Below are 57,671 nucleotides of genomic sequence, written 5' to 3' on the forward strand. Positions count from 1 at the left end.
CCGACCCGGCCGCAGGGCCCTCCGACCCCGCGACGGCGCGCACCGTCGTGGTGCAGGACGGCGACAGCCTCTGGAGCATCTCCGAGGATCTCGTCGACCCCGACGGCTCCGATCCGGCGCTCGTCGCCGCGACCTGGCCGCTGCTGCACGAGGCGAACCGCGACCGGATCGGGGCGGACCCCGATCTGCTCCGCCCCGGGCAGGAGCTGCTCATCCCCTCCGCACTGACCACACAGGACGAGTCATGACCACCACCGACCAGCGCCCCGCCCACACCTCCGCCCCGCATCTCGACGCGGAGGATCCTCACTCCGTCGAACAGCTCGTCGCCCCGGTGGCGCGCCGCGCGGTGGAGATCATCCGGGACATGCGCCCCGAAAACTCGCTGTCACGACTGGTGACCCCGGAAGTCTCCCACGCGCTCGCGCGCCGCGCCGCCCTCACCCGTCGACTGCGGGCGTCCACCGGCTACGCGCCGCCCCGTCAGCTCGTGGTGAGCGGGGTGCGCATCTGCGTGGTCAACGAGCACACGGTCGAGGCGAGCTGCGTGCTGCGCGAGCCGGACCGTGCCCGCTTCCTCGCGATGCGATGGGAACTGCGGCACACGGGCTGGCGGGTGACCGTGCTGGAGGTCGGATGAGTCAGCGGCGTCGCTTCGCGCGACGCTGCGCGCGATTCTGCCCCGCACCCTGCGGCGCACCCTCGGGCTTGTCCTGCACGGTGTCGTGGGAGCCGCCCTCGCTGCCGTGACGGTGGCGGGCCTGATGACGGCGCTGGGCGCGCGAGAGCGTCGACGAATCCTGGACGTCGCTGCCCTCGGCGGAGCTGTAGCGCAGCTGGCGGTCCGCAGGGCCGTCGTCCAGCCCCTTGGCACGCAGCACGACCGTGCTCTCCTGGGCCAGCTGCGCGGAACGCTCGTCCGTCCCCTCCACGCCGTCGTCGGACGGCGCCGCGGACTCGTCCGGCGTCGCACCGCCAGCGCCGTCCTCGCCGCCGTCGCCGTCGTCGCCCCGCACCGCGCCGGTCCCCTCGTCGTCGGGCCCGGCGGCCGGGGAGGTCGCCTCGGCGGCGTGGTCCGATTCCTCGGCCGCGGCCGCTGTGGAGGCGCCCGCCGTGGACGCGGCCGCCGCGGACGCCGCCCTGCGGGCAGTGCGCGTGGCACCGGCCAGCAGGTCGCTGACCGCCTTGGGCACCACCGGCTGCGCCTTCTCGACCTGCACCTCGAGGTGGTAGACGTAGCCGACCACGTCCTCCTTCACCCCGGCCATCATGTCGTTGAACATGAGGTGGCCCTCGCGCTCGTACTCGATGAGCGGATCGCGCTGCGCCATCGCGCGCAGGCCGATGCCCTCCTTGAGGTAGTCCATCTCGTAGAGGTGCTCGCGCCAGCGGCGATCCAGCACGGACAGCAGCACGCGGCGCTGCAGCTGCGCGAGGCCCTCCTCGCCCAGCTCCTCGCGGCGGGCCTCGTAGGCGACGCGGGCGTCGGCCAGGATCTCCTCGCGCAGGACGCTCGCCGAGAGGTTCTCCTTGCCGCCCACCTCTTCGATGAGCTCCTCGGCGGTGAGGGAGACCGGGTAGGCCGGCCGCAGCGCGCCCCACAGCTCCTCGAGGTCGACGTCCTCCGGGGTCTTCCCGCGGGTGTGGGCGTCGACGGTCCCGCCGATGACCTCCTCGATGAACCGCTCCACGTGCTCCTCGAGGTCCTCGCCCTCGAGGATCCGCGAACGCTCCTCGTAGAACTTCCTGCGCTGCTTGGTGAGGACGTCGTCGTACTTCAGCACGTTCTTGCGGATCTCGGCGTTGCGCGACTCGATGGAGTTCTGCGCCCGCTGGATCGCGCCGGTCACCATGCGTCCGGTGAGCGGGATGGACTCGTCCACGCCGCCGCGGGCGAGCAGGGACTCGGCGGCGCCGGAGTTGAACAGGCGCATCAGATCGTCCTGCAGCGAGAGGTAGAAGCGGGACTCGCCGGGATCGCCCTGGCGACCGGAGCGGCCGCGCAGCTGGTTGTCGATGCGGCGGGACTCGTGCCGCTCGGTGCCCAGCACGTACAGACCGCCGAGCTCCACCACCTCGTCGTGCTGCTCGGCGACCGCGTCCTTGGCGCGCTCGAGCTCCTCGGCCCAGGCGGCGTCATAGGCCTCCTGGTCCTCCTCCGGGTCCAGCCCGCGCTTCTCGAGCTCGGCGTGCGCCATGAACTCGACGTTGCCGCCCAGCATGATGTCGGTGCCGCGGCCGGCCATGTTGGTGGCGACGGTGACGGCGCCCTTGGCGCCCGCCATCGCGACGATCGCGGCCTCCCCGGCATGGTTCTTGGCGTTGAGCACCTCGTGCTCCACGCCCTGCGCGGTGAGCAGCTTGCCCAGGTACTCGGACTTCTCGACGCTGGTGGTGCCCACCAGCACCGGCTGGCCCTTCTCGTGCCGCTCCACGATGTCCTCGACCACCGCGTCGAACTTCGCCTTCTCGGTGCGGTAGATGCGATCCGCGCAGTCCTCGCGCTGCATCGGGCGGTGGGTCGGGATCGGGACCACGCCGAGCTGATAGGTGTTCATGAACTCGGCGGCCTCGGTCTCGGCCGTGCCGGTCATGCCGGAGAGCTTCTCGTACTGCTTGAAGTAGTTCTGGAGGGTGATCGTGGCGAGGGTCTGGTTCTCCGCCTTGATCTTCACCCCCTCCTTGGCCTCGATGGCCTGATGCATGCCCTCGTTGTAGCGGCGGCCGGCGAGGATGCGGCCGGTGTGCTCGTCGACGATCATCACCTCGCCGTTGAGGACCACGTAGTCCTTGTCCCGCTTGAACAGCTCCTTCGCCTTGATGGCGTTGTTCAGGAACCCGATCAGCGGAGTGTTCAGCGACTCGTAGAGGTTCTCGATGCCCAGGTGGTCCTCGACCTTGTCGATGCCGGACTCGAGCACGCCCACGGTGCGCTTCTTCTCGTCCACCTCGTAGTCGCGGTCGCGGCGCAGCAGCGTCACGACCTTCGCGAACTCGCTGAACCACTTGTTGGCGTCCCCGGAGCCGGGGCCGGAAATGATCAGCGGGGTGCGGGCCTCGTCGATGAGGATCGAGTCCACCTCGTCCACGATCGCGAAGGCGTGCCCGCGCTGCACCCGGTCCTCGGGCTTCAGCGCCATGTTGTCGCGCAGGTAGTCGAACCCGAACTCGTTGTTGGTGCCGTAGGTGATGTCCGCCGCGTACTGCTCGCGCCGCTCCGCGGGGCTCATGCCGGACTTGATCACGCCGGTGGTGAGGCCCAGGAACCGGAACACCCGCCCCATCAGGTCGCTCTGGTAGCCGGCGAGGTAGTCGTTGACGGTGACGATGTGCACGCCGCCGCCGGCGAGGGCGTTGAGGTAGGCGGGCAACGTGGCGACGAGGGTCTTGCCCTCGCCCGTCTTCATCTCGGCGATGCGGCCGCGGTGCAGGGCGGCACCGCCCATGATCTGCACGTCGTAGGGGCGCTGGCCGAGGGTGCGGTGCGCGGCCTCGCGCACGGCGGCGAACGCCTCGACCTGGATGTCGTCCAGGGTCTCGCCGTCGGCGAGGCGCTCCTTGAAGTGGCCGGTCTCGGCACGGAGCTCCTCGTCGGTGAGCTCGCCGAAGACGTCCTCCGCCTCTCCCACTCGCTGGGCGATGGCTTCGAGCCTGCGGCGCTCCCGGCCCTCGCCGGCCCGCAGGATCTTGTCGAAGAGGTTGACCACTCGTGCTCCCGTAGATCGCGTCTCCGCCCGGCGGGCGGCATGTGCCTGACCCATCGTAAGCGTCGAGGTGCGCGAAGGTGACCACCTGCGCGTTTCCTCACCCCGTGGCGGGCCCCTCGGCGAGCGCGGCGGCGAGCGGTGCGGAGAGCTCCCCGGTCCCGTCGCCGGTGCGCACCTCGATCCCGTCCAGGCCCTGCCACCGTGCGGCGCGGCGCAGCTCCGCGGCGAGCGCCTCCGCGATGCCCGGCGCCGACGGGCGCTGCCGCGCGGGCAGGTGCGGGAGCGGCTCGCGGAAGCTGCCGCGCACCTCGAGCACCCCGGCCGCCCTGTCCGCACGCAGGTCGACCCGCGCGGGGATCACGTCCCCGAGCAGGAACAGCAGCGAGTAGTAGCCGGTGGTGCGCTTCGCGGCCGGGGTGTAGATGCCGATCCGGTAGTCGACGTCGAAGAGGTGCGCGAGCCGGGGCCGGTGGAACACGAGGGGGTCGAAGGGGCTCACCAGCGCCGCCACCCGCAGCGGGGTGGGGGACGGGGCGTCGCGGTGGCGCAGCATCGTGCGTGCGCCGGCGGGGTGGGTCACGGTCACCTCGCTCAGCGTTCCCTCGTCAACCAGCTCCTGGAGCGCGGGGGTCACCTCCCGCCGGCGCAGGCGGAAGTAGTCGGCGAGGGAGCCGGGCTCCGCCACGCCGAGCGACCGCGCCGCCTTCTCCACCAGCGCCCGCAGCGCGGCCGGCTCGTCCACCGGTGCCTCCTCCGCCTCCGCCACCCGGTACAGCCGCTCGAACTGGGCCGAGCGGCCCACGCAGTCCAGCGCCCCGGTGCGGAACAGGTACTCCACCGCCCACTGCGTGGAGGTGCGGCGCCACCCCCAGCCCTCGCCGCGCTCGGTGTCGCCCAGGTGGGCGGAGACCTCGGCGGCGCTGGCGGGCCCGAGCTCGGCGAGCACGGCCCGGATGCGGTCGAACAGCTGCGGGGAGGAGGTGGCGATCTCGCGCAGCGCGCCCCAGTCCCGCTCGGAGACGGTGCGGCGGCGGAAGGCGAGCAGCCGGTGCACGTCCTCGGTGGCGAAGGCCGCCTCGTGGGCGAAGCTCTCGCGCAGGCTGCGCGTCGGGCCGGGGCGCACAGCACGCTCCAGTGCCGACGGGGCCCAGGGCCCGCTGCGTGTGTAGACCGGCAGGTGGTGCGCCCGTGCGAAGACGCTCACCGAGTCGATCTGCAGCAGGTGGGTGCTCTCGAGGGTGCGGGCGAGCGCGCGCCGGCTGGCCGCCGGGCCCGGGGTGTCGGCGCGGCGGGCCGGTCCCAGACCCTGCGCACGCAGTGCGATCCGTCGGGCCGTGGTCCAGGTGAGGGTCTCGGTCATGGTCCGTCCGTGAGGTGGGGCGACGTGCGGCACGTCCGCGGCGCGCCGCGTGCGGTGTGCCGGCGGCGTGCACGATCGAGGGCGGGAGGGCGCCTGCGCGCTCCTCCCGCCCTCGGCTCCCCGGAGGAAGATCAGGACGTGGTCAGCTCGGAGTCGAGCTCGAGGACACCGTAGTTCCAGCCTCTGCGGCGGTAGACCACCTTCGGGGTATGGGACTCGGCATCCATGAACAGGAAGAAGTCGTGCCCCACGAGCTCCATGCGGTAGAGCGCGTCGTCGACGCTCATCGGCTTCGCGGAGTGCTTCTTCTCGCGGATCACCACCGGGCTGCCCGCCTCGGCGAGATCGGTCTCGTTCTCCGGCGCCGCCTGCCCGGACGCCTCGACCGGCTCCGGCTGCTCCTCGCGCAGCGCGGCAGGGAGCTCCTGGTCCGCGGGCATCGTCCGCAGGCTCGCCCCGGCGCCCTGGTGCGCGCGGTCCCGTCCTCGACGGTGGTCCTTGCGCCGGTCACGGGCGCGGCGGAGACGTTCCAGAAGCTTGCCGTAGGCGATGTCGAGCGCGCCGTAGAGATCGTCCGCACGGGCCTCGGAGCGGATCACCGCACCGTTCTCGTGCACGGTGAGCTCCACGCGGTCGCTGAGCTCTGCCTGCCTGGGGTTCTTCTCCTGTGAGATCTCGACGTCCACGCGGAGGGCCGCGGGAGCGAACTGGGTGACCTTGTCGAGCTTGTCGGTGAGATGACGGCGGAAACGATCCGGGACGTCCATGTGGCGTCCGACGACGTTGATCTCCATGAGTGAGTACTCCTCCTATCCGGGTGCGGCCGCTCGGAGCCCGGCCGCGATGGCTCTTCGGCTGGGTGTCGCACCTCCTTCGGAAGGGGGTCCCGCCCTGATGTGGCGAGTGACACAAGCATGCCACGATTCCCTGGAACTTTCCCGGGCGTTCGTCCCCCGGCCCTCACCCGGCCACCGGCCCCTGCGCGTCCCCGAGCACCTCGGCGTCGCCGTCGGGGAGGCGCGCCGCGGCCACCACCACCGCGCCCAGCACGCGCATCCCGTGCGCAGTCAGCGCCTCGTGCATGCCGCGCAGCGTCGCCCCGGTGGTGACCACGTCGTCGACGATCACCACCGGCCGTGCTCGGCGGCCCTCCTCGCGCGCCCGGCGCCCCTCGAGACGGATCCGACGGGCGCGACGCTGCCGGGCGCCGAGACCGTCCTGGGCGGTGGTGGGCCGCGCGGGCAGCAGCAGCGCCCGCCCGGCGCCGGTGCGCGCCAGCGCCCGCACCAGCTCCGCGGTGTGGTCCTCCCCGCGTCGCAGCCGGGCCGCACGGCGGGAGGGCACCGGCACCAGGGCGGGGGGAGCGACCCCGGACTCCGCAGCGAGCTGCGCGACCGCCGGGGCGAGGGCGGGCGCGATCCGGGAGCCCAGGTGGAGCATCCCGCCGTTCTTCCACGCCAGCACCATCGCCTGCAGGGGCCCGCCGTACTCCCCCAGTGCCAGCACCGGCAGCAGCGGGGCGTGGTCCACGCCGACCGGCAGCACCTCGCGCCCGCGCCGCTCCTCCCGCACCCGGGCCTCGGCGAGCACCTGGAGGGCGTCGCAGCAGGCCTCCACCCGCACCGGCGCCGCCCGCAGCAGGGTCTCGCACCGGCCGCACAGCCAGCTGCCCTCCCGCCCGCAGGGGCAGCAGCGCGGGGCCACCAGGGAGCAGGTGTGCGCGAGGATCTCGCGCCACAGCGGCGGGTGCCGCGTCGATGTCGTCATCGCTCGAGCACAGCACCCTCGCCCGCGCCGTGCACGCACCGGCGCCGGGAGGTGGAGGGATGACGGTGGGGAGGAGCAGTGGTCCGCGCCGGGCGATCACGCGCCGCCGGGCGCGCCCTGGGCGGAGGGGCGACGAGCTGGCCGCCGCGCGCTCAGTAGAACGAGGGGTCGTGGCCCTGCAGGGCGACCTCGGTCCAGCCGTCGCCGGTGCCGCGCAGCAGCGCGCCGTCGGTGGTCCCTGCCCACACGGCCTCGGCCACCGCCGAGCCCGCGATCCGGTCGGTGCCGGGCTCGAGCGCGGCCAGGGGCTCCTGCCCGCTCACCACGTCCACGATCTGTCCTCGGCGCTCCCGGCTCGAGGGCTCGGTGCCCAGCACGATCAGCGCGAGCTCGTCGTACCAGGCCGCCTGGGTGACGTCGTCCAGGAAGGTGCGCACCACCATCGGCTCCGTGAGCGAGGCGGGTGCCCCGTCCGCGTCGCGCACCACGGCGCACAGGTCCACGCGGGCCCCGGCGGAATCCGCCGAGAGCACGATCATGCGGGTGGCGTCCGCCGCGACGTCCAGGCCTCGCACCTCGCGTCCCGCGAGCCAGGGGGCGTCCACCTTGGCGTCGCGGTCCGAGTCCGTCCCCGCCAGCGCCAGCAGCGCCCCGGGGCTGGTGCGGGTGGAGGTCCACACGTAGCCGGCGTCGTCCACCCGCGGGGCCACGAAGGTGCCGCCGGTCGCCGCCTCCCGGGCCTCCAGGGAGCCGTCCGTGGTGGCGATCAGCACGCCGGAGCCGTCCTGCGCGAGCGCCGCGGCGAGCACGCCGTCCTGCGCGATCACCGGGGAGTCGACTGCGGCCTCGGCGAAGTCGGGCACCAGCTGCTCCGGCTCCTCGGCCGCGGGGTCGGACAGCGAGATCACCCCGGTGGGCCCGGCCGCGATCGGTCGGTGACCGGGCAGGGCGCGCTCGATGCGGCTCTCCTCGTCCAGGGTCACGTCCTCCCCGTCCAGCACCAGGCGCACCCCGGAGAGGGTGCGCAGGGAGCGCAGCGACGCCTCCAGCTGGGACAGGGCCAGCGCGCGCTGCGCGGTGGGGAGGTCCGCGACCGGAGCGGGCACGGCGATCCTCGCGATGCCGTCCACGCCCGTGCTGAGGACCGCCTCGGAGACGCCCGGCAGCTGGGGCAGCTCGTTGACGACCGCGCCGTCCAGGTACGCGGAGGGACCGCCGGCCAGTCCCTCCAGCACGGCCTCCGCCCCGCGGCGCAGCGGGAACCAGCGGGGGTCGGGCACGAGGTGGCGGCGCCGCGCGTCGAGGAAGTACAGGCGGGCGGGCCCGTAGAGCGTCTCGAAGGCGGCCTCGGAGAGGAAGATGCCGTCCGGCACCTCGCTGAGGCGCCACTGCTCCTCCACCTGCTCGATCGAGACCTCCACCTCGCGCGAGGACGGGCTGGACAGCAGCCCGCGCACGCCGCGCTCGTCCACCAGCGCGACCACCTCGAGAACCAGCGTGAGCCGGCCGTCCTCGCCCTCCTCGACCGTGAGCTCCCGGCTGCCGGAGTAGATCGTGATCCGGGCGGTGGGGTCCCAGTCCCGGGAGGCCTCCTCGGTGAGGTACGAGCGCGCCACGGCGAAGTCGTCCTCGGAGCCGACTCCGGCCTGCACGAACCCGGCCACGACCTCCTGTGCGGTGGCGTCCGCCGGCGGCGGCAGCGCCCGCACGTACGGGGCGCCGGGCTGCGACTGCCCGGTGAGCTCGCGGCTCGAGATCGGCGAGTCGGTGGGGATGCGGGCGCAGGCCGTGCCGAAGCCGAGCACGGCGGCCGCACCGGCCGCGCGCAGCACCGAACGACGGGCGGGTCTCATCGCGGTCCTCCTGGGGTGCGGGTCTCGGGGCCGGTGGCGCTCTCGTCGAGGTCCGGCACCTGGCCGGGGTCGATCCGGATCTCGCCGGTGGGGGTGTCGCTCACCGCGGCATCAGCCTCCGCCCGGTCGAAGGAGCGCTCCAGCAGCAGCGGGGAACGGGCCAGCACGGCCCCGGGCCGCCGCGGGATCGTCAACCGGAACACGGCGCCCTCACCCTCCTGGCCCCAGGCCTGCAGCCAGCCGTCGTGGAGACGGGCGTCCTCGACCGAGATCGACAGGCCCAGTCCGGTGCCGCCCAGGGTCCGTGCGCGGGACGGGTCCGCGCGCCAGAACCGGTCGAAGACGTGCTCGGCGTCCTCCGGGGAGATGCCGTGGCCGTAGTCCTGGACCACGAGGGCCACGGCCTCGTCGTCCGAGGCGGTCTGCACCAGCACAGGGTGTCCCGCGCCGTGCTCGATCGCGTTGGTGAGCAGATTGCGCAGCACCCGGTCGATGCGTCGCGCGTCCACCATCGCCTCCGTGTCGCCGCCGGCCGGACGCACGTCCAGCAGGCAGCCGCGCGCGTTCGCCAGTGGGCGCACGTCCTCGATCGCCCGCTCCACCAGCTCGTCGATGTCCTCGCGGTGCGCTACCAGCTCCGCCGCGCCGGCGTCGAAGCGGGAGATCTCCAGCAGGTCCGCGAGCAGCACCTCGAAGCGCTGCACCTGCGCGGAGAGCAGCTCCGCCGTGCGCTGCAGGTCGCGGGGCAGCTCCTCGCCGCGGGAGTCGAGCACCGAGGAGGCCATGCGGATCGTGGTCAGCGGTGTGCGCAGCTCGTGGGAGACGTCGGAGACGAACCGCTGCTGGACGTGGGAGAGCTCGGTGAGGTCCTCGACCTTCTGCTCGAGGCTGCGCGCCATGTCGTTGAAGGACTCGCCCACTCGGGCGAGCTCGTCGGCGCCGGAGACCTCCACCCGGCTGGTGAGATCGCCGGCCGCCATCCGCTCGGCGGCATGGGCGGCGCGCTTGAGCGGGGTGGTGACCATGCGCGCCACCACGATCGCGATGCCCACGATCAGGGCCAGCAGCACCGTCCCTCCCCCGAGGATCACCCGCTGCACGAAGGCGAGGGTCTCCTGCTCCTCCTGCAGGGAGAACACCAGGTAGAGATCGTAGGAGCCCGCGCCGGGCACCATCACCCGCGTGCCCACCAGCAGCGCCGGAGCGGTGTTCCCGGCGGCGTCCTCCCGCCCGATCGAGCGCCACGAGATCGCGTCCGGGTTCTCGGCCACGGCGGCGGAGAGCTCGTCGTCGACCTCGTCGAAAAAGGTGCCGTCGGAGGAGGCGACGGGGAAGACGGTGCCGGTGGTCTCCACCGGCACCAGCGCCGCCTCCCGGCGGTCGCCGCCGCCCTGCCCGCCGGCCGTCTGGGCGAAGGCGTTGATGGCGTCCTGCTGCTGGGTGCTGGTGGCCCCCGCCACCGGGGTGAGCGTGTCGATGAGGTCGCTGCGCACCTCGAGCGTCTCCTCGAGCACCCGGTCCCGGCGCTGCTCGTACAGGCCGTCCGCGATCACGGAGGAGAGGTAGGCGCCCACGGTGAGCAGCGCGACGATCGAGAGCAGGGTGGTCACCAGCACCACCCGCAGCGCGAGCGGCCAGCTGCGCGGATCCGCGCCCAGCACCGCGCGCACGTCGAGCGGCACGGACGCGGGCGCCTGCTCGGCGCTGCTCACGCTCCTCCCGCGCCTCTCAGGAGCCGGCTCCGGCGCGGTAGCCGACGCCGCGCACGGTCACCACGATCGCCGGGTTCTCCGGGTCGTGCTCGATCTTCGAGCGCAGGCGCTGCACGTGGACGTTCACCAGGCGGGTGTCGGCGCTGTGCCGGTAGCCCCACACGTCGCGCAGCAGCACGTCGCGGGTGAACACCTGCCAGGGCTTGCGGGCCAGCTGCGTGAGCAGGTCGAACTCGAGCGGGGTGAGCGAGATCAGCTCCCCGGCGCGGCGCACCTCGTGGCCGTCCACGTCGATGGTGAGGTCCCCGATGACGAGCTGCTCGGTGGTGGGGGCGTCCACCCGGCGCACCCGCGCCTTGATGCGCGCCACCAGCTCCTCGGGCTCGAAGGGCTTGGTGAGGTAGTCGTCGGCGCCCGCCTCGAGGCCCTCGACCACGTCGGCCGTGTCGGTGCGGGCGGTGAGCATGATGATCGGCACGCCGGACTCGCGGCGCAGGCGGCGGCACACCTCGATGCCGTCCATGCCCGGGAGCATGAGGTCCAGCAGCACCAGGTCGGGGCGCAGGCGGGGGAAGGTCTCGAGCGCCGAGGCGCCGTCGGGCGAGGTCGCCACCTCGTAGCCCTTGCCGCGCAGGACGATGCCGACCATCTCGGCGATCGCCTGGTCGTCGTCCACCACGAGAATCCGGGAAGCCGTCGTCATGCTCGTCATTGTGCCACCGACGTGGGGGTCCGCCGGGGAGGCGACGGGCCAGGGGTGTCCTCTCGACGCGCAGTCGTCGACGTTCGTCGGGTCGGCGGGCCGGTCCGCGCTCCGTATGGTCGTCCCATCACGTGCGCTCCCGGCCCGCCCCGCGAGCGTCCCTCACGTCGACGAGCAGCAGGAGGTTCGATGAGCACCCAGTGGACGGCGCCCGGCGCGACCGGACCGGGCGATCCGGAGCCGGCCCCCGGCCCGGACGGCGGTCCGTTCGGGGCCGACGCCCACTCCGCCCCGTCGGCCCCGCCTCGCGGGCCGCGGCGCGAGCTGATGCAGTCGATGCCGCTGTTCCCGCTGCGACCGCTGGGCCTCGGCGAGGTGCTCGGCGCCGCCGTGCGGATCTACCGCCTGCGGGCCCGGTCGGTGCTGGCCGTCGCCGCCGCGGTGTACGGCGCGGCGTTCGTGCTCATCACCTTCGCCACCGGGGCGTCGATGGTGCCGGTCATGGGAGACATGCGCGCCGAGCTCGAGAACCCCGGCACCGCCACCGGCACCACCGGCTTCAGCTCGGTGGGCGATGCGGTGGTGCTCGTCGCCTCCACCGCCGTCACCTCCGTCATCACGCTCGTGGCGACCGCCGTGGTGACGGTGGCGCTCACCCGGGTGGCCCTCGGCGAGGCCACCGGCGAGCACGTCTCCACCGCGCAGATGTGGGCGACGGTGCGGCGTCGCTGGTTCCCGGCGACGCTGACGAGCCTGCTGATCGGCGCGGTGATGCTCGCCGCGCTGCTGGTGCTGGGCGGCGCGGGGATCGTGCCCGTGCTGGTGCTGCGGGAGGCCTCCTGGCTCACGGTGGTGCCGATCGTGGTGGGCGTCCTGCTGGGCGTGCTGGCGATGCTGTGGATCTGGGCCCGGACGGTGCTCGCCGTGCCCGCCCTCGTGATCGAGGAGGCCTCGGTGCTCACCGCGCTCCGGCGCAGCCTCGCCCTGACGCGCGGCCGTCGGCTGTGGCGGGTGCTGGGCACCACGCTGCTGGTGTACGTGCTCTACTACCTCGCGGTGCAGGTGGTGGCGGGGGTTTTCGGCACCGTCGCCGCGCTGCTGTACCTGGCGATCCTGCTGATCAGCTCCTTCGAAGCGGTGGTGCTGGGCATGATCACGCTGACGATCCTCTCGATGCTCGGCAGCTACATCGCCTCCTTCCTGCTGGCGCCCTTCCTCGCGGCGGGCTTCGTGGCGGTCTACGCCGATTCCCGCATGCGGCACGAGGCGTGGGACGTGGAGCTCACCCGGCGCGCCCGGGCGGCCTGGGCGGCGGAGGGCACGTGATGCTCCCCGTCGCGCCTCCGCCGGTGGATCCGGACGAGGCCCGGGCCCGCCTGCTCGAGGAGCTCGCGAAGTCCGAGTACGACGACTCGCCGGGGTTCGTCGAGTGGCTGCTGGGTGCCCTCGAGAGCTGGCTGGCCGGGGTGCTGGAGGGGATCGACGGCTCCTCGACCGCCCAGGCCGGTGTGGCCGTGCTGCTGCTGATCGGCCTGGCCGCGGCCGTGGTGCTGGTGCTGCGGCGCGCCGGCCTGCTGCGGCGCAGCCATGCGCTGTCGGTCCAGGCCCAGCTCGACGCCGACGAGGTGCTGAGCGCCTCCCAGCTGCGCCGCGCCGCGCGGGAGGCGAGCGAGGCCGGTCGGGCGGACGATGCCACCGTGCTCGCCCTGCGCGCCCTGGTACGGGACCTCGAGGAGCGCACGCTGCTCGAGGTGAGCGCGGGGATGACGGCGCACGAGGCGGCGCTGCGCGCCGCCGCGCCGTTCCCCGAGCTGAGGGGGCGCCTGCTGCGTGCGGCCGACGCCTTCGACACCGCCGCCTACTCGCACCGCCACGCCACGCCCAAGCAGGCCGAGGACCTTCTGCGCCTGGCCGAGTACCTCACCGAGACCTCCCCCGACCTGTCCGCCGCGGAGCGCGCCGAGAACGCCGGGCGCGCCGAGGCCGATCCGGTCCACCGCCCGCCGCTCGGGGCGAGCGCATGAGCGCCGACACCACCGCCGCGGCCCCCGCCCGCGACGAGGCACGGGCCGGCACCGCCTCACCCTCCCGGGGCGCCCGCGAGGGACGCAGCCCCTGGCTGGTCGCCGCCCTCGTGGTCGCAGTCCTCGCCGCGATGCTGATCTCCGTGGCGCGCGGCTACTACCGCGACGGCCCGCTGGAGCCGGACGCCCCCACGGGGCAGGGCGCGAAGGCCGTGGTGCAGGTGCTCGGCGATCTGGGCGTCGAGGTCGAGGTGGATCGCCACACGGCTGATGCCGCCGAATCCCTGCGCGCGGGCGGCACCGTGCTGGTCACCGCGCCGCGCGAGCTGAGCGGCGCCCAGCTCACCGCCCTCGACGAAGCCCTCCGCGCCGGCGACGGCCGCCTGGTGCTGGTGCAGCCGGACTTCGTCACGCTCTCCTACCTCACCTCGTTGATCACCCCGGTGGGGACGGTGGAGGAGCCCACCCGGCTCGGAGCCGGGCCGGACTGCGGGGACCTCGCCCACGGCGCCCGGGAGCTGGCGGTGCCCGGCGAGGAGGACTCGCTGCGCGGCCCCGCCTCCCTCTACCGGACCGCGGGGGACGACGCCCACGGCTGTTTCACCGCCGGCGCCGGCGGCGCCCTGGTGGCCTCGCACGACGGGGTGATCGCGCTGGGCAGCGCGGACCTGCTGACCAACGCCCACGTGGGCGGCGCCGACAATGCCGCGCTGGCCCTGAACCTGCTGGGGCAGGACGGCGAGCTCACCTGGTACGTCCCCTCCGCGAACGATCCGATGGCCGCGACCGGGCAGACCCTGCTGGGCCATCTCCCGGACTGGGCCGGCCCCACCCTGCTGTGGGTGCTGCTGACGGCGACGATCGCGCTGGTCGCGCTGGCGCACCGCCTCGGCCCGGTGGTGCAGGAGCCGCTGCCGGTGAGCGTGCGCCCCCAGGAGCTCGTGCTGGGACGGGCCCGACTGCTGCAGCAGGCGAACGCGCGCGACGCGGCGGCGAGGTCGCTGCGCTCCGCCGCGGCGGCGCGGCTCGCGCACCGGCTGGGGCTGCGGCGCGAGTCCTCCCTGGACGCGCTGCTCGCCGCGCTCGCCCCGCACGTGGAGCACGAGCCCCACCGGCTGCGCGACCTGCTGGGCCCCTCCCCCGTCCCCACCGATCAGGACCTCGTGCGTCTCGCGCACGACCTCGACCGACTCGAGAAGGAGATCGACCGATGACCGACCCCACCCCGGGCACCGTCCCGCCGGAAGCGCCGTCCGTGCCCGCGGAGCCGGACGTCGATCAGGATTCCCGCGCCCGCCTGCAGGGCCTCGCCACCGAGATCCACAAGGGGATCGTGGGCCAGGATGCCGCCGTGACCAGTGTGGTCGTGGCGCTGCTGTGCCGCGGCCACGTGCTGCTGGAGGGCGTGCCCGGCGTGGCCAAGACGCTCCTGGTGCGCTCCCTCGCCGCGGCGATGGACGTGCGCATGCGGCGCGTGCAGTTCACGCCGGACATGATGCCGGGCGACATCACCGGCTCCCTCGTCTACGACAACTCCACCAGCGATCTGGTGTTCCGTGAGGGCCCGGTGTTCACCAACCTGCTGCTGGCCGACGAGATCAACCGCACGCCCCCGAAAACGCAGTCCGCGCTGCTGGAGGCGATGGAGGAGCGCCAGGTGACGATCGACGGCGCGAGCCGTCCGCTGCCGGATCCGTTCCTCGTGATCGCCACCCAGAACCCGATCGAGTTCGACGGCACCTACACCCTGCCCGAGGCGCAGCTGGACCGGTTCCTGCTCAAGGCCGTGATGCCCCTGCCCGAGCGGGAGGTGGAGGTGGACGTGCTGCGCCGTCACGCCGACGGCTTCGACACCACCGATCTCGCCGCGACCGGGCTGCGCGCCGTGGTGGACGTCCCCTCGCTGCACCGCGCCCAGCAGGACGTCGCCCAGGTGGTGGCCGAGGACCCGGTGGTGCAGTACATCGTCGATGTGTGCCGGGCGACCCGCCGCTCCCCCAGCCTCGCGCTCGGCGTCTCGCCCCGCGGTGCGATCGCGCTGCTGCGCACCGCGCGGGCCTGGGCGTACCTCAGCGGACGGGACTTCATCACCCCGGACGACGTGAAGACGATGGCCCCCGCCACGCTCTCGCACCGCGTGCGCCTGACCACCGAGTCCGAGCTCGAGGGCACTCAGGTGGAGGCGGTGCTCGCCGCGACCCTCGCCTCCGTGCCGGTCCCCCGCTGAGGCACGTCGTATGAGGATCTCGCCGACCCCGCGCGCGGCCCTGGTCGCGCTGTTCGGCCTGCCCGTGATCGTGCTGTGGCCGCACTGGTGGGTGCTGGTGCTCCTGGCGGTGCTGTGGCTTCTGGTGGTGCTGGTCGATGCCCTGCTGGCGGTGGATCCGCGGCGGCTCCGCGTGCGCCGCGAGGCGCCCGCGCAGGTGCGGCTGGGCGGGACCGTGACCGGCCGGCTGCTGCTGACCAACCCCACCGGGCGGGTCGCGAGGTGCACGGTGCGCGATGCCTGGAACCCGACGGCCGGGCTGGCCGCGCAGCGGGCGTCCCTGCGCGTGCCCGGTCAGGAGCGGCGCGCGATCGCGCAGTCGTTCACCCCCACCCGGCGCGGGGAGCACCGCTCGCGGGCGCTGCTGGTCGCGACGAGGGGCCCGTGGGGCCTCGCCCGTCGGACCGCGACCGCGACCGCCCCGGGCCGGTTCCTCGCCCTGCATCCCTTCGGCGCCCGTCGCCATCTCCCCTCGCGGGTGCAGCGGCTGCGGGAGATCGAGGGCCTCTCCGCGATCCATCAGCGCGGGCAGGGCACCGAGTTCGACTCGCTGCGCGACTTCGTGGACGGCGACGACGTGCGCTCCATCGACTGGCGCGCCACCGCACGCCGTCGCAGCGTGGTGGTGCGCACCTGGCGGCCGGAGCGAGACCGCCACGTGCTCATCGTGGTGGACACCTCCCGCACCTCCGCGGGTCGGCTCGGGGAGGCGACCCGGCTGGACACGGCGTTCGATGCGGCGCTGCTGCTCACGGCGCTGGCCGGGCAGGCCGGGGACCGCGTGGACCTGCTCTGCGTGGATCGCATACCCCACGTCTCGGTGCTCGGCTCCACCCGCACCACCGTGCTCCACGACATGGTGGCCGCCACCGCCGCCGTGGATCCCGCCCTGGTGGAGACGGACTGGGAGCGCGCGGCGCGGACGATCTCCGAGCGCTCCCGGCGCGGCTCGCTGGTGGTGCTGATCACCCCGGTCGAGGCCGCGGCGATGCACGGCGGGCTGCTGCCGGTCGCCGCCCGGCTGGCGAAGGACCACCCGCTGGTGATCGCCTCGGTCGCCGATCCTGCGCTGGAGCAGATCGCGGGCGGTCGCGGGGACCTCGAGAGCGTCTACCGCGCCGCCGCCGCGGAGCAGGCCCGCGCCGAGCGCGACGGGGTCTCCCGCGCCCTGGAACGCGCCGGCGCCCACGTGGTCGATGCCCCGCCGGACCGCGCCCCGCAGGCGCTGGCGGACTCCTACCTCGCCCTCAAGGCCGCCGGGAGGCTGTGACTCGCGATCCGGAGGCCGGATCCCGGACAGGACAGCGCGCCGTGGCCCGCAGGTCGCATGCGACTCCGTGCCACCTCATGCGGCACCGCCGCACGGGACCACGCGGCACGGGGCGCGCCCGGGTCACGGCCGTCGGGCGAGCACCCGATAGGTGTGCCAGTGCTTGGGACCGGCGAAGGACCGCCCCTCGCGCTCCTCCTCGCTCAGCTCGACGATCTCGAGACCGTCCAGGAGCGCCAGGACCTCGGCGCGTGCCAGGAACGTGCCATCGGTGCTCGTCCAGTCGTCGCGATCTCCGAAGAGGTCCACCGCCACCACTCCCCCGGGGCGCAGTGCGTCCCGCACAGTGCTCCAGACCGTGGAGAACGCCGTGCGGGGCACGAACGGCAGTGTCGCGCAGGACAGGATCAGATCCGCGGCGGGCAGCACATCGATCTGTGCGAGGTCTGCCGTGGTGTGGCGGATCGGCAGCGTCCTGGCGAGCCGCGCCATCGCCGGCCCCACGCTCGGATCGGAGTCGTACCCGTGCACGTCGAAGCCCTGCTCGGCGAGGAAGCGCGCTTCCACTCCGGCGCCGCTGCCCAGCTCGACCGCGACGAGCGGCGGATGAGCTCGAGGGGACAGGAGGGAGGCCGCCCGGCGTGCGAGGGGCCGCACCTCGCGGCCTTCCTGAGCGGCGTTGTACGCCGCGAAGTCACGGTCCGAGCTGCTGCGTTGCATGGCACCGAGACTAGTCCGGGCCGCTGACGCCCTCGGCCGCTTTCGCGCGGCTGAGCACTGGGGGTCAGCGCGCTCGTCGCGCTCGCCGGCTCACCCGGCGGTCGCGACGCGGGCGCCGACGAGCTCCTCGGAGAGGTCGCCGCTGATCCCGGCGCGGTGCGCCTGGCGCCCGCGGCCGAGCATGTAGACGAGGAAGGCGAGCCACACCGCGGCGCCGATCGCGATGCGCAGCGGCGCCGGCAGGGAGCTGGGGGTGACGAAAGCTTCGACGAACCCGGAGATCAGCAGCACGGGCACCAGCCCGATCGCGACGGTGACCAGGGCGCGGGCCGCCCGGGACAGCGCCCAGAGCCGCGGCAGCGGCCCCGGCCGCACCCAGGCCCAGAAGGTGCGCAGTCCCGCCCCGGCGCCCACCACCACGGCGGTGATCTCCAGCAGCCCGTGCGGGAGGATGTAGGTGAAGAACGTCCCCAACCCGCCGTGGGCACCCATCACCCCGGCCGAGAGCCCTACGTTCAGCCCGTTCTGCACGAGCATGACCACCGGCCAGATCCCGGTCACGCCGAACACGACCGCCTGCACCGTGATCCAGGCGTTGTTGGTCCACACCTGGGCGGCGAAGCCCGAGGCCTCGCCCTGGAAGTAGTAGCTGACGAAGTCCCGCTGCACGAGCATGCGCTGCTGCGCCTCGGGGATCACCATCGCGCGGGCGCTCGGATCCAGGCCGAAGTACAGCCCGGTCACCACCGCCGAGACCAGGAACAGCCCCGCCGCCAGGGCGACGGTCCACCGCGCCTGGTACAGCGCGGCGGGCAGGTCCTCCCAGAAGAAGGTGCGGGCGTGCTTCCACAGCGGGATGCGCGCCCCGGTGATCCGCAGCCGGGCCCGGTGCACCAGCAGGGAGAGCCGGGAGATCAGCGCCGGATCCGGGTTCGTGGAGCGGAGGGTGGAGAGGTGGGTGGAGGTCTCCTGGTACAGCGCGAGCAGCTCGTCGATGCCGGCCGCGTCGAGCCGCCGGCTGCGGGTGAGATCCCGCAGCCGGTCCCACTGGGGGCGATGCACGGCGATGAAGGCGTCGGTGTCCACCCGTTCAGGGTAGGGGCCCGTCGCGCCGGGGGCGGCCGACGAAAGTCGGACGCCGTCGCATCGGAAGCCGACGGTCGACGCTGACGGGCGACCGGCCCCGGTGCCAGGATGGGGGCATGACCACACACGGCGCCGCAGCGGACTCCCCGGCAGGGGCGCGCGACGCCCTCGTCACCGGGGACGCGGTGGTGCTGGACCTGCGCACCGCCTCGTTCGCCGTGCGGATGGTCTCCGCGGCGATCGACGGCGTGCTCCAGCTGCTGCTGCTCGTGGGCTCCTCGATCGGGCTGGTGTGGGCCGCGGAGCGTTCCGGGCTCGACGACGGCTTCGTCGCGGCGGGCGTGGTGAGCACCTCGGTGCTCGCCTACATCGGCTACCCGGTGCTGTGCGAGCTGCTGCTGCACGGCCGCTCGGTGGGCCGGCTGGTGATGGGCACCCGGGTGGTGCGCGACGACGGTGGCCCGGTCCACATGCGCCAGAGCCTGCTGCGCGCGGTGATGGCGATGCTGGAGATCTGGTCCACCTCGGGAGCGATCGCACTGACCTGCTCCGTGATCGACCGCCGCTCGCGCCGGGTGGGTGACCTGCTGGCCGGCACGGTGGTGATCCAGGAGCGAATGCCTGGGCTCACCCCGGCGCGCGCCGAGGTGCCGGACGCTCTGCGGGAGTGGGTCGCGGGCGCGGACGTGGGCCGCCTGCCGCTGCCGCTGATGCAGGACATCCGCTCGTTCCTGCCCCGGGCGGGGACGATCAATCCCGAGTCCCGCCGCCAGCTCTCCCGGGACCTGCTGCACCGCACCCTGCCGCATGTCGCCCCCGCGCCGCCGCCGGGCACCGATCCGGAGCAGTTCCTCACGGCGGTGATCGCGGAGCGCTCGCGCCGCGACGAGGCACGCCTGCGCCGGGCCCGGGACCGGCAGCGCGAGGTCTCCGCGGAGGCGCGGGCCCTGCCCTTCACCGCCTGACGACGCGCGGCGGGCGGCACCTGGGGGACGGCGCCAGGTCAGCCGGCGGGCGGCACCTCGTGGCGGCCGGCGATGAGCACCGGGATGCCGCCCTCAACGGGGTGGACGCGGCCGCAGGCCGTGCACTGCATCGCCTGCGCCACGTCCCGCAGGACTCCCCCGCAGTCCGGGCAGCGCAGGATCTCGCGCACCCAGCCCGGCACGTCGGCGCCGCTGGCCCCGTCGGGGAGGTCGCGTCCGGTCGGTCGCTCCACGCGCCGGTCGCGCTCCTCGGCGGGCCCGTCCGCCCGCGGGGCGTCGCCGCCCGTCGGCCCCTCCGCGCGCTGGTCACCGGCGGTGGGCTCACCCGTCGCGAGGGTGAGGATCTCGTCGCGCACGCGATGCATGGTCGTCTCCCGCTCCGCCTCGACGTTCAGGCGCAGCAGCGGCTCGGTGTGGGAGGAGCGCAGCGAGAACCACCAGCGGTCCTCGGGGGCGAGCTGCTCGTCCCAGTGCTCGACGGTGAGCCCGTCGAGGTCGTCCAGGCGCGTGCCGGGCAGGGCGGCGACGTGCGCGCGCACCCGCTCCCGCGCGGCGGCGGCGTCGGCCACGCGCGAGTTGATCTCGCCGCTGGCGGCGTAGGGGCTGTGCGCGGCGACCAGGGCGGAGGCCGCGCCGTCGCTCTCCAGCAGCGCGGCCAGCACGTGCAGGGCGGCCAGCATCCCGGAATCAGCGAAGTGGAAGTCGCGGAAGTAGTAGTGGGCCGAGTGCTCCCCGCCCACCACGGCGTCGTGCTCGGCCATCAGCGCCTTGATGCGCGCATGGCCCACGGGGGTGCGCACGTGCTCCCCGCCGGCCGCACGGATCGCCTCGCCCACGTGCCGGGAGGAGACGAGGTTCACGACCGCGACGGGCCGCTCCTCCCCGGCCGCGCGGGCGCGGGCGATCTCGCGCTGCGCGATGAGCGCCGTGACGGCCGAGGGCGGCACCGGCACGCCGTGCTCGTCCAGCACCACACAGCGGTCCGCGTCGCCGTCGAAGGCGAGACCCAGATCGGCCCCCTCCCGCACCACGGCCGCCTGCAGGTCCCGCAGGTTCTCGGGGCGCAGCGGGTCCGCGGGGTGGTGGGGGAAGCTGCCGTCGAGGGTGAAGTGCAGCGGGATCAGCTCGACCTGCGCGAGCGCGCCCAGCACAGCGGGCGCGGTGTGCCCGGCCATGCCGCTGCCCGCGTCCACCACCACCCGCACGGTGCGGCCCTCGGGCAGCGGCGCCAGCCGGTGCAGGGTCGCGGCGTAGTCCTCGAGCGTGTCGAGCCCCTCACTGCGCCCCTCGCCGTGCACGGGGATCTCGCCGGCGTCGAGGTACGCCTCGGCGCCGCGGCGGATCTCCTCCAGCCCGCTGTCGCGGCCGACGGGCCGAGCGCCCGGCAGGCACAGCTTGAGCCCGTTGTCCTCGCCGGGGTTGTGGGAGGCGGTGATCATCACCCCGGCGGCATGGTGCAGGCCGGAGGCGCAGTACAGCTGGTCCGTGGAGGACAGGCCCGCATCGGCCACGATCGCACCGCGGCGCACCGCCCCCTCGATCACGGCGCGGGAGAGCTCGGGGGAGCTCAGGCGCATGTCGTGGGCGACGATCAGGGCGGGGGCGTCCAGATGGTCCGCGAAGGCGGCGCCGAACGCCCGGGCGACCTCGGCGGTGAGGTCCACCCCGGCGCGGCCGCGCACGTCGTTGGCGAGGACGATGCCGGAGAGGTCGTGTCCGCCCGCGGGGGTCGCGGTCATCGGCTCAGTCATGGGTGCTCCTGACGACGTGGAGGTGGCGCGGCCCGCTCCGCGCGGTCTCGTCGGCGCCCCGGCGGGCCCCGGCCGCGCGGTCCCGGCCCGGGCCGTCCTGCCCGCGGCCGGCACGCCGCGGCCCGGCACCGGCCGGCGCGTCCTGCGGGGCGGGGGCCTCGGCGCGGGGCCCCACGGCGTCGGCGAGAGCCACCAGGTCATCGCTGACCTGCTCCCCTCCGGCCACGCGCAGCAGCTCCCAGCCGCGGGGCGCGGTCATCCGGGAGGCGTGCTCCCGGCAGAGGTCGTAGGCATGCGGCTCGCTGGCGCGGGACAGCGGCCCCAGCACAGCGGTGGAGTCCTGGTACACGAAGGTCAGCGAGCTGACGGCGGGCCGGGAGCAGGCGGTCCTGGAGCATTCACGAGCGGGCACGTCCCGCAGTCTACGCAGGCGCGCCGACGCGTCACGGGCGGCGCGCCCCGGGCGCCGGTCACACCCGCGCCGGCCCCGATAGAGTCTCCCGCATGGATGTGCAGCCGCTGCGCCCCGGGGCTCCCGGTCCCCGGCCGGGACGTCGCCGTCGGGACCGTCGCGGGCGGGGCCGGCGCTGGGACCTGATCCCCCCGCACCTGCCCGGACACCGCAGCCGGCGCGAGCGCTTCGACGACCTGGTGGCCGAGGCCGGCGCCGTGCTCGCCGAACGGTTCCCGCGCCGCCTCGAGCACCTGCAGGTGCTCGTGGAGGAGGTGCCGCCCTCGGACCCCGCTCCCTGGGACGCGCCCACGGTGCTGCTGGGGCGGGTGATCCCGTCCACGCGCGAGCATCCCGCCCAGGTGATCGTCTACCGCCGTCCCCTGCAGACCCGCTGCGCGACCGAGGACGAGCTCGAGACGCTGGTGCGGCAGGTGCTGTCCGAGCAGATCGGCTCGCTGCTCAACCTGCCGCCGGAGGACGTCGACCCCGAGGCCTGGGCGGACTGACCGCGCGCCGTCGACCCGGGCGGGCCCGGCCGCGGCCCCGCACCGGAGCGCACCGCGGTGCCCGCGGGCGGTGCCCCGACGCTCAGGGGGCGCGGCGCACCGTGAGCGCGTCCTCCCCGCCGAGCGGGGACTGCACCCCGAGCGTGGAGAGCAGCAGGCCGTCCTCGCCGTCGCTCTCGCGCTGTGTCCAGCCGGCGTGCACCACGCCGGCCTGCTCGGGCACCACCGTGAGACCTGCGGCGGGCTCGCCGCCGGCCTGCAGGCTCTCCGCCTCGAGGGTCGTGGTCTCCTCCGCGGAGATCTCCGCCTCGACGGGGTCGCCGGCCGTGCCGTCCGCCGCCACCGGGATCACGGTCACCGCGGAGTCCTCGACGGCGGTCAGGGTGAGCTCGCCGGCGGCGCCCTCGGCCGGGAGCGCGAGCACGGCGTGGGAGTGGAGCGAGGGCGCCGGAGCCACCAGGGCGAAGTCCACGGGGGCGCCGATCGTGTCGCCGGGGAGGTCCTCACCGGTGCGCTGGGCGCGGGTCACTGCGGTGAGCGGGCTGCCTGCCTGCACCCGGACGGCGTAGGTGCCGTCCTCCAAGCCCTCCAGCGGCACGCGCACCACGGTGCCGGAAGGGACGTCGACGTCCTCGACGCCCGCCGTCTCGACCGCGCCGTCGGCACCGATCACCTCGACATCCGCCGTGGTGGCGCTGCCCTGGGGGTTCGCGAGCACCAGCACGGGGTCGCCGCCGTCGACGTCGACGCCCGGCATCACCAGCTCGTCCGCGGCGGCGGGCAGCGGGGTCTGCACCTCGGCGCCGCCCGGGGTGAGGCCGTCGCGCTCGGTGCCCTGCACGTGCATCGACAGCGGCGCGCCGAGCACCGAGACGCTCACGCCCACGGCGTCCTGCCCCCCGGCGATCGACTCCAGCAGCACTCGCTGCTCCTCGCCGGGACCGAGGACCACCTGGCTGCGGCCCTCCATCGCGGCGGGGCCGTCCTCCGTCCACAGCTGCACGGCGGCCGTCGCGGGCCGTTCGGTGGGGTTGCGCAGCACCAGCACCGCGCTGTCCCCGGTGCCGGTGGAGGCGCCGAGGAACGTGGCCTCGGTGACCGGGGCGGCACAGCGCGAGAGCGCCAGCGACCGGTAGTCGCCGCGGCGGGTGAGAGTGCTCTGGAGGACGTCCGCGACGGGGCGGGCGCCCTGGGAGGTCGCCGCCCTCACGTGCGGGACATCCTCGATCCCGGTCTGCTCCAGCACCGCGACGCCGAGGTCCTCGGAGGCGGCGTCGTCGGTGAGCACCGAGCCGTCCGCCCCCTGCGCCTCCACGGAGGGGGCGCGCACGGAGCCGTCCTCCTCCTGCAGCGTGGAGGAGGCGCTGACGGTGCCGAACAGCAGCGAGGACTCCGGCTCCGCGGCGAGCGCGGCGAGGGACACGGCGGCACTGGGCGGGGTGACCGAGAGCTCCTCGTCCACGCCCGTGCCCAGCGCCTCCTCGGGCACGTCCAGCGGTCCGGGGCACCAGCGGGTGGTGGGGCCCGGCAGGGAGCGCACCTCCGCGCGCTCCACGGGGACCGGGGCGGGCGGGGCGTCGAGGGCCAGGGCCCCCACCCCGAGGGCGAGCGGCACCAGGGATGCCAGCGCCAGCAGCGGTCGCGCCGTCCGGCGGCTCCCGCCGGAGGGCGACGCGACGCTCTCCACCATCTCGTGCTCAGCCATACATCTCCTCGGCAGTGCGGGAGCGGACCCGCCAGGGGATCGAGATCACGGCCGTGAGGGCGGTGGCGGCATAGAGCAGCAGCTGCCACAGCAGGCGCAGCGGCTGGTCCCTGGTCACCGTCACCTCACCGGCGGCGTCCGCGGGGAGCTCGAAGCCCTGCGCCCAGCCGTCCACCTCCGTGGGGGCGAGCGCGGTGCCGTCGAGCTCGGCGCGCCAGCCGGAGTCGGCCCGCTCAGCGAGCACCAGCGTGCGCCCGTCCTCCGCGGCGGGCACCGCGCCCCCGGCGGCCACGGCGGTGCTGTCCAGCGCGACAGGCTCCTCGCCGCCCACGATCACCGCCCGGGGCGCGGCGTCGATCACGCGCCACATCCCGCCGGTGGTGCCCTCGGTGACCTTCTCCAGCTCGGTGGAGGCGTCCAGCACGCCCTTCAGCGCGGACTGCCCCTCGAGGTCGCCGCGCACCACCACGTAGGAGATCGCGAGATCCCCGGCCGCGGCGGGCTCGCCGTCCTCGCCGTCGGCATCGGCGACACCGCCCTCGGAGAGCAGCCCGGCCACCGCCTCGCGCAGGGCGTCGGAGGCGGGGTCGGAGTCCACGGCCTCGCCCGCCAGGACGGTGCGGACGTCCCGGGCATCGGCGAGAACCGCGTGCTGCAGCACGGAGTCCCCGCCGTGGACCACCAGCTCGGCCTCGACGGCGCCGTCCTCCTGCTGGGCGAGCACCAGCACGCGGGACCGGGCGTCGGTACGGCCCTGGTCCGCCGCGGCGGCGGGCACGGCACCGCCCTCGGTGCGCTCCACCTGCAGCTGCTGCGGCAGCAGGAGCGTCCACCCGGCCACGCTGACCACACAGGCCGCGGCGACCACCGCTCCCACCGCGGCCACGGCCGTACGGCGCGCACGGTGCGGGTGCTCGTCCCGCCGCGCGAGGGCGTCGAACGAGGCGCCCGCGCCCACGGCGAGGGCCAGCAGCACGGCGCTGAGCAGAGCATGCGGCCAGGCCGTGACCAGCTGGTCGTCGGCCACCGCGGTCCAGGTGGTGCGCTGCAGCAGCACGGCGAGCACGCCGAGGGTCGCGACCAGGAGCGCGAAGCGGCCGGCGCGGCCGGCGTCCCCGGGCAGGAACGGCGCCACGAGCGCCGCGAGCACCACGGGCGCCACCGGCAGCAGCAGCGGCAGCAGGGCGGCAGCCGTCGCGCCCAGCAGCGGGGCCAGGGTCTCCTGGAGCCCGGGGGCGACGGGCCACAGCGCGAGCAGCTCGAGCGGCGAGGCCGTGCCCGGTGTGGGGGGCACTCCCGCCACGGCGAGCAGGGTCTCGGGATGGCCCAGGTAGGTGGGCAGGTACGGGGCATGCAGCGCGAGCGAGGGCACCAGCACCCACAGCAGGCGGCGGCGCCTGCCCGGCACGACGAGCGCGATCAGCGCCAGCGCCGCCGCGCACAGCAGCACCAGCACGCCCTGCACCGCGCCGATGACCAGCAGCAGCAGACCGGCGGCGGCCGCGGCGGAGACGCTGGCCTGGGAGGCCTTGTGGGGCAGCCCGATCGCACGGCCCACCGCGAGCGCCAGCACCGGCAGCAGCAGATGCACCAGCAGCAGCGGCCAGGCCCCCACCACGAGCGCGGAGAGGAGGGACGGCGCCAGCGCCCAGACGGTCGCGAGCACGAGGCGGGCGCCGACGGCGCGGGTGAGCGCGCCCGCGGCCCACCAGGCGCACAGGGCGCTCAGCGGCACGGCCGTGAACACGAGCACCTCGACCGGGAGCTGGCCGCCCACCGGCAGGTGCCCCAGCAGTCGCACCAGGGCGTCGCCGGGGCCGCGCTCCCCCAGCCCTCCGGGGATCCAGTCGGCCCAGGCGGCCTCCCAGAGATCGGCGCGGCTCTCCGGCAGCGGGCTCAGGCCCGGACCGGTCAGCTCGCCGCGCCCGAACAGGGAGCGCAGCGTCACCATCCCCAGCACGGCGGCCACGATCGCCACCACCGCGGTCCACACCACGTGGCGTCCGTAGTCGGCGTCCTCCAGGCCGTGCCGGGTGCCGGCGATGCCCCAGGTGGTGCGTCGGATCCGGCGCCGTCGGTCGTCGTCGGAGAACAGACGGATCCAGGTCTCCTCGGCCCAGCGCCGCAGCGCCTCACCGCGGGGCAGGTACAGCGGGGCCAGGCGACCGCGCGGCACGCGGGCACGGCGTCGCTCCCGCAACGAGCGGCCCATCACGCGGCGCGCCCGCGGCAGCACGGCCGCGGCGGCACGCAGCTCCATCAGGGCGATCCGCGGTGCGGAGGCCGCGGTCGCGCCGAGCATGCGCAGCAGCGTGATCAGCGGCAGGAACAGCACGGTGAGCAGGGAGAGCGGCAGGGAACGCTGCTTGAGCAGCACCATCACCTGCCCGGTGCGCTGCTCGCGAAGCCGCTCCAGAAGAGGCCTGGTGGGGTGCGGATGGAGCACCCGCGCGGCGGACTGCACCGCCACCCGCTCGCCGGAGCGCCAGATCCGGCGGCACAGGTCGATCTCCGCCCAGGGCGAGGGGAGGTCGGGGTCGAGGCCGCCGATCGTGCGCAGGGTCTGCTCACGCACCAGCATGCCCGGCAGCGGCACCGCGAGCACGTCGTGGCGCCAGTCGGCCTGGCCCTGGTCGATCTCGCCGGGATCCACGCCCGTGACGATGCGGCCGCCGTGGGTAAGGGTGAGGCCCACATCGACGAGCGCGTCCGCGCCCTCCGGTTCGAGGGTCTCCTGCGCGGGGTCGGCGTGACGCACCCGCTTCGCGCCCACGGCCGCCGTGTTTGGGGACTCCTCGACGATGCGCACCTGCTGGACGAGCGCGTCGGGGGCGGGCGGACTGCCGTCGAGCACGAACCACAGCCAGGACTGCCCGCCGTCCGCGGCGGCGGCGCGGCGGCCGGTGCGCACCTGTCGGCGTCGCAGACGCAGCGGCACCCGGGCGAGGTCCTCCGCCTGCTGGGTGCGTTCGCGCTCCACCGCCGCGGAGTCCACGTCGCGGGCGCGACGACCGCCGCCGGAGGAGCGGTGCTCCGGCACGACCTCGACGTGGTCGTCGGGAGTCGTGCGCGGGTCGAGGGACTCCAGCGCCTCGCGGACGGCTCCGGCGCGGCTGAGCGCCGCGGAGACGGGCAGCACCTGGTCGACGCGGCCGGCGGCGAGGTCCTCCTCGAGGGCCTGCTGCACCGCATCGGGGATGTCGGAGGGCGCGACCACCACGACCTCGTCGGGCGCGAGGGTCTGCGCGGTCAGGGCGTCGCGGAGGGCGGAACGGGTCGCGACGGTGGTCGCCCCGCTCAGCAGGACGAACGCGGTGATGTGACGGTCGCTCACCGGGAAATGATGTCAGATCACCCGGCGCTTGAGCTTGCGACGCTCACGCTCGGAGAGACCGCCCCAGATGCCGAACCGCTCATCGTTCTCGAGGGCGTACTCGAGGCACTCGGCCCGCACCTCGCAGGAGACGCACACCTTCTTCGCCTCGCGCGTGGAGCCGCCCTTCTCGGGGAAGAACGCCTCGGGATCGGTCTGCGCGCACAGGGCGCGCTCCTGCCAGGTCAGCTCGGCATCGTCGGAGTCCTGCCCGGCGAGGTCGAGCAGGGACAGCTCTGCACGGGCGTCGACGTCGACGCGTTCCTCATCCATGGCCATCACTCCTTCCACTGCTGTGTTGACCACCGAAGGCCTGTCGCGGCCTAAAGTACACCGGTGTAGTTATGGTCCGTCAAGCGGCACCGGCGCGTCGGCTTGCCCCTGCCCATCGCATCACATCTCCCGGAGGCACACGTGTCCGCTCCCCCTCCCCCGCTCCCCACCCCGTCCCCGCCCCCGACGACGACGTCGTCGGGGGCGCCGATCCCGCACCCCGCCGCACCCCCGCCCGTCACGGTGCACCCCGTCACCGGACTCGGAGAGATCCGGGAGGGCGAGGACCTGGTCGCCGCGCTGTTGCCGGCGCTGAGGGCGCTGGAGCCCCGCGAGGGCGACGTGCTGTGCGTCTCGACGAAGATCGTCTCCAAGGCGCACGGACTGCGCGTCGCCCCGGACCAGCGGGATCGGGCGATCGCCGAAGCGGCGGTGCGCACCGTCGCCCGGCGCCTCCACACCCGGCAGGTCACCTCGGTGGTGCAGATCCCCTCGGGCCCGGTGATGGCGGCGGCCGGTGTGGACTCCTCCAACGCGCCCGACGGGCCCCTGCTGCTCCCCGAGGATCCGGACGCCTGCGCCCGCGAGCTGCGCGACGGGCTCGTCGCCGCGCTCGGCGTGCCCCTGGGGGTGCTGCTCACCGACACCTCCTCGCGGGTGTGGCGCGTGGGCGTGGGCGACATCGCCCTGGGCTCCGCGGGCGTGGCCGCGCTGCAGGACCTGCGCGGCGGCGCCGACGCGCACGGCCGTGCGCTCTCCGTCACGGTGAGGAATCTCGCCGACGAGCTCGCCGCGGCCGCGGACCTCGTCAAGGGCAAGGCCAGCGGTGTCCCCGCCGCCCTGGTGCGCGGGGTCGACGCCGCCACGGCGGCCGACGTCCCCGCCCGGGAGCTCTCCCGCACCGGGGAGGACGACTGGTTCCGCCGCCCCAGCCTCGAGTCGGTGTGGGTGGCGCTGGGTCTCGCCCCGGAGCAGGAGCCGGTGGCGCGGATGTCCCCCGAGCCGGCCGAGGAGCGGATCGCCCGCGCGCTCGCGGTCGCCGCGATCCCGCGCGGGGCCGCGTCAGCGTCCACCGCGACCGTCCGTCGACGCTCCGCGACCCAGGGCCCGGCGCCTATCGTGGTGGAGGCGGCCGACACCTCCCGGGCGGCGCTGGTCGAGGCCGCGACCCTGGCGGAGCGCATCCGCACCGCCCTGGCCGCGGAATCTCTCGGCGCTCCGCTGCCGGAGATCCCGGTCGAGATCCTCACCCCCGGCGACCAGGAGGTCCCCGCATGAGCCCCCACGCACCCCGCTCCCTGCCCACCGCGGCAGAGCTCCTGACCGCCCTCGAGCGCACCGGGCCCCGGCCCGTCCTGGCCTGGTACGGCGAGGCCTCCCGGATCGAGCTGTCCGGGCACGTGCTGGCCAACTGGGTGATCAAGGCGATCGGCCACCTGCACGACGAGGTCGCGCTGGCCCCCGGGGACCTGGTGGTGCTCGATCTGCCCCCGCACTGGAAGCGCCTCGTGCTGGCGCTGGCGGGCTGGTCCCTCGGCGCCGAGGTGGTCGTCCTCGCCCGCCCGGACGAGGACCCGGAAGCTGCCGACGGGACGTCGGGCGCGGAGCCCGCCGAGGGCGCGGCCCCGGTGCCGCAGGCGGAGGCGGCCGAGGCCCCGCAGGTGCTCGTCACCGACCGGCCGGACTCCGCCCTCGCGGACGCGGCCGACGAGGTGCTCGCCGTGCAGCCGGTCTCCCTCGCCCCGCGCTTCGGTGCGGAGCTGCCGCCGCTCGTGCGGGATTGGGTGGTCGAGGTGCGCGGGAGCTCCGACCTGCTCGGGGTGGCGCTGCCGGACTGGAGCGGTCCCGCCCCTGCCGTGGACGCCGACGGCGGGGTCGACGCGACGAGCGCGGACGCACCCCGTGCCTCCGGGGTCGGCGCGACGAGCGCAGACGCGCCCCGTGCCTCCGAGGTCGGCGCCCCGCGCCTGCTCGTCCCGGGTGACGGTCTCGAGGTCCCGGAGCGCCTGCTCGCGGTGCTGCTCGGCGGTGGCGGTCTCGTCGGCCCTGCCGCGCAGGTCACCGCGCACCAGGCCGAGGAGGAGGGCGTCACCGCCCGCGCCTGACGGGCCCGGCACCGCCCCACCTCCCCTGTCCCCTCCATGCGGCCGCAGGGCTTTGCCCGCCTGAGTTCCAGAACTGGAACTCAGGCGGGCAAAACCGTGAGCTGAGGGTGCGGGACCGGGGCGCCTCCGCGCGGGGCGGGCGCGGGGGCGCGCCCGTGCGTGGCGGGCGCGGGGCGGGCGTCAGCCCTCGCGGAGGGTGGCGACGGCGCGGGTGGGGTCCCCGTCGAAGACCGTGCGGCCCTTGCGCAGCACGACGATCCGGGTGCAGAGCCGCTCGAGCATCTCCAGCTCGTGGGAGACCACGATCATGGTGCGGCCCGCCGCCTGCAGCTGCTGGATCCGCTCCAGGCACTTGCGCTGGAACGGCTCGTCGCCCACGGAGAGGATCTCGTCGACCAGGAAGATGTCCGGCTCCGTGTGCACCGCCACGGCGAAGGCCAGGCGCAGGAACATGCCGGAGCTGTAGTACTTCACCTCGGTGTCGATGAACTCCTCGATCTCGCTGAACGCGACGATCTCGTCGAACTTCTCATCGACCTGCTCGCGGGACATCCCCAGGATGGCGCCGTTGAGGTACACGTTCTCGCGCCCCGAGAGGTCCGGGTGGAAGCCGGCGCCCACCTCGATCAGCCCCGCCACGCGGCCGCGCAGCAGCACGCGCCCCTCATCGGGGTACAGCACCCCGGAGATGGTCTTGAGCAGGGTGGACTTCCCGGAGCCGTTGAAGCCGATCAGTCCCACGGTCTCGCCGGCGTGGACGGTGAGATCCACGTCGTCGAGCGCGAGGAAGGTGTCGGCCAGCTTCTTGCGCTGCAGGGCGGAGAACACCAGCTCCTTGAGCGAGTGGTCGTGACGCAGCGAGAACTGCTTGGTCACGTGCTCGATGCGCACCATCTCGCGGTCGGTGGGGACCGCGGCGGAATCGGGCACGGAGTCGAGGGTGGGTGTCATCGGCTGCTCCTCACAGTTCCTGGGCGAACCGGCGCTTGGAGCGCTCGAACACGATCGCTCCCACCACGAACACCAGCACCGAGGTGAGCAGGCCCGCCCACCACAGGCCGAACGGCTCGTACGGGGACATCAGGGTCGGGTCCTCGGGGACCCGCTCCACCACCGGTCCGGCGTAGCGCCAGAACGCCACGTGGAACAGCTCCACCACGATGGTGAGCGGGTTGAGCTGGTAGAGCCACCACCAGATGGTCCCGCCGATCACCTCCTCCACCATCGAGATGCGGTACAGCACCGGGGAGAGCCAGGTCGCGACCATCACGATGAGGTCCACGAAGTTCTCCACGTCCCGGAACGCGGCGTTCAGCGCGGCGGCGATCATGCCCAGCCCCATCGTGAAGACGACGAGGATCACCATGCCCAGCGCGAAGGCCACCAGCGCCGTGGGCGAGGGCAGCCAGCCGAAGATCAGCGCGCCCACCACCAGCACCAGCAGCTGCGGCAGGAAGTGCACCAGCGCGACCACCAGGCTGGACCACGGGAACAGCTCGCTGGGCAGGTAGATCTTCGAGACCAGCGGCGCGTTCCCGGAGATCGAGCGGGTGGCGTTGCCCAGCACCTCGCCGAACAGGTTGATCACCACGATCCCGCTGAACAGGTACACGGCGTAGGCCGGGGTGCCCTTGGACAGCTCGAGGAACAGCCCCAGCGCGATGTAGAAGACGATGAACTGCACCGCAGGCTTGACGTAGCTCCACAGCATCCCGAGGGCGCTGCCGCGGTAGCGGACCCGCAGCTCCTTGCGCACCAGCAGGCTGAGCAGGAAGCGCTCCCGCACCGGGTTCAGCCAGCCGGCGTCCTGCCCCGGGGCACGCCACCCCTCCGCCTGTTCGGCGGCGGAGGGGATCCGGCGCAGTCCTCGACCGGAGGTCGCCGTCACGCGGGGGCGCTCTCTGCGGTCTCGTCCGAGGACTCGCCCGACCCGTCACGGTCATCGATCCCCGGGCGCGCCGGCGCCGGGTTCGCCGCGAAGGTGCGCTCCCAGGCCGGGAAGGAGGTGATCTCCTCGGCCGCGGCACGGTACTGGTCCCGCAGGCGGTTCCACTGGCGGTAGAGGTCCAGGTGAGTGCGCGCGGAGCGGGTGAGCATCGCGCGCACCTGCTCCGGGCGGCGCTGGTACCAGGCCACCTTGGTGCCCTCGGCGTTGGAGACCACGGCGCTGTCGTAGTGGCTGAGCGTCCACCACTTGGCGTCCTGGTGCGCCACCTGCGCCTGCGGGTGGCGGCGTGCCCGCTCCGGCGGCGACGCCAGCAGCTGGCGGCCCATCGCCTTGACGGTCCACAGCGGCAGCAGCGCGCGATGGGGCGCGGAGAACGGCTTGCCCTTCCGCGGCGGCTTCGTGACCTGCACGTCCGGGAAGGAATCGGGGTCGGGGCGGGTCACGGAGTCATCGTGCTCCTGCGCCATCTGTCGCAGCTCGGGCAGCTTCGTGCCGATCTCCCCGTGCAGCACATCCGGGCCGCGCAGCACGTCCGTCTGGGCGTACAGGCGCGCGGCCTGAGTGTAGTACTGCATCGAGAGCAGGTGCTTGACGTCGATGCTCTGGGACTCGGTGAGCACCCGGCCGCCGCGCTCGTACCCGGAGTGGAGCAGCGCGGTGATGATCCGGTTGCGCTCGTGGAAGTAGATCTGCCAGTCCAGCGCGTCGTTCTTGTCCGTCCAGGTGATGTGCCACACTGCCGCGCCCGGCAGCGAGACCGTCGGATACCCGGCCTTCTTCGCCCGCAGGCCGTACTCGGCGTCGTCCCACTTGATGAACACCGGCAGGCTCAGGCCGATCTCCCGCACGGTCTCCGTGGGGATGAGGCAGGTCCACCAGCCGTTGTAGTCCACATCGGCGCGGCGGTGCAGCCACGGCGTGGAGCGCAGCGGCTCGGCGGCGAAGTCGTGACCCAGCGTGCTCTCGGGGATCGTCACCCGCGGCTGGATCGCCCACGGATCCACGCTCTCGCCGAAGGCGTGGAGCACGGAGCGGTTGTTGAGGTCGAACATGTGGGCGCCCACCAGCATCGGGGTGCGCGTGTAGTCCGCGAAGGTGATCATCCGCAGCAGCGACTCGGGCTCGATGTCGATGTCGTCGTCGGTGTTGATCACGTAGGTGGAGGAGCCGTTCGTGGACGCCTCGTACATGCCCCGGGAGAAGCCGCCGGAGCCGCCGATGTTGCCCTGCTCGATGATCCGCAGCTGGTCGCCCATCGCCTCCTGCAGCGGCGCGAGCTCCGCGTGGTCGCTCAGGCGGTCCGAGCCCTGGTCCACCACGTACATCACGTCGAGCTTCTCGCGCAGGTCCGGGTCCCGGCTCAGCAGCGCGATGTTGTCGAGCACGTAGGAGACCTTGTTCATCGTGGTCATCGCGATGGAGAAGGTGCCCTCGGTGCGGGCGGCGGAGGAATCCGCCGTCCACTGCGCCCCCAGGATGGTGAGCGGGGCGTCGCCGGTGATGACGTCGAACCAGTACCAGCCGCCGTCGCCGAAGGCCGTCAGCGGCAGCTCGAAGAGCGTGGTCCCGTCCCCGGTGACCGTGGCCATGTCATGGCGCTGGATCGCGCCGCGGGCGTTGGAGCGGTACACGATGATCTGCCCGGCGCCGCTGGTGGTCACCGCGAGGTTCACCTGCCGCACCGGGGTCCAGCGCCGCCAGTAGCTGGCCGGGAAGGCGTTGAAGTAGGTGCCGAAGGAGCGCAGCGACTGCTCGGGAACGCGCACCCCGTAGCGGGTGCTGAGCTCGTCGATCCGCGGCTGCCCGGCGTAGGCGGCCTGGTGCGAGGCGCCGGCGGCAGCAGCGTCGTGCGACTCCTCCTGGGCGCTGCCCAGGCCGAAGGCGGCCGTGTGGGCGCCGGACCGCGCCGCGTGGGACTCCAGGTAGAGCGGGATCACGTCCGGGGTGGCCGAAAGCGGCATGATCAGCCGCTGCAGGACTCTCTGCGGCGCCTCGTCCGGGGCGTCGGCGCGTGCCGTGCTGGGGGTCGTGCTCACGTCAGGGATCTCCTCGTCGGCTGCGGGCTCAGCCGCGCAGCAGGTCGGACAGCTTGTTGTCGGCCATGGAGAGGGCCGAGCCGATCGCCATGTGCATGTCCAGGTACTGGTAGGTGCCCAGGCGCCCCCCGAACAGGGTGCGCGGCTCGGCATCGGCCAGCTCGCGGTAGGCCAGCAGCCGCTCGCGGTCGGTGCCGGAGTTGATCGGGTAGTACGGCTCGTCCCCGGACTCCGCGAAGCGCGAGTACTCGCGCTGGATCACGGTGCGGTCCTTGGGGTAGTCGCGCTCGGGGTGGAAGTGGCGCGGCTCGATGATGCGGGTGTACGGCACCTCGGCGTCGGCGTAGTTCATCACGGAGGTGCCCTGGTAGTCGCCCACCTCGAGGTGCTCGGTCTCGAGGTCGATGGTGCGCCAGCCCAGCTCGCCCAGCTGGTGGTCGAAGTAGCGGTCGACGGGGCCGGTGTACACCACCGGGATGTTCCCGCGCACCGCGTCCTTGTTCAACGGCTGGGAGGTGTCGAAGTAGTCGGTGTTCAGCCGCACCTCGATGTTCGGGTGATCCGCCATCCGCTCGAGCCAGGCGGTGTAGCCCTGGGTGGGCAGGCCCTCGTAGGTGTCGTTGAAGTAGCGGTTGTCGTAGGTGTACCGCACCGGCAGCCGGGAGATGATCGAGGCGGGCAGGTCCTTGGGGTCGGTCTGCCACTGCTTGCCGGTGTAGTTCTTGATGAACGCCTCGTAGAGGGGCCGCCCGATGAGGGAGATGCCCTTCTCGTCGAGGTTCTCCGGATCGGTGCCGGCCAGCTCGCCGGCCTGCTCGGCGATCAGCGCGCGCGCCTCGTCCGGCGTGTACGCGGCCTGGAAGAACTGGTTGACGGTGCCGAGGTTGATCGGCATCGGGAACACCACGCCCTGGTGGGTCGTGTACACCTTGTGCTGGTAGCCGGTGAAGTCCGTGAAGCGGTTCACGTACTCCCACACCCGCTGGTTCGAGGTGTGGAAGAGGTGGGCGCCGTACTTGTGGACCTCGATGCCGGTCTGCTCGTCGGCCTCGGAGTAGGCGTTGCCGCCGAGGTGGGGGCGGCGATCGATGATGGTCACCTTCGCGCCGTGCTCGGCCACCGCGCGCTCGGCGATGGTGAGGCCGAACAGGCCGGAGCCGACGACGAGGAGATCAGGAGTCGACACAGAGGATCCTTTCGAGACATGCGGAGGGCCCGCTGGGGTCGGGGCCACAGTAGCCGAGAGGTGGACGGGATCGGTGCCGCGCGGGCGACGCGCCGCGGGGTGTGGCAGTGCTCATGCGGCGCACGGGGTCCGGTCGCCGCGCTCCACGAAACGGCGATAGCCCAGGCGGCGGGCCCATCCCGGGGCGAAGCGGTAGGCGGCGCGCACGGCGAGGTTGCGCAGGAAGCCGCGCGGCGTGGTCACCCGGTCCAGCAGCATCCGGCGCTGGAAGCGCACGTCGCTGGTGAACAGGCGCCAGCCGCCGCGGCGGGCGAACAGGTCCCGGTCCACGCGGTAGTCGACCAGCACCTGCGGGAGGTTCCCCATCCGTGCCCCGCCCAGCAGCATCCGCTCCCACAGCCAGTAGTCCTCCAGCAGCGGCAGATCGCGGTACCCGCCCACGGCGAGCGCGGTGGAGCGCCGCAGCACCACCGTCGGGTGGTGGAAGGGGCTGTGGCGGGGCAGGTAGCGCGCGATCTCCAGGTGCGTGAGGGGCCGGGTGCGCAGCGGGCCTGTGCCCGGCGCCACCTCGTCGCTGAACTCGCGCATCGAAGAGCCCAGCAGGTCGAGGCCCTCGGCGTCCATCCGCGGGATCTGCAGCGCGAAGCGCTCGGGACGGCAGAGGTCGTCGGCGTCGGCACGCGCCACCAGGTCGTGGGGGCTGGACTCCAGCCCGTCCTGGAGCGCGGCGGCGACCCCCCGGTGGGCGTCGTGGCGCAGCACTCGCGCCGGCCCGAACTCGCCGCTCTCCACCCGGGCCACCACCCGTTCCAGCGCCACCGGCAGCGGCCCGTCCACGGTGAGGATCAGCAGGTCCGGGGCGAGCTCCTGCTCCCGCGTGGCCGAGAGCAGTGCCTGCTCGAGGCGATCGGGACGATCCTGCCGCCACAGCGGCATGAGCACGGTGAACGGCGGCGGGGCGGCCGCGGGTGCGGGGTCGGCGGAGGTCACCGGCCGGCCGCCCGTTCGATCGTGCGCACGTCCGCCGCGGCCTCGCCGTCGGCCGCGAGCACGACGTCGGAGGGTCGGGGCCCGCGGCGCAGCGCGGCGAGCAGGCCCCGCAGCCCCACGCCCAGCAGGCCGCCGCGGTGGCGCAGCAGCAGCCGCAGCCAGCCCACCGCGGTGCTGCCGCCGTGGAGCACCCGCTCCAGCGGGCTGAACGACGTGGTGCGCAGCAGCGCCCAGAGCCGGTTGCGCACGTCGTAGTAGAAGCGCCCGCCGGGACCGGACTGCGCGTTGCCGAAGGCCGCGGTGCGGTGCTCGACCACGGAGGCGGGCACCTGGAGGCCACGCCCGCGGCGCAGCAGACGGCCGGTGTGCTCGAAGTCGTCGGACCAGATGAAGTAGTCGGCGTACGGCAAGCCCAGGCGGCGCACGTCCTGGCCGTTCAGCAGTGCGGAGACGTAGCTGGCGGTGCGGATGGGCCGCCCGCCCGCCTCGGCGGCGTCGCGCCGCTCCCGGGCGCTCACCCCGAACCTGGTGCGCTGGGTGTTCATGGGGTGATCGCGTCCGTCCGTCCACACCGCGCGCGAGCTGAGCACGCTCAGGCGTGCCGGGGACGCCGCCAGGGTGTCCAGGAGGGCGCTCAGGGCGCCCGGGCGGGGCACGGTGTCGTCGTCCATCACCCATACCCAGTCCGCCTCGTGGCGCACGAGGGCGCGCGCGATGCCGGCGGCGAAGCCCCCGGCCCCGCCCACGTTGCGGCGGAGGTGGACCACGTCCGCCGCGAGCGGATGGGACTCGGCGACGGCGCCGCTGGCGTCCGTCGAGGCGTTGTCGATGATCACCACGGCGTCGGCCGGGCGCTCCTGGGCGGCGAGGCCGTCGAGGCATTCCTGCAGCAGTGTCTCGCGGTTGTAGGTCACCACCACGGCCACCACCCGTGCCTCGTGGGCGTCCGGGTGGGCCGTGCCGGTCTCCGGGGTCCGATCGCCGGTCGGTGCGGGATGGGTCACTGCGCCTCCTGATGCTGGTCGGCGCCGCCGGGCGGCGCAGGCTCAGTCTACGGAGCGGCCCTGAACGCGGCCCGGGGCGGGCATGGCCGGGGTGTGAAGGTTCTCGGGAGGTTCCCCGCAGGGCATCGCGACGACCGTCCGGGGGCCGCGCGCCGCGCCCGCGGTGCCGCTACCCTGGCGAGCGCCCACTGCGCGGCGGGTGCTCGGCCCCGGTGCCGCAGCGGCCCGGAGCAGCACACGTCCGGGCACCCTCGACCCCGCACCGCGCCGGGAAGGAGACAGCCGTGAGCGACCAGACGCCCCGCTCCCCGCGCCCCGGAGGCCCCCGTCGCCCGGGCGGCCATCGGGCCCGCGCCGGAGGCAGCGCGCGCCGCATCCCCCCGCCCGCCGACGGCGCCGCGGAGGGGCGCGGTCCGGTCCCCACCCGCCCGCTGCCGCGCGTCCCCCCGCCCACCACCGGGTTCCGCGGCGCGCAGGAGCACCACGCCGCTCACGGCGATCCGGACCCCTACCGCTCCCCTGCCGCACCGCCCGCCCCGGGCGAAGGCGTGCCGCGGCGCGAGGAGCACCCGCCCCGTCGTGCGCGGCGCCGCCACCGGGTGCCGCGGCCGCTGCGCCTGGGCGCGACGCTGCTGGTGCTCGTGCTGGTGCTCGTGCTGGGCTGGGGCACGGGCCTGGCGCTGTGGTCGGACAGCCGCATCGAGCACGTCGAGGCGCTCTCCGACGCGGAGGGCACCCCGGGCACCACCTATCTCATCGCGGGCTCCGACCGCCGCGACGGCGAGGCCGTGGGCGACGACGGCACCGACGGTGCGCGCGCCGACACGATGATGCTGCTGCACAAGGCCCGCAACGGGAACAGCTACCTGATCTCCCTCCCCCGCGACACCCTCGTGGACATCCCCGGCTACGGCGGCTACAAGCTCAACGCCGCCTACTCCTTCGGCGGGGCCCCGCTCCTGGTGGAGACCGTGGAGCAGTTCACCGGACTCACCGTGGACCACTACGTGGAGGTCGGCTTCGACGGGGTCTCCGAGGTGGTGGACTCGGTGGGGCACGTCAACCTGTGCATCGACCAGGACGTGGACGACGAGCGCTCGGGCCTGGTGATGGCCGAGGGCTGCCACGACGTGGGCGGGGAGCAGGCGCTCGCCTTCGTGCGCGCCCGCTACTTCGACCCCACCGCCGACATCGGCCGGCAGGCCCGCCAGCAGCAGTTCGTCGGCGCGCTGATGGATCGCGCCACCTCCCCCGCGGTCCTGTTGAACCCCGCGGCGCAGGTGAGGATGGCCGGGGCGGGCTCCGACGCGCTGATCACCTCCGAGGGCACCGGGATCGTGGACGTGGGCCGGATGGCGCTGACCGCGCGCAGCGCGATGGGCTCCGGCAGCACGCTGTCGATCCCTATCGAGGATCCGGAGTACCGGACGAACCACTCCGGCGTCGCGATCCTCACGGACGAGGAGGACGTCGCCGCGTTCTTCGCCGCGATCGAGGACGGTTCCGCCGAGGTGCCGGCGCAGGAGTAGTGCTCCCGGGTCGACGTCCGGCCCGGGCCGGACGGTGCCCTCAGCGGAAGAGCATGTCGATGACGATGTTCACCGAGTTCAGCACGGACTGGCCCTTGGAGCGGGAGTAGTCGGTGTAGAGGATGTGCACCGGGTGCTCGGCGATGGTGAGCCGGTGGCGGCCGATCTCCTCGACGATCTCGGAGGCGTGCGCCATCCGGTTCTGCTCGATGGCGATCTTCTCGCAGGCCTCGCGGCCCAGCACGCGCAGCCCGTTGTGGGCGTCGGTGAGCTTCAGCCCGGTGGTGAGGTTCGTGTACCAGACGGCGCCGCGCAGCACCATCCGCTTCAGCAGTCCGGGCCGAGTGCGGGCGTCGAGGAAGCGGGAGCCGAGCACGAGGTCGACCCCCTTCTCCTCGCGCAGCGCGATCATCGCCGCGGCGTCGTCCACCTGGTGCTGGCCGTCGGAGTCGAAGGTCACCACCTGGCGCATCTGCGGGTCCCGCAGCGCGTAGTCGATGCCCGTCTTCAGGGCGGCTCCCTGGCCCATGTTGAAGGGGTGGCGCACCACCACCGCGCCGGCCTCCTCGGCGATCCGGGCGGAGTCGTCCTGGCTGCCGTCGTCCACGCACACCACCAGCGGGTACCGGGTGCGCAGGGCGCGGATCACGTCCCCCACCACGGCGCCCTCGTTGAACAGCGGCACCACGAACCAGGTCGCGTCGGCGCCCGGGGAGGCGGGATCCGCGGGCGTGGGCGACGCCGGCGACGCGGGATCGGTCGGGTTCACGGACTCTCCTTCGGGGCGGCTGGGAGGGTGGGGACCCGCCGGACGGGGCGGCGCGGGATGCAGGATCGGCGACGGCCGATGAGGATACCCTGTCACGGTGGACCGCCCCCGGGCGGTCCTCGCCGCGCACGCGGCATCTGCGAGGTGCACCACGAGGAGGATCACTGTGAAGACCGCTGTCGTCGCCCTGGGGAAGATCGGGCTGCCGCTCGCGGTGCAGTTCGCCGACGCCGGCCACGAGGTGATCGGGGTGGACGTGAACGCCCGCCAGGTCGAGCTGATCAACGCCGCGACCGAGCCGTTCCCCGGCGAGGCCCACCTGCAGGAGAAGCTCTCCGCGCTGGTGCCGGCCGGGCGCCTGCGCGCCACCACCGACTACGCCGAGGCGATCCCGGGCGCGGACGCCGTGGTGATCGTGGTGCCGCTGTTCGTGGACGACGCCACCTGGGAGCCGGACTTCGCGTGGATGGACGCCGCGACCCGTTCCCTGGCCGAGCACCTCACCCCCGGCACGCTGGTCTCCTACGAGACCACTCTGCCGGTGGGCACCCTGCGCACCCGCTTCGTGCCGATGATCGAGGAGATCTCCGGGCTCACGGAGTCGGAGGACTTCTTCGCGGTGTTCTCCCCCGAGCGGGTGCTCACCGGGCGGGTGTTCGAGGACCTGCGCAAGTACCCCAAGCTGATCGGGGCGCTGACCGAGGAGGGCACGGCCCGGGCGCGCGCGTTCTACGAGTCCGCGCTGACCTTCGACGACCGCGACGACCTCCCCCGTCCCAACGGGGTGTGGGACCTCGGCTCCCCGGAGGCCTCGGAGCTGGCGAAGCTCGCCGAGACCACCTACCGGGACGTGAACATCGCCCTCGCCAACGAGTTCGCGCTGTTCGCGCAGGATCACGACATCGACGTGTACAAGGTGATCGAGGCCTCCAACTCCCAGCCCTACTCCCACATCCACCAGCCCGGGATCGCCGTGGGCGGGCACTGCATCCCGGTCTACCCGCGCCTGTACCTCTCCACCGATCCGGACGCGACGACGGTGCGCACCGCCCGCACCCTGAACGCCTCGGTGCCGGGGAAGCTGGTGGAGCGGGCCGCGTCCCTGCTCGGCTCGCTGCAGGGCGTGCGGGCCGTGGTGCTGGGCGCCTCCTACCGCGCCGGGGTGAAGGAGACCGCGTTCTCCGGCGTGTTCCCCGTCGTGGAGGCGCTGCGCGCCCACGGTGCCCAGGTGGCCGTGCACGACACCTTCTACGACGACGAGGAGCTGGCCGGCTTCGGTTGGACCCCGTACCACGTGGGCGAGGCCGCGGACCTCGTGATCGTCCAGACCAACCACCCCGAGTACGCCGATCTCACCGCCGCGGACGTCCCCGGCGTGACGCTCCTCGTGGACGGCCGCAACATCACCACGGCCGAGAACTGGACCGGCACCCCCCGGCTCGTGCTCGGCGACGGCTCCGCCTCCACCCACCGGCAGGACGAGGGAGCCTGACCCGATGGGTGAGCACGACCTGCTCCTCGGGCTCGGGCCCACGCTTGTGGGCAACCGCACCGTGATCATCCAGCTGCTGCTGGTGGCGGGCATCGTCGCGATCGTGGGCTGGCTGTTCGTCACCCGCGGCGCGAAGCAGCTCGCGGTGCGCCGCCTGCTGGTGATCGCGTTCGCGGTGTTCGCCGTGCTGACGGTGCTGTTCCCGAGCATGCTCAGCCGGGTGGCGAACCTCGTGGGCGTGGGCCGCGGCGCCGATCTGCTGCTGTACGCGACGGTGCTCGTGCTGCTCGGGTTCCTCGCCCTGCAGGAGGCCCGGACCAAGGCGGCGGAGAAGCGCACCACCTACCTGGCCCGTCGGCTGGCGCTCGACGAGGCGGAGCAGCCCGCGGCGTTCCGCGGGCGGGCGCTCGGCCCGCGCGACGACGGGTGAGCGCGCTGCTCGCCCTGCTCGCGACCCTCGCGCTGGTCCTGGCGGCGGCCTACCTCCCCGGCGCCCTTGCGGTGCGAGTGCTCGGCGGGTCCCGCCTGCTGTCCCTCGCCCTCGCCCCCGCGATCGGTGCGGCGATCGCGGGAGGAACGGCGCTGCTCGCCCCCGCGCTCGGGGTGCGCTGGTCGCTGCTGCCGTTCCTCGGCGCCGCGCTGCTGCTCATCGCGGTGGCCGCGGGGCTGCGCCGACTGGGGGTGCGCCTGCCCGCGACCGTGCTCGACGGGCCCCTCGCCCCGAGCCGCGCCGTCCCGGGCCTGGGACTGTGGATGACCGGCGCGGTGCTGGTGGCGCTGGGCCCGATCGCCTGGCAGGCCGGCCGCGCCGACGCGGTGCTGGAGCGGTGGGACACCCTCTACCACCTCTCGGCGCTGGCCCGGATCCGGGAGACGGGCAACGCGTCGAGCCTGGCGGTGGGCGCCGTCTCGCAGAGCTCCGGGGATCCCTCCGCCTATCCGGCCGGATTCCACGCCCTCGCCTCCCTGGTGCCCGCGGTGGGCATCCCGGTGCAGCTCAACGGGGCGATGCTCGCGCTGTCGGTGGTGCCCTGGCTGCTGGGCATCGCGCTTCTCGCCCGCGCGGTGTTCCCGCGGATCCCCTGGGCGCCGGGCGCGGCCGCCCTCGCGGCCGCCCTCGTCCCCGCCGCGCCCTGGGACGAATGGATCCACCTCTCGGCGATCCCGAACGTGGCCGGCGCCGCGGCGATCCCGGGGATGCTCGCCGCCGCGGCGGCGCTGTGGGGCGCCCTCCTGGCGCGCCTGGACGGCGGCGCGGAGGACGGCGACACGGAGGAGGGCGCCGCGGGCCGCACGCTCCTCGCGGTGATGGGCGTGCTCGCGCTCGCCGGGATCGGCCTCACCCTGCTCCACCCCAACACCGCCGTGACCACGCTGCTGCTGCTCGCCGCGCTCACCGCCGGCACCACGGCCGGTCGGTGGCGGCGGCGCCCGTGGCTGGCCGCGGTGCCGCTCGCGATGCTGCTGCCCTACCTGGTGATGACGTACTCGAGCCTGGGCGGGCACGTCACGGCCTTCGAGGGCGGGCTGCGGGTGAGCGCGCTCACGGGGCTCGGGGAGATCGTGCTGGGTCTGCTCACGGTGTGGCCGATGGCGCTGGGCGTGCTGCTGGCGCCGCTGTGGTGGGCGGGGCTGGTGCGCTGCGCCGGGCGCCGCGGTCCGCGCTGGCTGGTGCTGGCCTGGCTGGTGATCGCGGTGCTGTACTTCGATGCGGCGATCGACGCGCCGGCCGATCTCTCGGCCCTCTACTACCGCGGCCAGGACCGCATCGCGATGACGCTGGCGATGCTGTGCGCCGTGCTGGTGGTCCCCGGCCTGCAGCTGCTCGGCGAGGCGCTGCGGGCGCGCCTGTCCGCGCGCGGCGACTCCGCCGCGGGCGGCTCCGGCCCGGGCCGGGCCGGCCTGCCGCGGGCGGCGGTGGTCGTGGCCGTGGCGCTCGCGGTGCTCGCCGCCGGCAGCTCGGTGCCGACCCGCCTGGACAACGCCGCGAAGAACCTCGCGGCGGACTATCCGGGCAGGGGCCGGTTCCTACAGGCCGACGAGCGCGCGCTGTTCGCACAGCACGCGCCGCAGATGGATCCGGACGGCGTGATCCTGGCCAGCCCGTACTCGGGCGCCGCCCACCTGTACGCGCTGTACGGGCTGTCGGTGCGCCTGCCCGTGCTGGGGATGTCCTACTCCGACCTCGACCGCGACCTGCTGTACGCCACGGAGGACGCCGCCACGAACCCGGCCTCCTGCGCGCTGCTGCAGGAGCACGGCATCCGCTACGTGTACCAGGAGACCCAGCCGTACCAGCGCCACAAGACCTCCGACTCGGTGAACCTCGCCTCGGAGGACCTGGGCCCGGTGCTGTTCGCCACCGGGCACTCCCGCATGATCGAGGTGGACTGCGATGCCTCCTGAGCACGCCCCCGCTTCTCCCGCCGCGGACGGGGCCCCCGCGACCGGGGACCCGTCGTCGGCGCCCGCCGCGCGTCGCTACGTCCCGCTGCTGGACGTGATCCGGATCGTCGCGATCATCGGGGTGGTCACGGTCCATGTGATCGCCGATCACGTGGGCCCCGACTCGCCCCTCGCCGTGCTGCTGCTGCGAGCGCTGCTGGCGGTCGCCGTGCCCGCCTTCGTGATGATCTCGGGCGTGCTCAACCTGGACCCGGCGGCGATGCGGGACGGCACCGGCAGCTTCCTGGGACGCCGCCTGCGACGCCTGCTCCCCGCGACGGTGGTGTGGACCGCGCTGTACGTGCTGCTGTCCGTGGATCTGGGCGTGGAGCCGCTGCTCGGCGAGGAGACGGTGCGCGGCCTGCTGGAGGCCTCCACCTTCCCGCACCTGTACTTCCTTCCGCTGATCATCGGTCTCACCGTGATCACTCCCCCGCTGGTGGGCTATCTCGCCGAGGCCCCGCGCCGCGCCTGGGGCGCGGGGGCGGTCGCGGCCGTGTGGGCGGCGGCGGCGATCGGCCTGGGGCCGCTCACCGCGGGCCTCTTCGAGGAGCCGATCACGCCGCTGCGGCTGGGCGCGCTGACCTTCTTCCTGCCCTATGTGGGCTACTACCTGCTGGGCCGTGCGGCCTGGACGGCCGCCCCCACCGGACGGCCGATCCTGGCCGCGCTGGCGGCGCTCGGCACGGTGATGACGGCGGCGACGGTGCTCGCCTACCGGGCGGACTGGACCCAGGAGCCCCCGGGGACGGTGCTGCTGCCCACCTACTCCTCGCCCACGGTGATGGCGATGTCCGTGGCATGGATGACGCTGCTGCTGGCCTGCGGACGGTCGTGGCAGGTGGGACGGCGGGCGCAGTCGTGGCTGCGCGAGCTCGGCAACGCCTCCTTCGGGGTCTTCCTGCTGCACTTCGCGGTGCTGCTGGCCCTGCGCGCCCTCGGATTCCCGCAGGCGACGGCGCTTGATCTGCTGCTGCTCACCGCGGTGGTGACGGCGGTGTCCTTCGCCCTGGTGGTGGCGGGGCGGCGCGTCCCGCTCGTGCGCGAGATCCTGTGACGGCGCGGGGCCGGCAGTGCCCCGCCCCATCCGTTGTCACCGCCGGCCGGGCAGCGTCTGCAGGATCGCCTCGGCTCCCCGGGCGGCGCAGCCCGCGAGCGAGGCGTTCTCCACGGTCCACTGCCGAACAGCCGCGGCAGCGGGCCGTCCGTCCCCGCGCAGCGCACGATCCATCGCGGCCGCCACCTGGGCGGCGTCGTGGTCGCAGGCCCATCCCAGGCCGTGGTCGCGGATGCGGTCGTGGGCCGCGCCCTCCCCGGCGTGGATCACCGGGGTGCCGGTGGCGGTGGCGGCGTAGATCTTGGTGGGCAGAGCGAACTCGTAGCCCTGCCCCGGGGTGATGGAGGAGAGCCCGGCCACGGCCCCGCGCAGCTGCGCGGCGACCTGGGCGGCCGGGATCTTGGCACGGAACTCGATCCCCTCGAGGCCCTCTGCGCGTGCCCGCGCCTCGAGCGCGTCGCGGCCGCTGCCCTCGGAGAAGAACAGCAGCCGCGCCGTGGGGTGGTCCCGACGCACTGTCGCGAAGGCGTCGAGGAACACCTCGGCGCCCTGCCACTCGGAGACGGTGCCCGCGTACACGAAGTAGGGCCCCTCCTCGTCGCCGTCCGGCCCGCGCTCGGTGAAGGTCTCCGTGTCGATGCCGTTGCCCACCATCACCAGCGAGTCCCGTGCGCCGATCAGCTCCTCGAGGCGGTGCTGGACGCCGGGCGAGATGGTGAGCACCCGCGCCGCGCGCCTCCACACCGTGGTCTCCGCCCACCGCACCAGCGAGCGCACCGCCGTGGGCACGCCCTCCACGCTGTCGGTCGCATCGGACCAGACGTCCGCGGCGTAGAAGGTGTAGGGGACGCGGCGCAGCGCCGCGGCGACCATCCCGACCAGGCCGGTGGTCGGCGGCGGCTCGATCACCAGGGCGTCCATCCGGCGCTGGAGCAGCAGGCGCAGCGCGAGCGGGACGTCGAAGCTCAGGTAGGAGAGGTATCCGCGCACCTGTCCCTGGGCATCGCGCCGGACGGGCCAGCGGGACACCCGGCGGCTCCGCGACCGGGCCGCGCCGGCGCCCGGCACGGTGGAGGTGAGCACGGTGACCTCGGCGCCGGCGCGTTCGAGGGCGAGCACCAGGGCCTCCAGGCGGAAGGCCGCGGCGACGGGTTCCGGCGCGTACAGCCGGGTCGCGATCACCACGTGCGGCGGGCGCTGCGCCCCGCGGCGGCGCGGGGTCCTGGACCGCCCGGCCATCAGGCGCGCTCCCGCAGCGCGTCGATGCTGCGCAGGGCGGCGGTGCCGTCGCCGTAGTGCGGGGGCCGCGCGGTGGTGGGGCGGGGGCGGGACACGGCGGCGGGGAGCTCGGCGGGGTCGACGACCAGGCGGTTCCAGTCGTCCTCTAGGGTCTCGACCCATTCGGTCTCGGTGCGGACGGTGGAGCAGGGCGTCCCCAGGAGGTAGGCCTCCTTCTGCAGGCCGCCGGAATCGGTGACCACGGCGGCGGCGTGCTGGACGGCGTTCACGAGATCGGGGTAGGCGACGGGCGCGCCCACGTGAACGGCCCCGCCGGCGAGCGCGATCCCGGCGGCCTCTGCCTTGGCCACCAGGCGGGGGTGGGCGAACAGGGCCAGCGGCGTCTCCAGCGCCTGCAGCGCCTCGACGACGGCGCGCAGGCGGGCCGGGTCGTCGGTGTTGTCCGCGCGGTGGATGGTGGCGACCGCGTAGTCGCCCGCGGGGTCGATGCCCTCGGGCAGTCGCAGCGGCTCCCCCTCGACGGCGGAGGCGACGCGCAGGCACACGTCGGTCATCACGTCGCCGGTGACCACCGTGCGTGCGGCGAGTCCCTCCGCGGCGAGGTGCTCGCGGGCCACCTCGGTGGGGGCCAGGAGCAGGTCCGCGGCGTGATCGGTGAGCACCCGGTTGTGCTCCTCGGGCATACGGCGGTTGAAGGAGCGCAGCCCGGCCTCGAGGTGCGCCACCTTCAGGTGCATCTTCACGGCGGCCAGGGTGCCGGCGAGGGTGGAGTTGGTGTCGCCGTACACCAGCGTCCAGTCGGGCCGGTGCTCCTCGAGCACCTCGTCCATGCCGGCGAGCATCGCGCCGGTCTGGCGGCCGTGGCTGCCGGAGCCGACGGCGAGGTTGACGTCCGGGGCGGGGATCCGCAGGTCCGCGAAGAACACGTCGCTCATGGCGGCGTCGTAGTGCTGGCCGGTGTGGACGATGATGTGCTCCACGTCGTCCCGCTGCGCGGCGGCGTCCGCGATTGCGGCGAGCTTGACGAACTGTGGGCGCGCGCCCACCACGGACAGGATCTTCACGGCGCGGACTCCTCCTTCGCGCGAACGCCTCGCCGGCCGCACGGACCGACGCGGCGCACGGGATGACCCGGGGCTCGCGGGTACAGTGATCGGGGCCCACCTTAGCTGTCGGCCGACCCCGATCAGCCCCAGGCGACACGGACGGCCGCGACGGCGCACAGCACCGAGACGGCCGGCCGGGAACGGAACATGCATGACCTCTCATCCGGGCGCGCAGGACCCGCGCGTGGTGGTCCTCGTGTACAACGACTGCGCCAACGACTCGCGCGTGCTCAAGGAGTCCGCGACACTGCACGACGCGGGGTACGTGACCCGCATCGTGGCGGTGGAGCGGCGCGAGAAGGGTCACGTCGCCGGGCGCACCGCGCTGCAGGAGCGGCTCGACCTCGAACGGGTGCCGGAGTTCGCGATCGACAGGATCTCCCCCGCCCTCGCCCCGCTGTGGCGCAACCTGATCCGGCAGGGCGAGGTGGCCCCGGGCGGGGCGCCCGCCGCGCCCGACGCCGCCCCCGTGGGCCGGCGCGCCGCCGGGCTGAAGCTCGCGATGCTGCGCCGGCTGCGGGGCGTGGGCGAGCGCGCGTACCGCACCATCGCGCTGGGCACCTACTGGGTCAACGCCACGCGGTCGGCGCTGCGCTTCTCCCCGGACGTCATCCACGCCAACGACGGCAACACCCTGGTGCCGGCGCTCGCCGTGCGCGCCCTGTCCCGGCGCCGGGTGGGGATCGTCTACGACTCGCACGAGCTGTGGCGCCACCGCAACATCCGCCCGGACCGCCTGCTCGCCCCGCTGGTGGAGCGCCTCGCGGAGAGCGTGGGCATCCGGGTGGCGGACGGCGTGATCACCGTCTCGCCCTCGATCGCGCGCTGGCTGGAGGAGACCTACGCCCTGCCCGAGCGACCCTCGCTGGTGCGCAACGTGCCGGCCGAGGGCGAGGCCCCGGACCCCTCCACCGGCGTGCTGCGGGAGCGGGCTGGGCTCGCCCCGGAGGACAAGGTGATCGCCTACGGCGGCCGGATCACCACCTCCCGCGGCATCGAGGAGACCATCGCCGCACTGCCCCACCTGCCCGAGAGCGTGCACTTCGTGCTGCTGGGCTACGGCGAGCCGGACGCCCTCGCCGCGGTGCGGGGCGAGGCCGCGCGGTGGGGCATGGAGGACCGGGTGCACCTGGTGGGCGCCGTCGCGCCCGACGAGGTCTCCCGGGCGCTGGCCGACGGCGACGTCGCCGTGGTGCACGTGCGCCCGGTGTGCCTGTCCTACCGCTACGCCCTGCCCAACAAGCTCTTCGAGTCGATCCGGGCCGGGCTCCCCATCGCGGCCGCGGATCTGCCGGACATGCGGGAGGTCGTCGAGGAGCTCGGCGTGGGCGAGGTGTTCCGCGGCACCAGCGCCGAGGACCTCGCCGCGGCGCTCACCGCGATCCTCGAGGACCCGGAGCCGTACCGGGAGCGGGCACTGCAGGCCGGCCCCACCCTCACCTGGGAGCTGGAGGCCTCCCGGATGCTCGCGCTGTACGCGCGGGTGCTGGAGCGGGTCGAGGAGGGCTCCTGATGCGCGTCACCGCCGTCACCACCTGGTTCCCCACGCAGGCGGCACCCTCGCGCGGCGCCTTCGTGGTGCGGGACCTGCAGGCGATCGCGGCGCACGCCGAGGTGCGCCTGGTGCACCTGGTGCCTCCGGCCGACGACGACGGCACCCGGCGCCTGGTGCACGAGGGGCTCGAGGTGCTGCGGATCCCGATGGACCCCCGACGCCCCGACCAGGTGCTGCGGGCCTCCCGTGCCCTCGCGCGGGCCATGCGGGGCGCGGACCTGGTGCACTCGATGGCGTTCTCCTCGCTGCTGCCGCTGGCGCTGCGCCGCCCGGACGTGCCGTGGCTGCACACCGAGCACTGGTCCGCGCTGACCACGCCCTCCACGCTGCCCCTCGCCGCGCGCACGGCGCTGCCCGCCCTCTCGCGGATGCTGGCCCTCCCGGACCGGGTCACCGCGGTGTGCGAGTTCCTGGCCCGCCCGATCCGGGCAGTGCGGGGCGGACGGGAGACCGCCGTGGTGCCGTGCATCGTCGAGCCCGGGCCCCTGGTCGCGCGGCGGGATCGCGCCGACGGCCGCCTGCAGCTGGTCTCCACCGGCGGCCTCATCGAGCGCAAGGATCCGCTGCTGGCCGTGGAGGTGCTGGCCCGCCTGGTGGAGGACGGGGCCGACGCCCACCTGGAGTGGCTGGGCGAGGGCCCGCTGCGCGCGGCGACCGAGGCCCGCGCCCGCGAGCTCGGTGTGAAAGGCCGCCTGGCGCTGCCGGGCACCCGGTCGCCCGCCGAGGTGCGCGAGGCGCTGGGGCGGGCCGATCTGTTCTTCGGCCCCACCCGGGCGGACAACTTCTTCGTCTCCGCCGCGGAGGCGATCGTGGCCGGGCGCCCGGTGGTGCTGGGCGCCACCGGCGGGCAGGGCGAGTACGTCCGCCCCGAGGTGGGCGCGCTGGTGCCCGTGCAGGACGCGGCGGCCTACGCCGAGGCGGTGCTCGCCGTGGACGCGCGCACCCGCGACCTCTCCGCCGAGGTCATCGCGGGGACGATCGGGGACGCGTTCTCCACCGCGACCGTGGGCCGGGCCTATGCGGCGCAGTACCGCGAGCTGCTGGCCGGGGTGACGGCGCGCCGCGCCCCGGCCGCCGGGTCGTCGTCCGCCGCCGTGCGCGATGCGGCAGCGTCCCTCCCCGCGGCGCCCGCGACGCCGTCCGGCGGGAGGCGGGTCGAGGTGATCATCGCCTGCCACACCCCGGAGCGCCCGGTGGGCCGTGCCGTCGCCTCGGTCCTCGACGGCAACGGCGAGGACGCCTCCGTCGCGGTGATCTGCCACAACCGCTCCGCCGAGGAGATCGCCGCGGCGCTGCGCCCGCAGGACGTGCCCCGGGTGCGCTTCCTGGAGCATCGCGACGAGCACCGCAGCGCCTCCGGGCCCTTCAACGCCGGGATCGCCTCGAGCGAGGCCGAGTTCGTGGCGATCATCGGCTCGGACGACACCCTCGAGCCCGGGGCCGTCGCCTCCTGGCTCGCAGTCCAGGCCCGCACCGGCGCCGAGTTCGTGCTCACCCGGCTGGCGCTCGGCGGTCCCGGGCACGGCGTGCCGACCCCGGCGGTGCGGATGCACCGCGCGGGCCTGGTGGACCTGGTGGCCGATCGTCTGAGCTATCGCTCCGCGCCGCTGGGGCTGATGCGCCGCGAGATGCTGCGGCGCACGGGCCTGGCGCTGGTGGAGGGTGCGACCGTGGGCGGCGACGTCGCCATGGTGACGCAGATGATGGCGAGCGTGCCCACCGCCTACGACCGCTGCGGCCCCGCCTACGTGATCGGGGAGGACGCCGGCGACCGCGTCACCTACGTGGTGCGGCCCATGACGGAGCAGCTCGGCTTCGTGCCGCCGCTGCTGGAGGCCGAGTGGTTCACGGCCCTGCCGCGGCGGGCCCGCGCCGCGATCGGCACCAAGATCCTGCGGATCCACGTGTTCGGAGCCGTGTTCTACCGCGGGGACGAGGAGATCTGGACCGCGGCGGAGCGCGAGGACCTGGCCCGTCTCACGGCGCAGGTGCTCGAGGCCGCTCCCGGCGCCCAGCACCCGCTCTCGCGGGCCGACCGCCGGCTGCTCGACGCCTGCCTGGATCCGTCCGTCCCGGCGCCTCGACTGATCGCGGCGGCGCAGCAGCGGCGGCGGCACGGCCGGCCGGGCACGCTGCTCCCCCGCGACCTGGCCTGGACGCTGCACCGCGAGGCGCCGCTGCGCTTCATGGCCGCCTCGCTGGCGGTGCGGCACCTGCCGCGGGCGTCGCGGCGCTGAGACCGCGCCCTGCGTTCCCGTCTCCGCCGGGCGTTCCTGTGCCCACCGGGCGCTCCCGACCCCGCCGGGCGCGGCTCAGCCGCGGTCGGCGAGCGCCGTGATCGCCTCGTCCCAGGCGATGATCTGCCGCTCGGCGGAGAGGGCGGGCGCGGCCTCGTGCGCGGCCTGCTTGAAGGCGTCCACCCGGGCGGCGTCCAGCTGCGCGAGCGCCGTGCGGAGCGAGGCGGCGTCGGCCCCGTCGGCCACCACACCGATGCCGTGCTCCCGCACCAGCGCCGCCATGTCCGGCGAGGGGCCCACGATCACGCCGGTGCGCGCCTGGACCGCCTCGAACAGCTTGTTGGGCAGGCTGTGCTCGAGGTTGAAGGTGGTCGCCGGGAACACCACCAGCGACATGTCGTACTCGGCGACGGTCCCCACCAGCTGCGCGTAGGGCACCGGATCACGGAACCTCACCGCCGGGACGGAGGCGGCCCGCTCCTGCAGGCGCTCGATGCAGCCGGGCTCGCTGGGAACGAGCATGAGGTCGAGGGTGATCCCGTCGGGCCCGTCGGCGAGCGCGTCGATCATCGACTCCAGCCGACGGTTCGCCCGGGCCACCCCGCTGTGCAGCAGGCGGAGCGGAGTGCCGGTGGGGCGCGGGGCGCGCTCCTCGAAGGCAGCGGCGTTGGTGACGATCCGCATCGGGACGCCGAACTCCCGCTCGTACTCGGCCGCGAGTCCCGGGGAGACGGTGGTGGCGGAGGCCACCTGCGGCAGGCAGGTGCGGCAGATCCACCGCTGGTACGGGGCGATGAACCAGCGCCAGGTGCGCACGTGCTCCTTCTCCCGCGGCGCGTACTCGTGCAGATCGGCGTGCACGCCCCGGCGCGGGGCCAGCCACAGTGCGAGCGGGAGGGTGTTGACGTCGTTGGCGAGCACCACGTCCGTGCGGCCCACGTGCTCGGCCAGCAGGGCGTGCGCCGCCTGCACCGCGCTCATCGCCCAGTAGGCGCCTCGGTAGCGGCCGGTGAGCAGGTGCGGCTTGCTGCTGGGCCAGGCGCGCGTTCCCGCGGGCAGCTCCAGGTGCCGCACCGCCGGGTGCGGGGAGGGCCCGAAGCCCACGGTGGTCACCTCGTACCGCGGCGCGAACAGGTCGATCTGGCGCTGCACCCGCGGGTCGCGCACCAGCTCGGAGAAGGACAGGATCATCAGGGAGGTCATCGGCGCTCCTCGCCCTCGGCGGCGGTGCGATCGGCCGGCTCGTCGTCGGCGTCCGGGCCGCGCAGCACGCCCCCGCCGGTGAGGCCCGCGAGAGCGGCCTGCTCGGCGAAGGCCGGCACCGCGGCCACCACCTCGTCGAACGTGCCGGCCGCCGCGACGGTGCCCTCGCTCATGTAGAACACGATGTCCGAGTGCTGGATGGTGGCCAGTCGGTGCGCGATGGTGATCGTGGTGACCTCCGCACCGAGGCCCCGCAGCGACTCGGTGACCGCCGCCTCCGTCTTGGTGTCCAGGGCGCTGGTGGCCTCGTCCATCACCAGCACGGACGGTGCGGCGTACAGGCCGCGGGCGATGCCCATGCGCTGACGCTGGCCGCCGGAGAGGGTCATGCCCCTCTCCCCCAGCCGGCCCTGCAGCCCGTCCGGACGCGCCTCGATCACCTCGAGCATCTGCGCCCGCTCCAGCGCGGCACGCACCCGTTCCTCGTCCACATCGGTGGGATCCCAGGTCAGTGCCACGTTCTCCCCCACGGAGACGTCGAACAGCGAGACCTCCTGCGGCACGTACCCCACCGAGGCCCGCCACTGCCGCAGCACCGTGGTCATGTCCACGTCATCGAGCAGGATGCGGCCGGAGCTGGGGGTGAGCAGGCCCAGCAGCAGGTCCACCAGGGTGGACTTGCCGGCGCCGGAGCTGCCCACCACGGCCACGGAGGAGCCGGCGGGGATGCGCAGGGACACGCCGGCCACCGCCGGCTCCTCGCGGCCGGGGTAGGTGAAGGAGACGTCCTCGAGCACGATGTCGTGCAGGCCGTCGTCGAGCGTGCCCGCGTCCGGCGCCTCGGTGCGCTCCACGGCGGCACGGGCGAACTCGATGTCGTCGATGATGTAGTCCGCGAAGGCGGCGTTGGTGAGGATGCGGTTCTGGGTGGCCTGGAACCGGGTGAGCGAGGGCACCAGGCGGAACCCGGCCACGGCGAACAGCGCCACGGAGGTCATCGCCGCGGCGGGGCCGTCGTCCGGGAGGCCGCCGAGATACCCGGCGCCGCCCACCACCACGAAACCGCCCACCAGGCCGGCGTCGAGCACGAAGCGGGGCATCTGGTTGTAGTACTGGGCGAAGGCGCGGGTGCGGGCCGCGGCGCTGCGCCGCGCGGCCACGATGTCCCCCACCTGCTGCTCGTTCCCCTTGAGCGTGATCTCCTTCAGCGCCGCGAGCACCTCGCCGAGCAGCCTCACCACGGCGATGGAGTTGTCACGGTTCACGGCGCCGTTGGAGACCGCCAGCGGGCTCACCACCCGGGAGAGCAGCAGCGCGATCAGGCCCAGATAGGCGAAGGTCGCCACCGCCGTCTTCCAGTCCATGATCACCAGGCCGATCCCGATCACGGTGATGGTGGCGAACTCGGCGACCACCGTCATCGAGGGCATCAGCACGTTCGCCACCACCGCGGCGACGCCCGAGTCGACCATGCGGATGATCTCCTGGGTGGACTTCGAGGTGCGGTCCACCCACGAGGCCGACATGTAGGAGCGGAAGAGGGTCTGCCCGATCGTCACCTCGTGCTGGGCGAAGCGCTGCGTGGCGATGCGGATGGTGAGCAGGTTCAGGGCGCTCTTGACGATGATGAGGACCACGAACACCCCCACCAGCCACATCATCTCCTCGAAGGTGCGCAGCTCCCATCCCAGCAGCGGGATCGTCACCGCCTGGCCGGGGTTGGTCAGGCCCGGCACCACCACCGCAATCGCGCCCAGCGCCACCACGTCCAGGAGCGCGAGGACGCTCATCACCGCGCCGAAGGTCACCAGGAACCGTCGGGAGCTCCGGGGCAGCACGGAGAGCGTGCGCCCCACGATCCTGAGGGTCTGATTCACCGGTGGTCTCCTGTTCCGGGCCCGTGCGGGCGACTGGTCGGGGTGGTGAGCGGCGGGGTGCCCGCCCTCAGCAGGGCGGTGTGAACTCGTACAGAGCGTACGGCCCGTCGCGGTCCACGAGCGTGAGCTGGTGGTCCGGGACACCCCGGACCCCCTCCCACGGGGCGGAGGCCTCGGCGTCCAGCCGCCAGCCCGCGTGCTGCGAGGTGTCGCGATACAGGTGGGTGGGCCGCTCCCGCGCGAGCGCCCCGCACACCAGACGACGATCGTCGAGGTCGGTGACATAGCGCCCGATCAGGCGCTGGTCCACGGTGATCGGGCTCGCCATCGTGGGATAGACGGTCCCGACGCCGCCGAGCGACCAGTACAGGGTCGCGCCGTCGCGCGGATCGGCGAGCACCACGGCGTCCGCGGGCAGCTCCTGCGCGGTGCGCTCGATGAACGCCCGCTCCTGCGGGGTGACGTACGGGGCGAGCTGCACGCCGTAGGCGGTGTAGGCGAGGGAGCCGAGCAGCGGCAGGCGGCCGGGCACGGCGAGCCCGGCCACCACGGTGACCCCGAGCAGGGCGACGGCCGCCGGGGCGGCGAGGCGCGGCAGGCGCGGGTGCCCGTCCAGGAGGGCGGCGAGCCCGCGGGCCATCAGCACCACGAGCAGGCACATCATCAGCGGGGCGATCCGCTCCCGGGCGCCGTACCAGGGGTTCACCAGCGCGGTCGCGAGCGGTCCGTAGAGGTCGGTGACGAGTCCCAGCACCAGGGAGGCCACCAGGGCCACGGCGGCGGAGACCATCGGGGCCTCCCGCCGCCGCACCGCCGTCACGGCGCCGAGCACGGCGAGCGGCCACACCACCGCGAGCGGCCAGAACGGCGCGCCCACGGCCGGGATCCGGGGCGAGTCGGCGAGGATCTGCCACAGCAGCTCCCCCGCGCCGAGCCCGCTGCGCCGCGTGAGGTCCATGTCCCCCAGCGTCAGCGCGGAGCCCAGCAGGTACACCGCCGCGCCCGCCGCGGCGACGCCCAGCAGCTTCGCGGCGTGCCGACGGCGCCCGCGCTGCAGGGCCACGATCCCGTGGCCGATCAGCACGCAGCCCGCCACCACCGCGGCGGAGAACAGCACCGAGGGGTGGGCCAGGCCCGCAGCCCCCATCAGGAGCACTGCCGCGAGCACGTCGCCCCGGCGCCCGCCCTCCCGGCGCGAGCGCACCCGCAGCACCGCCGCCACCGCGGGCGGCAGGCACACGGTGCCGAGCACGATCGGCCACAGGCCCATCACCAGGCCCATCGCGGCGGTGCTGAGGAACAGCGTGGCCGCGCCGGCGGCGCACAGCGCCAGCAGCCGGGCCCGCACCGGGTCGGGCACCAGCGCGGCGACCATCGCGGCGACCGCGCCGGGCAGGGAGGCGAGACAGGCGAGCATCAGCGCGTTGGTGGAGACCACCGGGTCCCACGGGAGCAGCGCGGCGAGCGCGTCGAAGGCCACCGGGTAATAGGTGGGCTCGCCGTAGATCCCCTGCAGCGCCGCCCAGGCGAAGGCGTCCCCGCCCTCGCGCAGGAACGCCACGGCGGAGAGGTGGTAGAAGGCGTCGTAGCTGCCGTTGAGGGTGTCGAGGCCGCCCATGCGGCGGGACGCCGAAGCGACCACGCCCAGTCCCAGCAGCACGTTGCCGCCCACGGTGAGCGCCGAGAGCCCGGCCAGGCGGCGGGACGGGCCGGGCCCCTCCGGCGCGGCACCGGCCACGGCGCCGCGCCGCCGGACGAGGAGCCGCCGCGCGCCCCACAGTGCGAGGGCGAGGAGCGCGAGGGCGAGGGCGGTGGAGAGCGCCGACCAGCGCACCCCCAGCAGGTGCAGCACCGTCGCGAGCGCGGCCCCGGCGGTGACGGTCAGCGCCGGGGCGGCGCCCCACCACAGGCGGGAGCGCACCCCGGCCGCGAGGAGCAGCACCAGCCCGGGGATCCACAGCAGCGCCCCGGCCAGCAGGACGGGCAGGAGGAAGGTCACCGGCGCCGGGCCCCGTCCAGCGCGTGCGGCGCGTCACCGTGCATCGTGCAGCTCCCCCAGCTCGAGGCTGCGGGCGTACCGGGCGAGCACACTCTCCGGGTCCCGCTGGACGACGGCGAACTGCCGGGCCGCGCGGGAGGCCTCGGCGAGCGCGGCGGGCTCGGCGAGCTCGCGGATCCGCGCCACCGCGGCGTCTCGGTCCGCCACCACCCAGCGGCTGTCGTAGATCGAGCCGGCGCCGCCGTAGGCGGCCGTCTCCGGCCAGTCGCGCACCACCGCGGCGCAGCCCGCGGCCATGCCCTCCATCACGGACTCGTGGGTGCCCTCGTGCCGGGAGCTGGACAGCACGATCCCGGCCTCGGCCACCAGCGCCGGCACGTCCTCGCGGCGCCCCAGGATCTCCACCGCCCCGTCGGGGACGGTGCGCAGCCGGGCGCGGACCCGCTGCTGGTAGGGGGTGTCGTCGCCCGGGTCGGCGGGCAGGCCGGGGCCGATCAGCCGCAGGCGGTACCGGGCATCCTGCTCCCGCAGCCGGGCCAGCACGTCGAGGCTGAACAGCACGTCCTTGATCTCGCGCAGCCACCCCACCTGCACCAGCAGGTGCGGGTCGCGCCGCGGGGACGGCTCCGCCCCGAGGCCCCGCGCGAGCAGGTTGCCCACCTGCTCGGCGGGGACCTCCTCGAAGGAGGGCTCCAGGCGGCACAGCAGCGCTCGCACCGGCGGGGAGACGTACAGCAGCCGGTCGATCCGAGAGGCGTCGGTGAACAGCGGGAACGGCGTGAACGCCTCGAAGCGGTGCAGGCGCACGGCCAGGCGGCGCGGCGCACGGTCCAGCAGGGTGATCCAGGTGAGCACGTGGTGGGCCCACTCCACCAGCACGACGTCCGCCCACTCGAAGCCGTCGGCGAGCTCGGGCGGGGTGGCCAGCAGGTCACCGCCCTGCAGCGCGTCGTACCGGGCGCGCAGGATCCGGTCGCGGTCGGCGAAGCCGGGCGCGGCGAGGTCGTCCACGTCCAGGGTGCGGATCTCGACGTCGGTCCGCTCGGCGAGTGCGTCCAGCAGCGGGCGGATGAAGGTCCAGTTCTCCTGGGCCACCACCAGCAGGCGCGCGGGGCCGTCGCCGCGCTCCCGCGGGGCGGGGCGGTGCGGGCGGCGGGCGATCCCCCGCTCGTCCGGGAGCATCACACGGCCGGTGCGGGAGAGCCGCACCGGGCGCAGGAAGGCCTCGGGGTCCGCGGCCAGCGGGGAGCTGCCCGACTGGTGCAGCGAGCCGTGGAAGCTCACTCGCAGCGCCTTGTCGAACCAGCGCAACGCCGGGTCCACCCGTCCGCGCGCCAGCGCGGCATCGGCCAGTCCCAGCAGCCTGTCGGCGTCCTCCCGCCAGGGGGCGCCCTGCGGGTCCTCCGCGATCTCGCGCTGGGCGCGGAAGTACACGCCGAGGCCGCCGACGGGGCCGGGGAGATGCTGCGCGATCCGCGCTCCGGAGGCGATCGCGCGCTGCAGGGCGGCGGCCGCCTCAGGCATTCCCGTCGCCGATCCGCACCACCCTGCCGTCGCGGGCGCTCTCGAGCACGGCCTCGACGGTGCGCACGGTGTGCAGACCCTCGCGCATGGTGACGATGTTCGAGGGATCGCCCAGCACCGCGTCGCGGAAGGCCTGGTGCTCGGTGGCGAGCGGCTCCTGACGGTGCAGGGCGTAGCGGATCGAGTCCCCCTCGCTCACGCCGCGGAAGGAGGCCATCGACTCCCACAGATTCGTGGCCGCCTCCGCATTGGCGTAGAAGGTGAGATCCGCGTTGAGGGTGTCGGCGACCAGGGCGCCCTTCTCCCCCGTCACCACGGTGACGCGCTCCTTGAACGGGGTCAGCCAGTTCACGAGGTGGTTGGTGATGGTGCCGTCCTCGAGACGTCCGGCCACCGAGACCATGTCCTCGTCCTCGCGGCCGGAGCGGCGGGTGGAGGTCGCGCCCACGCTGGCGTAGCGGGACTGCGCCACCCAGGCGGTGAGGTCGAGATCGTGGGTGGCGAGGTCCTTGACCACGCCCACATCGGCGATCCGGGCCGGGAAGCCGCCCTGGCGGCGGGTGACGATCTGGTAGATCTCGCCGAGCTGACCGTCGGCGATGCGCCGCCGGGCCTCCTGCAGCGCGGGGTTGTAGCGCTCGATGTAGCCCACCGCGCCCACCAGCCCCGCGTGCTCGTAGGCGGCGGTGATCTCCTCGGCCTCGCCGATGTCGAAGGCGAGCGGCTTCTCCACCATGGTGTGCACGCCGGCCTCGGCGAGCGCCAGCGCCACGTCGCGGTGGAACTGGGTGGGCACCGCGACCACCGCGTAGTCGATGCCAGCGCGGATCAGCGCGTCCACGTCCGGCAACACC

The 57,671-nt window shown here is 74.3% G+C and carries 46 protein-coding genes (2 of these 46 cut by a window edge); 18 read left to right on the top strand and 28 right to left on the bottom strand.

The window, feature by feature from the left end; genetic code table 11:
* Together DWV08_RS07725 and DWV08_RS07730 are read left to right on the top strand one after the other, a co-directional pair.
* Positions 1-248: the 3' portion of a LysM peptidoglycan-binding domain-containing protein gene (locus DWV08_RS07725; RefSeq protein ID WP_162801526.1), read on the top strand. Its footprint begins 562 nt before the window's first position; the window shows 248 of its 810 coding nt (coding positions 563-810); the start codon falls outside the window, past its left edge; its stop codon occupies positions 246-248.
* A complete protein-coding gene (locus tag DWV08_RS07730; RefSeq protein WP_115413264.1) occupies positions 245-640 on the top strand; it encodes an Rv3235 family protein in 396 nt (131 codons plus the stop codon). Before DWV08_RS07725 ends, DWV08_RS07730 begins: the two co-directional genes overlap by 4 nt.
* A 1-nt stretch (position 641) precedes the next feature.
* Here DWV08_RS07730 and secA read toward each other — a convergent pair whose 3' ends face one another.
* From secA to mtrA, 7 genes are all read right to left on the bottom strand, one after another.
* Positions 642-3,707, bottom strand: coding sequence for a preprotein translocase subunit SecA (gene secA, locus DWV08_RS07735; RefSeq protein WP_115413265.1), 3,066 nt, complete (start codon positions 3,705-3,707; stop codon positions 642-644).
* A gap of 97 nt (positions 3,708-3,804) precedes the next feature.
* Entirely contained in the window at positions 3,805-5,067 is a 1,263-nt protein-coding gene (locus DWV08_RS07740; RefSeq protein WP_115413266.1) for a winged helix-turn-helix domain-containing protein, read from the bottom strand.
* 131 nt (positions 5,068-5,198) lie between these two features.
* Complete coding sequence (gene hpf / locus DWV08_RS07745; protein WP_115413267.1) at positions 5,199-5,861, bottom strand: ribosome hibernation-promoting factor, HPF/YfiA family; 663 nt, start codon at positions 5,859-5,861, stop codon at positions 5,199-5,201.
* 166 nt (positions 5,862-6,027) lie between these two features.
* Positions 6,028-6,834 (bottom strand): phosphoribosyltransferase family protein, encoded by an 807-nt coding sequence (locus DWV08_RS07750; RefSeq protein ID WP_241237429.1) that lies wholly within the window; start codon positions 6,832-6,834, stop codon positions 6,028-6,030.
* Between the two features lie 152 nt (positions 6,835-6,986).
* Entirely contained in the window at positions 6,987-8,687 is a 1,701-nt protein-coding gene (locus DWV08_RS07755; RefSeq protein ID WP_115413268.1) for an LpqB family beta-propeller domain-containing protein, read from the bottom strand.
* Positions 8,684-10,399: an MtrAB system histidine kinase MtrB gene (gene mtrB / locus DWV08_RS07760; RefSeq protein WP_115413269.1), complete on the bottom strand. Its 1,716-nt coding sequence runs from the start codon at positions 10,397-10,399 to the stop codon at positions 8,684-8,686. Before mtrB ends, DWV08_RS07755 begins: the two co-directional genes overlap by 4 nt.
* 16 nt (positions 10,400-10,415) lie before the next feature.
* On the bottom strand, positions 10,416-11,111 hold the full coding sequence (mtrA, locus tag DWV08_RS07765) for an MtrAB system response regulator MtrA (protein ID WP_115413270.1): 696 nt from the start codon (positions 11,109-11,111) through the stop codon (positions 10,416-10,418).
* A gap of 180 nt (positions 11,112-11,291) precedes the next feature.
* Between mtrA and DWV08_RS07775 the strand changes: the two genes are divergently transcribed.
* From DWV08_RS07775 to DWV08_RS07795, 5 genes are read left to right on the top strand one after another with little or no spacing between them, the layout of a single operon-like run.
* A complete protein-coding gene (locus DWV08_RS07775; protein WP_115413272.1) occupies positions 11,292-12,428 on the top strand; it encodes a glycerophosphoryl diester phosphodiesterase membrane domain-containing protein in 1,137 nt (378 codons plus the stop codon).
* Entirely contained in the window at positions 12,428-13,126 is a 699-nt protein-coding gene (locus tag DWV08_RS07780) for a DUF4129 domain-containing protein (RefSeq protein ID WP_115413273.1), read from the top strand. The genes DWV08_RS07775 and DWV08_RS07780 overlap by 1 nt, the downstream gene beginning before the upstream one ends.
* Entirely contained in the window at positions 13,123-14,340 is a 1,218-nt protein-coding gene (locus DWV08_RS07785; protein ID WP_115413274.1) for a DUF4350 domain-containing protein, read from the top strand. Before DWV08_RS07780 ends, DWV08_RS07785 begins: the two co-directional genes overlap by 4 nt.
* Positions 14,337-15,353 carry an AAA family ATPase gene (locus DWV08_RS07790; RefSeq protein WP_115413275.1) on the top strand — a complete coding sequence of 339 codons (1,017 nt, stop codon included), beginning with the start codon at positions 14,337-14,339 and terminating at the stop codon, positions 15,351-15,353. Before DWV08_RS07785 ends, DWV08_RS07790 begins: the two co-directional genes overlap by 4 nt.
* Positions 15,354-15,363: 10 nt before the next feature.
* A complete protein-coding gene (locus DWV08_RS07795) occupies positions 15,364-16,662 on the top strand; it encodes a DUF58 domain-containing protein (RefSeq protein WP_115413276.1) in 1,299 nt (432 codons plus the stop codon).
* Positions 16,663-16,785: 123 nt separating this feature from the next.
* Here the strand turns inward: DWV08_RS07795 and DWV08_RS07800 are convergent, their stop codons facing one another.
* Entirely contained in the window at positions 16,786-17,382 is a 597-nt protein-coding gene (locus DWV08_RS07800) for a class I SAM-dependent methyltransferase (RefSeq protein ID WP_164740410.1), read from the bottom strand.
* Between the two features lie 90 nt (positions 17,383-17,472).
* A complete protein-coding gene (locus DWV08_RS07805; RefSeq protein ID WP_115413277.1) occupies positions 17,473-18,468 on the bottom strand; it encodes a stage II sporulation protein M in 996 nt (331 codons plus the stop codon).
* Positions 18,469-18,584: 116 nt separating this feature from the next.
* Here DWV08_RS07805 and DWV08_RS07810 point away from each other — a divergent pair, with 116 nt between their 5' ends.
* Complete coding sequence (locus DWV08_RS07810; protein WP_115413278.1) at positions 18,585-19,433, top strand: RDD family protein; 849 nt, start codon at positions 18,585-18,587, stop codon at positions 19,431-19,433.
* Positions 19,434-19,471: 38 nt separating this feature from the next.
* Here DWV08_RS07810 and DWV08_RS07815 read toward each other — a convergent pair whose 3' ends face one another.
* On the bottom strand, positions 19,472-21,205 hold the full coding sequence (locus DWV08_RS07815) for a Trm112 family protein (protein WP_115413279.1): 1,734 nt from the start codon (positions 21,203-21,205) through the stop codon (positions 19,472-19,474).
* Positions 21,198-21,617 (bottom strand): DUF3499 domain-containing protein, encoded by a 420-nt coding sequence (locus DWV08_RS07820; protein ID WP_162801528.1) that lies wholly within the window; start codon positions 21,615-21,617, stop codon positions 21,198-21,200. The genes DWV08_RS07815 and DWV08_RS07820 overlap by 8 nt, the downstream gene beginning before the upstream one ends.
* A 92-nt stretch (positions 21,618-21,709) precedes the next feature.
* Here DWV08_RS07820 and DWV08_RS07825 point away from each other — a divergent pair, with 92 nt between their 5' ends.
* A complete protein-coding gene (locus tag DWV08_RS07825) occupies positions 21,710-22,165 on the top strand; it encodes a metallopeptidase family protein (protein ID WP_115413281.1) in 456 nt (151 codons plus the stop codon).
* Positions 22,166-22,247: 82 nt separating this feature from the next.
* Here DWV08_RS07825 and DWV08_RS07830 read toward each other — a convergent pair whose 3' ends face one another.
* Genes DWV08_RS07830 through DWV08_RS07840 form a run of 3 tightly spaced genes read right to left on the bottom strand, consistent with a single transcriptional unit; the run spans position 22,248 to position 27,516 of the window.
* Positions 22,248-23,870 (bottom strand): DUF5719 family protein, encoded by a 1,623-nt coding sequence (locus tag DWV08_RS07830; RefSeq protein ID WP_241237428.1) that lies wholly within the window; start codon positions 23,868-23,870, stop codon positions 22,248-22,250.
* Complete coding sequence (locus tag DWV08_RS07835; RefSeq protein ID WP_115413282.1) at positions 23,863-27,204, bottom strand: glycosyltransferase family 2 protein; 3,342 nt, start codon at positions 27,202-27,204, stop codon at positions 23,863-23,865. Before DWV08_RS07835 ends, DWV08_RS07830 begins: the two co-directional genes overlap by 8 nt.
* Before the next feature lie 12 nt (positions 27,205-27,216).
* Positions 27,217-27,516: a WhiB family transcriptional regulator gene (locus tag DWV08_RS07840; protein ID WP_115414954.1), complete on the bottom strand. Its 300-nt coding sequence runs from the start codon at positions 27,514-27,516 to the stop codon at positions 27,217-27,219.
* 141 nt (positions 27,517-27,657) lie between these two features.
* Here DWV08_RS07840 and DWV08_RS07845 point away from each other — a divergent pair, with 141 nt between their 5' ends.
* The gene (locus DWV08_RS07845; RefSeq protein WP_241237427.1) at positions 27,658-28,794 is read left to right on the top strand and encodes a coenzyme F420-0:L-glutamate ligase; all 1,137 of its coding nucleotides are present in this window, start codon (positions 27,658-27,660) and stop codon (positions 28,792-28,794) included.
* Complete coding sequence (locus tag DWV08_RS07850; protein ID WP_115413283.1) at positions 28,791-29,621, top strand: TIGR03089 family protein; 831 nt, start codon at positions 28,791-28,793, stop codon at positions 29,619-29,621. Before DWV08_RS07845 ends, DWV08_RS07850 begins: the two co-directional genes overlap by 4 nt.
* A 180-nt stretch (positions 29,622-29,801) precedes the next feature.
* On the opposite strand, the gene DWV08_RS07855 is transcribed toward DWV08_RS07850, so the two are convergent.
* From DWV08_RS07855 to DWV08_RS07880, 6 genes are all read right to left on the bottom strand, one after another.
* Complete coding sequence (locus DWV08_RS07855) at positions 29,802-30,572, bottom strand: ABC transporter ATP-binding protein (protein WP_115413284.1); 771 nt, start codon at positions 30,570-30,572, stop codon at positions 29,802-29,804.
* A gap of 10 nt (positions 30,573-30,582) precedes the next feature.
* Entirely contained in the window at positions 30,583-31,509 is a 927-nt protein-coding gene (locus DWV08_RS07860; RefSeq protein WP_162801529.1) for an ABC transporter permease, read from the bottom strand.
* A complete protein-coding gene (locus DWV08_RS07865) occupies positions 31,506-33,605 on the bottom strand; it encodes a glycosyltransferase (RefSeq protein ID WP_420897520.1) in 2,100 nt (699 codons plus the stop codon). Before DWV08_RS07865 ends, DWV08_RS07860 begins: the two co-directional genes overlap by 4 nt.
* A 28-nt stretch (positions 33,606-33,633) precedes the next feature.
* Positions 33,634-34,791, bottom strand: a complete 1,158-nt coding sequence (gene glf, locus DWV08_RS07870; protein ID WP_115413285.1) for a UDP-galactopyranose mutase — start codon at positions 34,789-34,791, stop codon at positions 33,634-33,636.
* Positions 34,792-34,902: 111 nt separating this feature from the next.
* Positions 34,903-35,781 (bottom strand): glycosyltransferase, encoded by an 879-nt coding sequence (locus DWV08_RS07875; protein WP_115413286.1) that lies wholly within the window; start codon positions 35,779-35,781, stop codon positions 34,903-34,905.
* Complete coding sequence (locus tag DWV08_RS07880) at positions 35,778-36,785, bottom strand: glycosyltransferase (protein WP_115413287.1); 1,008 nt, start codon at positions 36,783-36,785, stop codon at positions 35,778-35,780. The genes DWV08_RS07875 and DWV08_RS07880 overlap by 4 nt, the downstream gene beginning before the upstream one ends.
* Before the next feature lie 284 nt (positions 36,786-37,069).
* Here DWV08_RS07880 and DWV08_RS07885 point away from each other — a divergent pair, with 284 nt between their 5' ends.
* Complete coding sequence (locus DWV08_RS07885; RefSeq protein WP_241237426.1) at positions 37,070-38,314, top strand: LCP family protein; 1,245 nt, start codon at positions 37,070-37,072, stop codon at positions 38,312-38,314.
* Positions 38,315-38,354: 40 nt separating this feature from the next.
* On the opposite strand, the gene DWV08_RS07890 is transcribed toward DWV08_RS07885, so the two are convergent.
* Entirely contained in the window at positions 38,355-39,083 is a 729-nt protein-coding gene (locus tag DWV08_RS07890) for a glycosyltransferase family 2 protein (protein WP_115413288.1), read from the bottom strand.
* A 166-nt stretch (positions 39,084-39,249) separates the two neighbouring features.
* Between DWV08_RS07890 and DWV08_RS07895 the strand changes: the two genes are divergently transcribed.
* From DWV08_RS07895 to DWV08_RS07910, 4 genes are read left to right on the top strand one after another with little or no spacing between them, the layout of a single operon-like run.
* A complete protein-coding gene (locus DWV08_RS07895; RefSeq protein WP_115413289.1) occupies positions 39,250-40,575 on the top strand; it encodes a nucleotide sugar dehydrogenase in 1,326 nt (441 codons plus the stop codon).
* Positions 40,576-40,579: 4 nt separating this feature from the next.
* Positions 40,580-41,005 carry a DUF2304 domain-containing protein gene (locus DWV08_RS07900; protein WP_115413290.1) on the top strand — a complete coding sequence of 142 codons (426 nt, stop codon included), beginning with the start codon at positions 40,580-40,582 and terminating at the stop codon, positions 41,003-41,005.
* A complete protein-coding gene (locus DWV08_RS07905; RefSeq protein ID WP_115413291.1) occupies positions 41,002-42,981 on the top strand; it encodes a DUF6541 family protein in 1,980 nt (659 codons plus the stop codon). Before DWV08_RS07900 ends, DWV08_RS07905 begins: the two co-directional genes overlap by 4 nt.
* Entirely contained in the window at positions 42,971-44,077 is a 1,107-nt protein-coding gene (locus tag DWV08_RS07910) for an acyltransferase (RefSeq protein ID WP_115413292.1), read from the top strand. The genes DWV08_RS07905 and DWV08_RS07910 overlap by 11 nt, the downstream gene beginning before the upstream one ends.
* A gap of 36 nt (positions 44,078-44,113) precedes the next feature.
* Here the strand turns inward: DWV08_RS07910 and DWV08_RS07915 are convergent, their stop codons facing one another.
* Together DWV08_RS07915 and wecB are read right to left on the bottom strand one after the other, a co-directional pair.
* Complete coding sequence (locus DWV08_RS07915; RefSeq protein WP_115413293.1) at positions 44,114-45,316, bottom strand: glycosyltransferase; 1,203 nt, start codon at positions 45,314-45,316, stop codon at positions 44,114-44,116.
* Entirely contained in the window at positions 45,316-46,380 is a 1,065-nt protein-coding gene (gene wecB / locus DWV08_RS07920; protein WP_115413294.1) for a non-hydrolyzing UDP-N-acetylglucosamine 2-epimerase, read from the bottom strand. Before wecB ends, DWV08_RS07915 begins: the two co-directional genes overlap by 1 nt.
* Positions 46,381-46,573: 193 nt before the next feature.
* On the opposite strand from wecB, the gene DWV08_RS07925 reads away from it, so the two are divergent.
* Positions 46,574-47,935 (top strand): glycosyltransferase, encoded by a 1,362-nt coding sequence (locus DWV08_RS07925; protein ID WP_162801530.1) that lies wholly within the window; start codon positions 46,574-46,576, stop codon positions 47,933-47,935.
* Positions 47,935-50,214, top strand: coding sequence for a glycosyltransferase (locus DWV08_RS16720; protein WP_127097508.1), 2,280 nt, complete (start codon positions 47,935-47,937; stop codon positions 50,212-50,214). The genes DWV08_RS07925 and DWV08_RS16720 overlap by 1 nt, the downstream gene beginning before the upstream one ends.
* Positions 50,215-50,289: 75 nt before the next feature.
* Here the strand turns inward: DWV08_RS16720 and DWV08_RS07935 are convergent, their stop codons facing one another.
* The 5 genes from DWV08_RS07935 to DWV08_RS07955 form a co-directional block, all read right to left on the bottom strand.
* Positions 50,290-51,417, bottom strand: coding sequence for a glycosyltransferase family protein (locus DWV08_RS07935; protein WP_115413296.1), 1,128 nt, complete (start codon positions 51,415-51,417; stop codon positions 50,290-50,292).
* Positions 51,414-53,294 carry an ABC transporter ATP-binding protein gene (locus DWV08_RS07940; protein WP_115413297.1) on the bottom strand — a complete coding sequence of 627 codons (1,881 nt, stop codon included), beginning with the start codon at positions 53,292-53,294 and terminating at the stop codon, positions 51,414-51,416. Before DWV08_RS07940 ends, DWV08_RS07935 begins: the two co-directional genes overlap by 4 nt.
* Before the next feature lie 67 nt (positions 53,295-53,361).
* Entirely contained in the window at positions 53,362-55,293 is a 1,932-nt protein-coding gene (locus DWV08_RS07945; protein ID WP_115413298.1) for a DUF6541 family protein, read from the bottom strand.
* Between the two features lie 33 nt (positions 55,294-55,326).
* Positions 55,327-56,817: a glycosyltransferase gene (locus DWV08_RS07950; protein WP_115413299.1), complete on the bottom strand. Its 1,491-nt coding sequence runs from the start codon at positions 56,815-56,817 to the stop codon at positions 55,327-55,329.
* Positions 56,810-57,671 carry the 3' portion of a Gfo/Idh/MocA family protein gene (locus DWV08_RS07955; RefSeq protein WP_115413300.1) on the bottom strand. 149 nt of this gene lie beyond the right edge of the window, so the window shows 862 of its 1,011 coding nt (coding positions 150-1,011); its start codon lies off the right edge, out of view; it ends in the stop codon at positions 56,810-56,812. The genes DWV08_RS07950 and DWV08_RS07955 overlap by 8 nt, the downstream gene beginning before the upstream one ends.

This window comes from Brachybacterium saurashtrense (genome assembly GCF_003355475.1).
Taxonomy (GTDB): Bacteria; Actinomycetota; Actinomycetes; order Actinomycetales; family Dermabacteraceae; genus Brachybacterium; species Brachybacterium saurashtrense.

Bases quoted from the DNA above. Each gene is read 5' to 3' on its own strand.
- DWV08_RS07755 (WP_115413268.1), bottom strand. From the start codon at position 8,687: ATGAGACCCGCCCGTCGTTCGGTGCTGCGCGCGGCCGGTGCGGCCGCC.
- DWV08_RS07810 (WP_115413278.1), top strand. From the start codon at position 18,585: ATGACCACACACGGCGCCGCAGCGGACTCCCCGGCAGGGGCGCGCGAC.
- DWV08_RS07730 (WP_115413264.1), top strand. From the start codon at position 245: ATGACCACCACCGACCAGCGCCCCGCCCACACCTCCGCCCCGCATCTC.
- DWV08_RS07850 (WP_115413283.1), top strand. From the start codon at position 28,791: ATGAGCCCCCACGCACCCCGCTCCCTGCCCACCGCGGCAGAGCTCCTG.
- DWV08_RS07855 (WP_115413284.1), bottom strand. From the start codon at position 30,572: ATGACACCCACCCTCGACTCCGTGCCCGATTCCGCCGCGGTCCCCACC.
- mtrA (WP_115413270.1), bottom strand. From the start codon at position 11,111: ATGACGAGCATGACGACGGCTTCCCGGATTCTCGTGGTGGACGACGAC.
- DWV08_RS07935 (WP_115413296.1), bottom strand. From the start codon at position 51,417: ATGACCTCCCTGATGATCCTGTCCTTCTCCGAGCTGGTGCGCGACCCG.
- DWV08_RS07925 (WP_162801530.1), top strand. From the start codon at position 46,574: ATGACCTCTCATCCGGGCGCGCAGGACCCGCGCGTGGTGGTCCTCGTG.
- DWV08_RS07910 (WP_115413292.1), top strand. From the start codon at position 42,971: ATGCCTCCTGAGCACGCCCCCGCTTCTCCCGCCGCGGACGGGGCCCCC.
- DWV08_RS07800 (WP_164740410.1), bottom strand. From the start codon at position 17,382: ATGCAACGCAGCAGCTCGGACCGTGACTTCGCGGCGTACAACGCCGCT.
- DWV08_RS07840 (WP_115414954.1), bottom strand. From the start codon at position 27,516: ATGGATGAGGAACGCGTCGACGTCGACGCCCGTGCAGAGCTGTCCCTG.
- DWV08_RS07780 (WP_115413273.1), top strand. From the start codon at position 12,428: ATGCTCCCCGTCGCGCCTCCGCCGGTGGATCCGGACGAGGCCCGGGCC.
- DWV08_RS07740 (WP_115413266.1), bottom strand. From the start codon at position 5,067: ATGACCGAGACCCTCACCTGGACCACGGCCCGACGGATCGCACTGCGT.
- hpf (WP_115413267.1), bottom strand. From the start codon at position 5,861: ATGGAGATCAACGTCGTCGGACGCCACATGGACGTCCCGGATCGTTTC.
- DWV08_RS07790 (WP_115413275.1), top strand. From the start codon at position 14,337: ATGACCGACCCCACCCCGGGCACCGTCCCGCCGGAAGCGCCGTCCGTG.
- DWV08_RS07900 (WP_115413290.1), top strand. From the start codon at position 40,580: ATGGGTGAGCACGACCTGCTCCTCGGGCTCGGGCCCACGCTTGTGGGC.
- DWV08_RS07750 (WP_241237429.1), bottom strand. From the start codon at position 6,834: ATGACGACATCGACGCGGCACCCGCCGCTGTGGCGCGAGATCCTCGCG.
- DWV08_RS07775 (WP_115413272.1), top strand. From the start codon at position 11,292: ATGAGCACCCAGTGGACGGCGCCCGGCGCGACCGGACCGGGCGATCCG.
- DWV08_RS07795 (WP_115413276.1), top strand. From the start codon at position 15,364: ATGAGGATCTCGCCGACCCCGCGCGCGGCCCTGGTCGCGCTGTTCGGC.
- DWV08_RS07915 (WP_115413293.1), bottom strand. From the start codon at position 45,316: ATGGCCGGGCGGTCCAGGACCCCGCGCCGCCGCGGGGCGCAGCGCCCG.
- DWV08_RS07825 (WP_115413281.1), top strand. From the start codon at position 21,710: ATGGATGTGCAGCCGCTGCGCCCCGGGGCTCCCGGTCCCCGGCCGGGA.
- DWV08_RS07830 (WP_241237428.1), bottom strand. From the start codon at position 23,870: ATGGCTGAGCACGAGATGGTGGAGAGCGTCGCGTCGCCCTCCGGCGGG.
- DWV08_RS07815 (WP_115413279.1), bottom strand. From the start codon at position 21,205: ATGACTGAGCCGATGACCGCGACCCCCGCGGGCGGACACGACCTCTCC.
- DWV08_RS16720 (WP_127097508.1), top strand. From the start codon at position 47,935: ATGCGCGTCACCGCCGTCACCACCTGGTTCCCCACGCAGGCGGCACCC.
- DWV08_RS07950 (WP_115413299.1), bottom strand. From the start codon at position 56,817: ATGCCTGAGGCGGCCGCCGCCCTGCAGCGCGCGATCGCCTCCGGAGCG.
- DWV08_RS07785 (WP_115413274.1), top strand. From the start codon at position 13,123: ATGAGCGCCGACACCACCGCCGCGGCCCCCGCCCGCGACGAGGCACGG.